We start from the raw sequence: 42,182 nt of genomic DNA on the forward strand, positions 1-42,182 counted from the left end.
GCGGAGCCCCGGTGCGGCCGGGCGGCGTGCACGGGTGCGGCGTACGCCTCGTGCGAACCGTCCACCGCGAGCAGCGAGAGCGCGGCGACGACCTGAGTGGCGCCGATCAGCCCGCGCAGCTCGTGCAGCGCGAGCGCGGCCTGGCCGAGGGTGAGGGCGTTGCTGCTGATGAAGGCGAGGGCGTCGTTGTTGTCCAACGCCTGGGGCTCCGGCGCGCCCGTACCCCTCCATGCATGCTCGCCGGCGAGCGCGAGGCCCGCCTGTGCCAGCGCCGCGATGTCGCCGGTCCCCACCGACCCGAACTCGTTGACGACCGGATACGCCCCACTCTCCAGGGCCTCGCACAGCGCCGTGACCACGCCGGGCCGCAGGCCGGCGCCGCCCGCGAGCAGCTGGTTGGCCCGTATGGCCAGCATCGCCCGGACCTGACGGGTCGGCAGCTCCGCGCCGATCGCGCCCGCGTGGCTGCGCAGCAGGCGCAGTCCGTGTCCGGCGGCGGCGTCCGTCGGCACGTCCTCGGTGCGGTTCGCGCCCACGCCTGTCGAGCGGCCGTAGACACGTCCCGTCGCCGCGATCCGCCGGGCGGCGTCCCAGGACTCCGTCACCCGCTTCATCGCGTCGGTGCCGGGGACGGGCCGCGCGGAAGCGTCGGCGAGGCGCACGACGTCGGCGACGTCCATGCCGCATCCGTCGAGGACCACGACATCATGGGCGCTGTTCAGCGCCCCGTCCACGATCCGTGACGACATCACCCGCGGACACCCACCAATCCGGACATCGGATCTCGCTTGCCGACCATGAGCAACCAGCGATCATGCCGGACCATTGACAAGCTATTCAGACACCTAGAACTCTGCATGACGATATGCAGGCCAGGCAAGAGACCCTGATTCGATTCGTCGCGCCCTGTCGCGTCCCGGCCGAGCCCGGCGGACCCCAGCAGGAAAAGGGGGGCTACCCCCAGTGCGGAGCGGGGTCCGGCTCCCTAACGTGTGACGCATGAGCGGAATGGACGCGCGGGACGCCGACCTCAAGAAGGAACTCAACGCCACCCTGCAGGCCCGCAGGGAACTGGGCGAGGAGTACGAGACGGCGCTGGTCGACTCCTTCCTGGAGAAGGTCGACCAGCGCATCGACACCGCGATCGACCGCCAGGTGCGGCGGCAGCTGGCCGAGCAGCAGATGGTGGTGGCGCGCGGCTCGCGGTCACCACGGGCGACGGACTCCTGGGGCGAGCGCTTCGGCTTCGGCATCGTGTCGCTGGTGCTGGCCATCCCGCTGTCGGCGATCGGCGCGGGTACCGCCCATCTACCTGGCCTGCTGATCAGCTGGGCGGGCATCGTCGGTGTCAACGCCGTGCAGGCCGCCCGCACCACCCCCGGGCTCTTCGGCAGCCGCCGCAAGTCGCGCGAGGACGGCGACTGGGAGAACTGATCCCGCGGTCTGCGCCCACAGCGGAGCGCACGTCAGCCGCGGTGGCCGGGCAACGGCCACCGCGGCTGACGTGCGCCGGGAAAGAGATGCGTCTGCACCGGGAAGGCGACGCGCGCGTGCGCCGGAAAGGAGATTCGCGCGTCCACCGGGAACGGCATGCGCCTGTGCACTGAAAAAGAAATGCGCGGGGACCGCCGCACCCCCGTTGCCGGGGGGCGGGACGACGGCGGTCCCCGCGAAGGACGCGGGCCGGGTCAGGGCCGGGCTTGCGCGTCCGTGGCGTCCATGGAGGTCCGGGAGCCGCTCCGGAGGTCCTTGGCGCCGTTTCGTCGCCGGCGGTGGCGGGGAGCCGCTCCCGCCTGCCGACACCCACCAATGTGCCGGACCCGTGTTAAGTGTGTGCTGCGCGAACGTGACGCGCTCGTACCACTTCCGAAAGGCCCGTGTCCCCACACGTCACCGCACGTTCCCCGGCGACACGGCCGGTTCACCGGGCGTTCGCTACTGCTTTCCCCCCTTGGCGAGGAACGCCAGCAGATCCTGCCGACTCACCACGCCGCTCGGCTTGCCCTCGACGAGGACGATCGCGGCGTCGGCCGTACCGAGCACCGACATCAGGTCCCCGACCGGTTCGCCGGAACCGACCTGCGGCAGCGGCGCCGACATGTGCTTCTCCAGGGGGTCGTCGAGCGAGGCGCGCTTGGTGTACAACGCGTCCAGCAGCTCGCGCTCGACGACGGAGCCCACGACCTCGGCGGCCATCACGTCCGGGTGACCGGCACCGGGCTTGACGATCGGCATCTGCGAGACGCCGTACTCGCGCAGCACCTCGATGGCCTGGCCCACCGTCTCGTCCGGATGCATGTGGACGAGGGTGGGGATACCGCCCTCCTTGTCGCTCAGCACGTCGCCGACGCGGGCGTTCGGGCCGGCGTCCTCAAGGAAGCCGTAGTCGGCCATCCACTCGTCGTTGAAGATCTTGCTGAGGTAGCCGCGGCCGCTGTCGGGCAGGAGGACGACCACCACGTCGTCGGGGCCGAGCCGCTCGGCGACCCGTAGCGCCCCCACGACGGCCATGCCGCAGGAGCCGCCGACCAGCAGCCCCTCCTCCTTCGCCAGCCGCCGGGTCATCTGGAAGGAGTCCTTGTCGGACACCGCGACGATCTCGTCCGGGACCTCCGGGTCGTACGCGGTCGGCCAGAAGTCCTCGCCCACGCCCTCGACCAGGTACGGCCGCCCGGACCCGCCGGAGTACACCGATCCCTCGGGGTCGGCGCCGATGACCTTGACCCGGCCGCCGCTGGCCTCCTTCAGGTAGCGCCCGGTACCGGAGATGGTCCCGCCGGTGCCGACGCCGGCGACGAAGTGGGTGATCTTCCCCTCCGTCTGCTCCCACAGCTCGGGGCCGGTGGAGTGATAGTGCGACAGCGGGTTGTTCGGGTTGGAGTACTGGTCCGGCTTCCAGGCGCCGGGCGTCTCACGGACAAGCCGGTCGGAGACGTTGTAGTACGAGTCCGGGTGCTCCGGGGCCACCGCGGTCGGGCACACGACCACCTCGGCGCCGTACGCGCGCAGCACGTTGATCTTGTCCGTGGAGACCTTGTCGGGGCACACGAAGATGCACTTGTAGCCCTTCTGCTGGGCCACGATCGCGAGACCCACGCCCGTGTTCCCGCTGGTCGGTTCGACGATCGTGCCTCCCGGCTTGAGCTCGCCGCTCTCCTCGGCCGCCTCGATCATGCGCAGGGCGATGCGGTCCTTCACGGAACCGCCGGGGTTGAAGTACTCGACCTTGGCCAGCACGGTCGCCTGGATACCGGCGGTCACGCGGTTGAGCCTCAGCAGCGGGGTGTTGCCGACCAGGCTGATCATCGAGTCGTGGAATTGCACCGTTGTCTCCGGTTGCTGCAAAAGAAGTGGTCGTGGTGGTTCCGCCAGCGTAAGGGCTACCGGGCGGTCCGCAGGAGCGGGCCGTCCCGGGCGTTCACGTCCGGTTGAGATTGGACGACAGGGCGTACGGGGCAAGCACTGTGTACGGCTATGAGGAGGTGGCGGCGACGCATGTCGAGCATGTCTAGGGCGAGGGTGGCCCGGCGCATCGCGGCGGGCGCGGCGTACGGCGGTGGCGGAATCGGCTTGGTCGGTGCGGCCGCCGTCGGTCTGCTGCTGGCCGAGGTGCAGATGGCCAAGCGTCATGTGGGCAACGGCAACAGCCCGCACCCTCCGAGTGCGAACGGCCTGTACGGCTGGGACTCCCCTCGCGCACGCCGGACCGGAAGGGGCGAAGGCTACGCCGCCCTCGACGAACCGCCGCTGCGACTGGTGATGCTCGGCGACTCCACGGCCGCGGGACAGGGTGTGCACCGCTCCCGCCAGACACCGGGCGCTCTGCTGGCCTCCGGTCTTGCGGCGGTGGCGGAACGCCCCGTGGACCTGCGCGTCATCGCGCTCCCGGGAGCGCAGTCCGACGACCTGGACCGGCAGGTCGCGCTGACCCTGGAGGACCAGGACCAGGTTCCGGACATCTGCGTGATCATGATCGGCGCGAACGACGTCACCCACCGGATGCCGGCCACCCGCTCGGTGCGGCACCTGTCGTCGGCCGTACGCCGGCTGCGCACGGCCGGGGCAGAAGTGGTGGTCGGCACATGCCCCGACCTCGGCACGATCGAACCGGTGCAGCAACCGCTGCGCTGGCTCGCCCGCCGCGCCTCCCGCCAACTCGCGGCCGCCCAGACCATCGGAGTCGTCGAACAGGGCGGTCGCACGGTGTCCCTGGGCGACCTGCTGGGTCCCGAGTTCGAGGCGAATCCCCGCGAGCTCTTCGGCCCGGACAACTACCACCCCTCGGCGGAGGGTTACGCCACGGCCGCGATGGCGGTCCTGCCGACGGTCTGCGCCGCCCTGGGCCTCTGGCCCGCCGAGGAGGAGCGTCCGGACGCGTCCCGTCGCGAGGGCTTCCTGCCGGTGGCCCGCGCCGCCGCGGAGGCCGCCTCGGAGGCGGGCACCGAGGTCACGGCCGCCATGCCGACGGGCCCACGGGGCCCCTGGGCCCTGCTCAAGCGCCGCCGTCGTCGCCACCTCCCCGCCCCGGAGGACACCCCGGCCACGGCCGCCGAACCCACGTCCTGAGGGCCGCGCCCCGGTCCCAGGCCCGCCTCCGGACACGGCTCGTCCGGGGGCGGGCCCACGGCCGGTGGCCCGGGGACAGCCGCTCGGGGAGAGTCGCGCAGGGCAGCGGCTCCGAAGACCCCGGCTGCACGCCCGTACCTCTCGACTCGGGCACGCGGAGGTACCGTTGAAGCCGCCAAGGAAAAAGCAAGCGCTTAGAAAAGTGCGGCCGGAGTCACACCCCCGTGCTCGTGACCTCCACCGTACGTACGGGTAACTTCCCCGACAGTCCTGCCTTCCCTCGTATGGAGCCGTGATGCCTGAAGCCGTCATCGTGTCGACCGCCCGCTCGCCCATCGGCCGCGCCTTCAAGGGCTCCCTGAAGGACCTCCGCCCGGACGACCTCACTGCCACGATCATCCAGGCCGCCCTCGACAAGGTCCCCGCGCTGGACCCCAAGGACATCGACGACCTGATGCTCGGCTGCGGCCTCCCCGGCGGCGAGCAGGGCCACAACCTCGGCCGTATCGTCGCCGTGCAGATGGGGATGGACCACCTCCCGGGCTGCACCATCACCCGGTACTGCTCCTCCTCCCTGCAGACCTCCCGCATGGCCCTGCACGCCATCAAGGCCGGTGAGGGCGACGTCTTCATCTCCGCGGGCGTCGAGATGGTCAGCCGCAGCGTCAACGGCACGTCGGACATCCCGGGCACCCACAACCCCCTCTTCGCCGAGGCCGAGTCCCGCACCGCCGCCGTCGCCAAGTCCGGGAGCGACGCGTGGCACGACCCGCGCGAGGACGGTCTGCTGCCCGACCCGTACATCGCGATGGGTCAGACCGCCGAGAACCTCGCCCTGCTGAAGGGCGTCACCCGCGAGGAGATGGACGAATTCGGCGTCCGCTCGCAGAACCTCGCCGAGCAGGCCATCGCGAAGGGCTTCTGGGAGCGCGAGATCACCCCTGTGACCCTCCCGGACGGCACGGTCGTCAGCAAGGACGACGGTCCGCGCCCCGGCGTCACCATGGAGGGCGTGGCCGGGCTCAAGCCCGTCTTCCGCCCCGACGGCCGCGTCACCGCGGGCAACTGCTGCCCGCTCAACGACGGCGCCGCCGCTCTGGTCATCATGAGCGACACCAAGGCCCGGGAGCTGGGGCTCACGCCGCTGGCGCGGATCGTCTCCACCGGTGTCTCCGGCCTCTCCCCCGAGATCATGGGCTACGGCCCCGTCGAGGCCAGCAAGCAGGCCCTCAAGCGCGCCGGCCTCACCATCGACGACATCGACCTCGTCGAGATCAACGAGGCCTTCGCCGCCCAGGTGATCCCCTCCTACCGCGACCTCGGCATCCCGCTGGACAAGCTGAACGTCAACGGCGGCGCCATCGCGGTCGGCCACCCCTTCGGCATGACCGGCGCCCGTATCACCGGCACGCTGATCAACTCGCTCCAGTGGCACGACAAGCAGTTCGGCCTGGAGACGATGTGCGTCGGCGGCGGACAGGGCATGGCGATGGTCATCGAGCGCCTCAGCTGACCGCCTCGCGCCCTCGCGCAACGGCCCGGAGTCCCGTTTCCCTCAGGGCTTCGGGCCGTTTTGTGATCGAATCTCCCCCAGGATGTGACCTATCTCCCTCTGGACGAGGTTTACGCAGGTCAGAGTTGTTTCGTCAGCCATCCCCCAGGCAGGGCGCCTGTCCGTTTCGTGACGTTACGCACTGACAGATGGATAGTCCACCCTTCAAGCTGATGTAGGAAGTCGAGGGTCGACTTTGAATCGGGAGTACGTCAGTGAGCGCCATGCCGATAGCTCTGCTGCTCGCCACGGCCGCCACCGCGGGCGTGGGCGTCGCCGTCCTGCTCAGCGTGCGGGCGCTGCGCCGACAGGTCGCGGCGTTGCACGCCCAGCTCGCCGAGAGCCGTAGCGCGCACGCACGCGGATTCGTGCCCGCAGCCCGCTCGACCGCTGACGCGGAGGAGATACGGGCGGCGGTCGCCGAGGCGCTCGCCGACGAGCGGGAGCGGGAACTGGCCGAGGCGCGCGCGTTCTGGGCAGCCCAGGAAGCCCGTGACATCGCCGACGCGCCCACCCTGCTGGGGCTGCCCGACACCGACCTGTTCCTGCCCCGCCAGTCGGACTTCGTGGGCCTGGAGCACGACAGCCTGGAGCCGGTGACCGAGCCCACGGCCGAGGACAGCGAGTTCGCCGGGGGAGACTCCCCCGAACTGGCCGCCGCCCGCCGTCGGCACCCGTCGCACCCCGACTTCGTACCGTCACCGTCGCCCGTGGTGAACGACCACGAGCGTACGGTCGCCTGCCTCGAGGCGCTGGCCGAAGCCCGGACCGAACTCGCCGACGTCCGCCCCGGACCGCTGGGCACCCTCGACGTGTACGTCTTCACCGACGGCACGACGCTGTGCATGACCCCGGGCCACCGCGAGACGGCGGAACGCCTGGCCGCGGCCCTGATCGACGGCGAGGCGCCGGTCCTGCTCGGCGGCTCGGGCGTGTCGGGCGCGTACGCGCTGACGTTCGGGTGCGGCGAAGAGAACGTCTACGTCCTCGCGGACCGCGTCATCGCCTCCCTGTAGGCGCGGACGGCCTCGCCGGGTCCTCTCGGCGAGGCGTCCCCGCAAGGACGGATCGCGTCATGCCGTTCCCGTGGGACGGATCTGTGCGCCGGGGTGTCACACCCCGGCGCGTTTCTGTGCCTCCTCCACGAGTGCCACCGCCTCGCCGAGTCCCGCCGTGTCTTTCAGGACGAGTGCGAGATCGTGCCCGGCCACGGTGATCTGGTCCGCGGCCGCGAACATACCCGCGTCCGGCATCTCCCGCGGCTCGGCCGAGGGGTCCTCGAGAAGCTGGGCGCGGCGCGCCAACTCCCTGGCCAGAGCGAGTGCTTCGGCCGCCGCACTCCGCTGCAGGCGGCTCTGGGGGGCGGCCCGCAGACGGTCGGCGAAGTGATCCACGGCCCGGGTCAAAGGCGTCGTATCAAGCACGCCGTGAGACTACGCGTCGTGGCACGACTGTTGCCAACAGGCGAACACTCAGGCACGGTGACCTGAAGGACCGGCTTCGTCGAGTGCGTCCGGAGGCGCCGATGTCCCAAGTCTTCTCCGAGGAGACCCATCGCAATCTGCTCGCCCGCATCCCCCACTGCACCGGTCGTGAAGTCTCCGACTGGTTGCGCACCGTCGCCGAAGGCCCCTCTCTCTGCTTCGAGGAGAAGGTCAGTTGGCTTCGCCACGAGCACAATCTCGCATACGGCCACGCCAAGGCGATCATTCACGAGTACGACCTGAGGAGGGCCGCGCGCAAACTGCTCTGAGCGCGCACCGCGAACGCGTTCTCCCTGGAAATCCGTACGTCGAAGGGCCCGCGAACCGTGGTTCGCGGGCCCTTCGACGCGGTGCGGCGCAGCGCTAGTCGTTACTGCTGAAGATCGCGACCAGTCGCAGCATCTCCACGTAGATCCACACGAGGGTCAGGGTCAGGCCGAACGCGGCCAGCCAGGCCTCCTCGCGCGGCGCGCCGTAGGCGATGCCGTCCTCGATCTGCTTGAAGTCGAGCGTCAGGAAGAACGCCCCGATCAGGATGGCGATGATCCCGACGATCGCGCCGAGCGGGCCCGTGCTGCGCAGCCCGCCGTCGGGGGCGATCCCGAAGGCGACCAGCAGCAGGTTGACCGCCATGACCAGGATGAAGGCGATGGCGATGGCCATGCCGATCCGCGCGTACCGCGCGGTGACCCGGATCCAGCCCGCCTTGTAGACGAGCAGGGTGGCGCCGGCGACGGCCATCGTGCCGAGAACGGCCTGGAAGGGCGCGCCGGACCATTGCGCGTTGTACATCTTGCTGATCACGCCGAGGAAGACACCCTCGAAGGCGGCATACCCGAGGATCAGCGCGGGCGTGGGGGTGCGCTTGAAGGACTGCACCATCGCCAGGACGAACGCGACGAGGGCGGAGCCGATCGCCAGGCCGTAGCTGGTGGACGAGATCGGAAGCACGGCCCAGGCGATGACGGCGCCGACCGCGACCGTGCCGAGGGTCATCGCCGAACGCGTGACGACGTCGTCCATCGTCATCCGGCCGGTGGTGGCCGGGGCCTGCGGCGGGGCGCCGTACTGGGTCTGCTGAGCGTAAGGGTTCTGCGCGTAGGGGTTGCCGCCCGCGTACGGATTGCCTTGCGCGTACGGGTTGCCCTGCGTGCCGACGGCGGCTCCCCCGGCCTGCGGCGCGGTGTTGAAGCCCGCGTAGCCGTTGTCGCGGCTGAACCCCCGTCGCGAGAAGACCGGGTTGCTGCTCCTCATTTCACTCCTCCATGGCCACCCTGCGTGGCCTTGGCTCAAGAGTAATAGGTGGGCAAAGGATTGACCCTAATGCTTGAGGAGGATCTTTCCCTCGTCGTTGCGCGAAACACGCTACGCGTGCCCTTGATTCCCGGCGAGGCGCCATCTCATCCATGACCAACCTGGGACAGAGTCGAGACCGGCCACTGATCCACCGGGCCGCCGGACACCGGCCGCCGGACGGCCGGCACCGGGTCGACCGGGGGACCCGCTCTCTGCCGAACGGGTCAGACCGGGGTGCCGGTCTCACCCGGACGGCTCACTCCAGCGGGAACCCTGTGTAACCGTCGGCAAGATCGGTCTCGGCGGCCCGCGAGGCGGTGAGCCGTTCCAGACGGGCCAGCTGGATGCGCTCGTCGAACGGCGTGGCCTCCGGGGCGCGGTGAAGCATCGTCGTCATCTCGTAGGAGAACCGCTCGGCCTGCCAGACGCGGCGCAGACAGGTCTCGGAGTACGCGTCGAGCCGCTCCCTCGAGCCGGTCTCCCGCTCATGGGTCAGCGCCCGGGCGAAGGTGACGACGTCCCCGACCGCGAGGTTGAGTCCCTTGGCGCCGGTGGGCGGCACGATGTGCGCGGCGTCCCCGGCGAGGAAGAGCCGTCCGTGACGCATGGGCTCGTGCACATAGCTGCGCATCGGGGTGACGGACTTCGAAGTGATGGGGCCCCGGGCGAGCGTCCAGCCGTCGGCGGTCTCGAAGCGCCGCCCGAGTTCGTTCCAGATCTCCGCGTCCGGCCACTCCCCGGCGTCCGTGCCCGCCGGCACCTGGAGATAGAGGCGGGAGACGGACGCGGAGCGCATGCTCAGCAAGGCGAAGCCGCGCTCGTGGCGGGCGTAGACGAGTTCGTCGTGCGAGGGCCCGACATCCGCGAGGACGCCGAGCCAGGCGTAGGGGTAGGTGCGCTCGAAGACACGGGACAGCCCGGCCGGAACCGCCCTGCGGGACACGCCCCAGAAGCCGTCGCAACCGACGACGTAGTCGCACTCCAGGACGTCCTCACGGCCTTCGCTGCGGTAGCGGACCCGGGGCCGGTCCGTGGCCACGTCCTCGACGGCGAGGGCCTCCGCCTCGAACAACAGCGGTCCGCCCTCCTTGAGCTGGAGCGCGATGAGGTCCTTGCAGACCTCGGTCTGGGCGTACACCATCACGGAGCTGCCGCCGGTGAGGGCGGGGAAGTCGATCCGGTGGCGGCGGCGCGCGAAGCGCAACTCGATCCCGTCGTGGCGCAGCCCCTCGCGGTCCATGCGCTCGCCCGCCCCGGCCGCGCGCAGCACGTCCACGGTGCCCTGCTCCAGGATTCCGGCTCGCTGGCGCTGCTCGACGTAGGCGCGGTCCCGGCCCTCCAGCACGACGGAGTCGATGCCCGCGTTGCGCAGCAGCCGCGCCAGCAACAGCCCGGCGGGTCCCGCTCCGATGATGCCGACCGTGGTACGCATCCCGACGCCCCTTTGCGCTCGTACGTTGTCCCGGGCCGCCCCGGGGCCCAGCCGAAGCCGGAATGTTCGGCGATCGCAGGGCCGTTCGCTGAGTGAAACTTACTTCGCCATACGAAAGCCGAGTGTCCGACCGCAAAAGGCTCGCTGTCAACGGTGTCCCGCCCCACACAACCGGGGCGGCGCGACAGAGGCCGGTGCGCGCGGGCCCCTGCCCCGCGGCTCGCCGGACGAGCCGGACGGCCGGAACTCCCGCTTCTGCGGGGCCTCCTCGGCAAGCTTCCCGCTCGGCCAGGACCGCACACGCGCCGCGGATGGCGCATGTCCGGTGAACGAGGTCCCCAAAAGCCTCCGACGTGCGGCTCGTTACGCTCCGTATCCTCTCAAGTCGCGAGCGGGATACGGCTGCGAGAGCATGGACGCGACCGAGGCCACCGCCTGGTGGGCAGTGGCCGTCATCGGATGCGGAGCCCATGTGCAGGGGGCCGCCCGGGAACTCTCCCGGCCTCACAGCTCCGGGCGGTGAGACCGCGCCGTACAGGCGTGGAGCCGCATCATCATTCGCGCCCGTCTCGCGCGTTCGAACCTCCCAACCTGCATGTGGTTCCGTATGCCCTGAAGGGAAGGCAGAACATTGAACGGACGCTTTCGCCTCGCCGCACTGGCACCCATCGCGGTGTCCTCACTGGCACTCGGCGCGCTGCCCCTGATGGCAGGCACCGCCCATGCCCTGACGCCATCGGCCACATGTCATGTGACACAAGACACCCAGAAGCCCGACCGGTTCAACATCATCGGACAGGGGCTCACACCTGGGGCGGACGTCAGCGTCAAGCAGGGCGGCCTTACGGTCTTCTTCACGGCTTCGGCCGGCGGAGGCATCAATGGCACGCTCACGGTCGCTGCCTCAGGAGGGCCCGTGACCATGCAGGAGGGGGACGGACCGAAGCTCTCCTGCGGCTCGGTCGCCCAGGCCGAACAGTCGGAAGCCCAGCAGCAGTTCGCCAAGGGCTTCACGGACGGCTTCAACGTCGCCAAGGCGACCTGCAAGGCACAGGCGCCGCAGGGCGTGGTCGCAGTGGACCCCAACTACGAGAAGGGCTTCAACGCCGGCGCAGCCGCGGCGATCGCCAAGTTCTGCAAGGCCTAGCGGCCCGCCCAGAACCGGCCGCACATCCGACGCCGGTCAGGGTCGGAGAAGCTCCAGCGAACCGGTGAGCAGTCGGCCGGTGGTGCGCCGGACCCCGCGCGAGACGCGGTCGGCGCACCACCGGTCCGACGCGCGAGAGGCCGCCAGAGGACCACCTCTTTCAACGGGGGAAGGACGACGAGTATGCATGGCGGTTCGCGCACCACAAGTAGTTGATCCATAAAGGAGTGGTTCGGCCGCACTATCCCGTGGCGGTAGTCGCGCATCGCGAGGTGGCCGCAGATCGGGCAGAAACGTTCACTCAGAGGCAGGTTCAGTTGGGCCGCAAGCGCCTCATGATGATGTCGGTCATAACGGCGAACGATGGGATCGGCCTCTCCACCCTCAGGGGCGGCCCACCCCCACGCCGCAGGTGCGGTTGGTGCCCGGAACCGGACTTGAACCGGTACGCCCGCGAGGGGCAGCGAGGTTTAAGCTCGCCGTGTCTGCATTCCACCATCCGGGCAGGCCATGGGCGCCGCATCGAGCGTTCCGAGCCTATCGGGACGCACCCCCCGAACAGAGGTCGGGCGGTGCGATGTTGTCTTATTTTATTGATGTCTGAGGGTGCATCAGCACTCGGTACGGGCCATCCGCACTTGCCAATAGCCTTTCGGGCGACCACGGCCCGTGCATGCGGAATGACGGAATTTCACCGCCCCGAAGGACAGCGGTGGCAGCGGCACGCATGACGTGAGCAACCGGTTTCGGCGCGGTGCCGTCTCAGGGGCGCCCGTCATCCCCAGGTATGACGGCGCACCGGCCGGTCCGACTGGAGACTGCCCCGGGAACCGGAACAGCGGCTGACTACACGCCGCGGATCGGCCGCGACGATGGAACACGTCCTCATCACCGTCGTCGTCCCGACAGGAGCACCCTCCCGTGACCAGCACCCCCCTCGCAGACAGGACCACGACCTTGGCCGCCCGGGCCACGGACCTGTCGAAGGTCTACGGACAGGACGAGACCCAGGTGGTCGCCCTGGACCGGGTCACCGTCGACTTCCGGCAGGCGCAGTTCACAGCGATCATGGGCCCCTCCGGTTCGGGCAAGTCGACGCTGATGCACTGCGTCGCCGGGCTCGACTCCTTCTCGTCCGGCTCGGTCCGCATCGGTGACGTCGAACTGGGCGCGCTGAAGGACAAGCAGCTCACCAAGTTGCGCCGGGACAAGATCGGCTTCATCTTCCAGGCGTTCAACCTGCTGCCCACGCTGACCGCGCTGGAGAACATCACGCTGCCGATGGACATCGCGGGCCGCAAGCCGGACAAGGCCTGGCTGGACACCGTGATCCAGATGGTCGGCCTGTCGGGGCGGCTGAGCCACCGGCCGGCGCAACTGTCCGGCGGTCAGCAGCAGCGCGTCGCGGTGGCGCGGGCGCTGGCGTCCAAGCCGGACATCATCTTCGGCGACGAGCCCACCGGAAACCTGGACTCGCGGTCCGGCGCGGAGGTGCTGGGCTTTCTGCGCAATTCCGTACGGGAGTTGGGGCAGACGGTGGTCATGGTCACCCACGACCCGGTGGCGGCGGCGTACGCGGACCGCGTGATCTTCCTGGCGGACGGGCGGATCGTGGACGAGCTGTACGAGCCGAGCGCGGAGGCGGTGCTGGACCGGATGAAGCGGTTCGACGCCAAGGGCCGCACAAGCTGAGACCCGTGCGCCACGGCCCTGGGCGCTCCGCCCCCAGAACCCCCTCACCCTGAGCGGTCTCGCCCGCATCGCCGGACAGGCCCGACGGGCCCGCCGGCCCCATCCGTACTCCAGCCCTGGACAGAGAGAAATGTTCCGTACCGCCCTGCGCAACGTGCTCACGCACAAGGCCAGGCTGCTCATGACCGTGCTCGCCGTGATGCTCGGCGTGGCGTTCGTGTCGGGCACCCTGGTGTTCACCAACACCATCTCGGACGCCTACCAGAAGAGCTCGGCCAAGGGCTTCGACCAGGTCGACGTGGCCATCCAGCCGGAGGGCCGCGCGGACACCGGCGACAAGCTCGGCAAGGAGCCCAAGCTGACGCAGGCCCTCCTCGACAAGGCCGCCAAGGCGCCGGGCGCCGGCACCGCCATCGGTGTCGTCGGCGGCTTCACCGCCATCGCCGACAAGGACGGCAAGCTCATCGGCGGCGGCTTCCAGTCCCAGGGCGGGAACTACTGGGGGACCGAGGACCCCCGGTATCCGATCGCCAGCGGGCACGCCCCGAAGGGGCAGAACGAGGTCCTCATCGACTCCGAGACCGCCAGGCGCGCCGGGTACAAGGTCGGCGACACCGTACGGCTGTCGATCGACGGACCCGTCCTGACGCCGAGGATCACCGGCATCTTCACCACCGACGACGGCAATGTCGCCGCCGGCGGCAGCCTCGCCCTCTTCGACACGGCCACCGCCCAGGACCTGTTCCACAAGGACGGCTCGTACGACGAGATCGATGTGAAGGCCGCCCCCGGCACCACCCAGATCGCGCTGCGCAACGCGCTCGACGAGATCATCCCCAAAAACACCGCATCCACCACCACCGGCCAGCAGCTGGCCGACGACCAGGCCCAGCGGATCTCCCAGGCGACGAGCAGCATGCGCACCGCCCTGCTGGTCTTCGCGGGCATCGCGTTGTTCGTCGGCACGTTCATCATCGCCAACACCTTCACCATGCTGGTCGCCCAGCGCACCAAGGAGCTCGCGCTGATGCGCGCGGTCGGTGCGTCCCGCCGGCAGGTCACCCGTTCCGTGCTCATCGAGGCGTTCGTGGTCGGCGCCGTCGCGGCCGTCACGGGTCTGGTGGCCGGCGTCGGCATCGGCGCGGGGCTGCGCTCGCTGGTCGGCGGGCTCGGCGGCAGCGTCCCGGACGGCCCGCTCGTCATCAGCCCGGGCACCGTCGTCGCCGCCCTCGCCGTCGGCATCCTGATCACGATGCTCGCCGCCTGGCTGCCCGGGCGCCGTGCCGCGAAGATCCCGCCGGTCGCGGCGATGAGCAGCGTCCACGCCAAGGCGACCACCAGGTCCCTGGTCCTGCGCAACACCTTCGGCGCCCTGTTCGCCTCGGCCGGCGGCGCCACGGTTCTGTACGCCACCACCCTGAACAGCTCGGACGGGCAGGCCCCGATGGGACTCGGCGCGGCGATCCTCGTCATCGGCGTCTTCGTCCTCACCCCGCTGCTGTCCCGCCCGCTGATCGCGGCCGCGGCCCCCCTGCTGCGGGTCTTCGGGGTCGCGGGGAAGCTGGCCCGGCAGAACTCGGTGCGCAACCCGCGCCGTACGGCGGCCACCGCCTCCGCCCTGATGATCGGTCTCACCCTGATCACCGGCCTGACGGTGATGGCGGGCAGCCTGCAGAACGCGATCGACAAGATGGCGTCCTCCGCGCTCAAGGCGGACTACGCGGTGACGATGGCGAACGGCAACGACCTGTCGCCCGACGTGGAGAAGACGCTGAAGTCGGCCGACGGCGTCACCGCGACCAGCCCGCTCCGCAACGCGCCCTCGCGCATCAACGGCAAGACCGAGTTCCTGACCGGCGTCGACGGCGCCACCATCGGCAAGCTGACCGCGCTGACGGTCGACGCCGGCACCTTCGAGGTCGGCGGCACCCGGGTCGTCGTCGACCACGACACCGCCACGTCCCACCACTGGACGGCCGGTTCCCGGTTCACGGTGTCGTACGAGGACGGCAAGAAGCAGCAGTTGACGGTCGCCGGTGTCTACCAGAGCACCGAGATGATGCGCGGCATCATGCTGGACACCGCGACGCTCGCCCCGCACCAGACAGAGCCGTCCGACATGCAGGTCCTGGTCAAGACGTCCGGCGGGGCCACCGCCTCGGCCAAGGACACGCTGGTGAAGGCGCTCGGCGACAATCCGGCCATCAGGATCATGGACAAGAAGGACATCTCCAACAGGATCGGGCAGATGTTCACACTGATGTTGAACATGCTCTACGGCCTGCTGGCCATGGCCGTGATCGTCGCCGTCCTCGGCGTCATCAACACCCTGGCGATGTCGGTCTTCGAGCGCTCGCAGGAGATCGGGATGCTTCGCGCAATCGGCCTGGACCGCAAGGGCATCAAGCGGATGGTCCGTCTGGAGTCCCTGGTCATCTCGCTCTTCGGCGGTGTGCTCGGCATCGGTCTGGGCGTGTTCTTCGGCTGGGCGGCCGGTGAACTGCTCGGCACCAAGCTGGCGACCTACGAACTGGTCCTGCCCTGGGCCCGGATGGCCCTCTTCCTCCTTCTCGCCGCAGCGGTCGGTGTGCTGGCCGCACTGTGGCCGGCCCGGCGCGCGGCCCGCCTGAACATGCTGACGGCGATCAAGTCGGAGTAGCGGCAGCGGACGAAGGCCCCGTTCCTCGGCGGAACGGGGCCTTCGTTGTACAGGCGAAGCTCACTCCTGCCAGGCGCGGGCACGGAGCGGCAGCCCGGAGGCACCCGACTCCGGGGTCCGTACCGCGAGCACCTGGTTGACGCCGATGCGGTTGCGTTCGAAGGCGAGTGCGGACGCGGCCATGTACAGCCGCCAGACGCGGGCGCGCCCGGGGCTGGTCAGCCGCTGCGCCTGCGCCCACTCGGCCTCCAGGTTGGCGACCCAGCGGCGCAGGGTGAGGGCGTAGTGCGCGCGCAGGGACTCCACGTCGCGGACCTCGAACCCGGCGCGCTCCAGCTGGGTCACCGTGGTGCCGATGGGGGCGAGTTCGCCGTCGGGGAAGACGTACGCGTCGATGAACGCGTCGACGGAGTACGAGGACTCGTCCCGTCGGGGCCGCCGTGCGATCTGGTGGTTGAGCAGCCGCCCGCCGGGCTTCAGCAGGGCGTACAGGTCGCTGGCGTACTCCAGATACCGCTCCGCGCCCACATGTTCGGCCATCCCGATGGAGGAGATCGCGTCGTACGGGCCGTCGACCACATCGCGGTAGTCCTGGACCCGGATCTCGACGAGATCGGTGAGGCCCTCGTCGGCGACCCGCTTACGGGCGTACGTGGCCTGCTCCTGGGAGAGGGTGACACCGACGACGCTCACCCCGTACTCGCGGGCGGCGTGCAGGGCCATGGAACCCCAGCCGCAGCCCACGTCGAGAAGACGCTGACCGGGCTTCAGACCGAGCTTGTGGCAGACCAGTTCCAGCTTGTCGCGCTGGGCGTCCTCGAGGGTGTCGTCGGGCGCGGCCCAGTAGGCGCAGGAGTACACCATGGACGGGCCGAGGACGATCTCGTAGAAGTCGTTCCCGACGTCGTAGTGGTGGCTGATCGCTCGCTTGTCGCTGCGCCGGGTGTGCAGATGGCCGCGGGCCCTGCGGACCTCCTCGCGGGGCGGCGGGGGCGGCGGGAGGAAGCCGGCCAGCTTGGCGAGGCCGCCGGCGGCGGCGCGGACCTCGGGGTCGCGCACGGCCCGGGCGAGGGAGCGGGCGTCCTCCCCACGGTCCCAGATCAGGCCGGCCATGAGGTCGAGGGCGGTGTACAGATCGCCGTCGATGCCCAGGTCCCCGGCGACCCAGGCCCGGGCCAGACCCAGCTCTCCCGGTTTCCACAGCAGACGGCGCAGAGCGCGGCGGTTGCGCACCACGAGGGCCGGAGCCCCGGGCGGGCCGGCCTCCGAACCGTCCCAGGCGCGAATGCGCACCGGAACGGGAACTCCCAGCAACTGTTCGACGAGGCTCATCAACCGCGGCGCGGCGTCGGCCATGGTGCACACCTCCGTGACGGGGATCCCGGAATGTCCAACACCACGTAAACACTTGCGGGGCCGCAAAGCAGTCCCCCGTTGGCGTTACAGCTGGGCAAAATGCCCGTGTGGGCCAAGTGCCGGGGCCCTTCCGGCCGCCGACTGCGCACGGCGCGGGCACCGCCGACCGGGTCTCACGGCCGGTCGCCGCCGCCGCGGACACAGTCCGGCCGCGGTCTCATGGGCCGCGCACCGCCGTCACGGACGGGGCTGCTCCGGCGACGCCGAAGGGGCCGCCCGCACCACGGATGGCGGGCGGCCCCTTCGGGTGTTGCCGTGTGACCCGGGGTCAGGAGGCCTTGGCCTTCTCCTCGGGCTTGCTCGCCGCGGCGACCGGCGCCGGCTTGGCGGCCTCGTAGAACTCCTCGCGCGGCGACTCGATCGCACCGAGCGAGACGACCTCGCGCTTGAGGAACATGCCGAGCGTCCAGTCCGCGAAGATCCGGATCTTCCGGTTCCAGGTCGGCATCGCCAGACCGTGGTAGCCGCGGTGCATGTACCAGGCGAGACGGCCCTTGAGCTTGATCTTCATCTTGCCCATGACGATCATCGCGACGCCCTTGTGGAGGCCGAGGCCCGCCACCGCGCCCTTGTTCGCGTGGCTGTAGTCCTTCTGCGGGAAGCCCCGCATACCGGAGACCACGTTGTCGCCGAGCACCTTGGCCTGACGCAGCGCGTGCTGCGCGTTCGGCGGGCACCAGGCGTTCTCGTTGCCCGCCTTGCGGCCGACGAGGTCCGGCACCTGTGCGTTGTCGCCGGCAGCCCAGATGTAGTCCGTGCCCTGCACCTGGAGCGTGGCCGCGGTGTCCACGTGACCGCGCGGGCCGAGCGGCAGACCGAAGCGGGCGAGCGCCGGGTTCGGCTTGACGCCTGCGGTCCACACGATGGTGTTGGAGTCGACCTCGAGGCCGTTCTTCAGCACCACGTGGCCGTCGACGCAGGACTCCATGGAGGTGGAGAGGTAGACCTCCACGCCGCGGCCCTCGAGGTGCTGCTTGCCGTACTGGCCGAGCTTGGGACCGACCTCGGGCAGGATCTTGTCGGCGGCGTCGACCAGGATGAAGCGCATGTCCTCACGGGACACGTTCCGGTAGTACTTGGCCGCGTCGCGGGCCATGTCCTCGACCTCACCGATGGTCTCGGCGCCGGCGAAGCCACCGCCGATGAAGACAAAGGTGAGCGCCTTGCGGCGGATCTCCTCGTCGGTCGTGGAGTCGGCCTTGTCGAGCTGCTCGAGGACGTGGTTGCGCAGGCCGATGGACTCCTCGATGCCCTTCATGCCGATGCCCTGCTCGGCGAGGCCGGGGATCGGGAAGGTGCGGGAGACCGCGCCGAGCGCGATGACGAGGTAGTCGAAGGGCAGCTCGTACGCCTCGCCGACGAGCGGGGCGATCGTGGCGACCTTGCGGTCCTGGTCGATGGTGGTGACCCGGCCGGTGAGGACCTCCGCCTTCGGCAGCACGCGTCGCAGCGGGACGACGACGTGCCGGGGGGAGATGCTGCCGGCGGCGGCTTCGGGGAGGAAGGGCTGGTAGGTCATGTACGAGCGCGGGTCGACAACCGTGACGGTCGCCTCGCCGTAGCGCATCTTCTTGAGAATGCGACGAGCTGCGTACAGGCCTACGTACCCACCGCCTACTACGAGGATCCTGGGACGCTCCGTGGTGCTCATGGCATCGAGTATCCACCCGCCCCCAGGGGGTCGCTCGTGCGCCCCTTCACAAGCTTATGTGAGGTGTCTGCTACACTCCGCCGCTCGCGTGATGGAGGTCATGGCGCCACCCCGGAACCACGGTGTAGGGCCGACCGTTGCCAAGGCCGTGTGAGCTGCCCGTCAAGGCCTTCGGCGAGTCTCTGCGGGGGTCCGTCACCGGGCCTCTGCGCACCCCCGGGGACACCCGCGAAACCACTCCGCAAGGGCCCATTGGTCCCCCGTATGGCCCCATGGACCCAAAGCGCCGCCCAGCAGGGGTGATTTCCTTGTGAAGAACTTCACGAAGTTTCTGGCCGGCATTTCGCCGAGGGGCCCCGGCAGCCCCCTCAGGTGCGCTCATACGTTACCGGACTCGCTCAGAAGAGGCTACCGGCGAGTAGGAAGAGTCGTCGCGCACCCCTCCTGAACACACGTCAGAACCCTTCGGCCGCCTGTTTCGCCCCGCACGGCGGAGCGGTCGCGGTCATGCGAGGGACCAGGCGATTCCATCAAGGATGTCGTGCTCGCTGACCACGACCTCGGCCGCTCCGATCCGCTCCATGATCGCGAGCAGTACGAGGGCGCCGGCGCCGATCACATCCACGCGGCCCGGGTGCATGGAGGGAATCGCCGCGCGCTCGGCATGTGTGGACCTCAGCAGCCGCTCGGTGATCTCCCGGACCTGGTCACGGGAGATCCGGGAGTGGTGGATCCTCGTGGAGTCGTACTCCGTCAGGTCGAGGGCGATCGCCGCGACGGTGGTGACCGAACCGGCGAGTCCGACGAGTGTCCGCGCCTCGACGAGCGGCACCGTCTTCTCCACCAGGTCCAGCGCGGCCTCGATGTCGGACCATATGGCGGCGATCTGATCCTCCGTCGGGGGGTCGGTGACGGCGCCGTCCCGCACGAGGTGACGCTCCGTCATCCGCACGCAGCCGATGTCGACGGACCGCGCGGCACGCGCATGCTCCTCGCCGACGACGAACTCCGTGGAACCGCCGCCGATGTCCACCACCAGGAAGGGCTTGGCCAGGTCCTCGCGGCCCACGAGTTCCTTGGTCGCGCCGGTGAAGGAGAAGTCCGCCTCCTGGTCGCCGGAGATCACCTCGGGCTCGACACCGAGGATCCCCAGCACGCCCTGGACGAACTCGTCCCGGTTCTCGGCGTCCCGGGAAGCGGACGTGGCCACGAAACGGACGCGCTCGGCGCCGTACTCCTTGATGACCTCGGCGTACTCCCGGCAGGCGGCGAAGGTGCGCTCGAGGGCCTCAGGTGCGAGCCGGCCGGTCCGGTCCACGCCCTGTCCGAGCCGGACGATGGTCATCCGCCGGTCCAGTTCGCGGAGTTCGCCGGTGGCCGGGTCCGCGTCCGCGACCAGGAGCCGGATGGAGTTCGTACCGCAGTCGACGGCGGCGACGCGTGTCACTTCTCGTCCTCCTCATCTTCGACGGGCTTGGCGGCGAACCAGCCGGTGCCCGACGTGTCCACGTCCCCCTCGTCACCGGACGGCGCGCCCGCCGGCGTCACGCACGAGCCCTTGCGCCACCACTCGGACAGCATCGCGATCGCCTCGTCGCCCAGCGGATTGACGCCCGGTCCCGCGACCAGGGAGTGCGCCACGAGCACGTGCAGGCACTTCACCCGGTCCGGCATGCCGCCGGCGCTCGGGAAGCCCTCCAGGACCTCGATGGCGTCACGGCGGGCGATGTAGTCCTCGTGCGCCGCGCGGTAGGCGGCGGCCAGTTCGGGATCGGCGGCCAGGCGCTCCGTCATCTCCTTCATGACGCCGTTCGCCTCCAGCGTGCCGATCGCGGAGGCGGCGCGCGGGCACGTCAGGTAGTACGTCGTCGGGAAGGGTGTGCCGTCGGGGAGGCGCGGCGCCGTCTCCACGACGTCGGGCTGCCCGCACGGGCACCGGTGCGCGATCGCGCGCAGCCCGCGCGGGGAGCGCCCGAGCTGCTGCTTGATGGCCTCGACGTCCGCGTCCGTGGGCTCGGTGCGCGGGGTGGGCGGCGGGGGCATGTCCATGGCTGTCTTTCAGACTGTCTTTCTCATCGGTGCGCTGGTTCGTCCGGTCACTGGGTCAACGGGCGCAGCGGCTCTCGGGTTCACGGTCGGCTCGTCGGTCGCGGGCGGCTCTCCGGTGCGGGTCGGGACGGCGCTTCACTTGTCCATCGGTTCACGACGGTCCATCGGTTCAGGTCCGCTCTGCCGTCCAGGATGCCAAGTCGAGGAGGGCGGCTCAGCCGTGCAGGGCGCATCGGCGGTTCGCCCGCCGGCGGGTTCGGCGCGGCGCCGCCGTTCACGGCTTGTCGGCCTTGTCGACCCCGTCCCAGATGTTCGCGTACCAGGGGCGCGCCGCCATCGCACGGTCCGCGCGCGCCCGCTTGGCGGCGTCCGGGTCGATCACGATGTAACCGGTCTCCCCCGGCATCACATAGTGCAGCCGCAGCCGGATCTGCTGCTCCGCGTAGGCGTCGTCCTGCCAGCGAGCCTTGAGGTCGCGCAACTGCTCGACCCGCTCACGGGCCTGCGCCTGCTGCTGCTCCAGGTCGGCGATCTCGGCGCGCTGGGAGACGTACTGCCTTATCGGGTAGGCCAGCGCCAGGACCAGAGAGCACAGTACGAGGGCGAGCAGCGCGGCCCGGCCGGTGAGCCGGGAGCGCCGCGCCTGCCGCTTGGTCTGGGAGCGGTAGACCCGGGCCGCCGTCTGTTCCCCGAGCAGCCGCAGCCTGGTCGCGGTGGAGAACCGGTCGCCGTCCTTCCCGGCCATGTCTCCCGCCTCCCCTTCATACGTGCGTACGTCCCCGCACACGGTACGGGACCGGGTACGGGGACGTACGGACGACCGGCTAAGGCGTTCTCAGCGCACTCAGCCCTTGAAGCGCGGGAAGGCGCTGCGGCCGGCGTACACCGCGGCGTCGTCCAGGATCTCCTCGATGCGCAGCAGCTGGTTGTACTTGGCGACGCGCTCGGAGCGGGCCGGGGCGCCGGTCTTGATCTGGCCGCAGTTGGTGGCGACGGCCAGGTCGGCGATGGTGACGTCCTCGGTCTCGCCGGAGCGGTGCGACATCATGCACTTGAAGCCACTGCGCTGGGCCAGCTCGACGGCGTCCAGGGTCTCGGTCAGCGAGCCGATCTGGTTCACCTTCACGAGCAGGGCGTTGGCGGTGCCCTCCTCGATGCCGCGGGCGAGGCGCTCGGGGTTGGTGACGAACAGGTCGTCGCCGACCAGCTGGACCTTGTCGCCGAGCTTGTCGGTAATGACCTTCCAGCCGGCCCAGTCGTCCTCGAACAGCGGGTCCTCGATGGAGACGAGCGGGTAGGCCGCGACGAGCTCCTCGTAGTACTCCGTCATCTCGGCGGCGGAGCGCTCCTTGCCCTCGAAGAGGTACTTGCCGTCCTTGTAGAACTCGGAGGCGGCAACGTCGAGAGCCAGGGCGATCTGCTCGCCGGGCACGTACCCGGCCTGCTTGACGGCCTCGAGGATGAGGTCGAGGGCCTCGCGGTTGGAGCCGAGGTTCGGGGCGAAGCCGCCCTCGTCACCGAGGCCGGTGGACAGGCCCTTGGTCTTCAGCACCTTCTTCAGGGTGTGGTAGACCTCGGCGCCCCAGCGCAGGGCCTCCGAGAAGGACTCCGCGCCGATCGGGGCGATCATGAACTCCTGGATGTCCACGTTGGAGTCGGCGTGCGAGCCGCCGTTCAGGATGTTCATCATCGGCACCGGCAGCAGGTGCGCGTTCGGGCCGCCCAGGTAACGGAAGAGCGGGAGGTCGCTCGCCTCGGAGGCGGCGTGGGCGACGGCGAGGGAGACGCCGAGGATGGCGTTGGCGCCGAGCGAGCCCTTGTTGTCGGTGGCGTCCAGGTCGAACATCGCCTGGTCGATCAGGCGCTGCTCGGTGGCGTCGTAGCCGACGAGCTCCGGGCCGATCTGCTCGATGACGGCGAGGACGGCCTTCTCGACGCCCTTGCCCTGGTAGCGGTTGGGGTCACCGTCGCGGAGCTCGATGGCCTCGAAGGCACCGGTGGAGGCGCCGGACGGGACGGCGGCACGACCCGTGCTGCCGTCGTCGAGGCCAACCTCGACCTCGACCGTGGGGTTGCCGCGGGAGTCCAGGATTTCCCGGGCTACGACGACGTCGATGGACGGCACGAGCATCTCCTTCATGGATGTGACGCTGAGAGTGCGGGGCACCTTGCGACTAGAGCCTATCCGTCCCGGGTGGGCGGCCAGCCGACCGACCGTCCAGGACAGGGTGACGGTACACATTGTTCCTACTCGGAACAAAGGAGGAGAGGAAAGCCCGGTGAAAATCGCACGGCGCGCAGGCAAAAAGGCCCCGCTCCGGTGCGTACGGGGGAACACGCACCGGAGCGGGGAGCCCGTGGGGACGGGGGTGGATCTCACGTGACCCCCACCATGGAGGTCACGTCTGGGGGGACCCTGTGAGCCGGCTGCCCGGCAGCTGTCACTTCAGGTGCAGCTGCTGACCCGGGTAGATGAGGTCGGCGTCCTTGACGATGTCCTTGTTCAGCTGGAACAGCTTCTTCCAGCCGCCCTGGACGTGGTGCTTCTCGGCGATCGAGCTGAGGCTGTCACCCTTGACGACCTTGTACTCGCCGTCGCCCTTCTTGATCTTCTGGCCGGTCGGGGTGGTGACCGTCTTCTGGGGAGCCGGGCGCTGCGCGGAGCGGTTGGCCGTCTGCTCACCGGTCGAGCGAGTGGTCGTGGCGCTCTTCGCCGAGTTGTTCGTGGAGGCCGCGGCGCCGTTGTAGGGGGCGCTCGACAGGCCCTTGCCGCACACCGGCCAGGCACCCTTGCCCTGGCCTGCGAGGACCTTCTCGGCGACGGCGATCTGCTGGGCCTTACTTGCCAGGTCCGCACGCGCGGCGTAGGCGGTGCCACCGTAGGCGGCCCAGGTGGAGTTCGTGAACTGCAGGCCACCGTAGAAACCGTTGCCGGTGTTGATGGCCCAGTTGCCGCCGGACTCGCACTGGGCGACGGCGTCCCACTCGGCCGAGGTGGCGGCCGAGGCGTTGCCGGCCGCGAGCAGCGGAGCGGCTATGGCGGCGCCGGCGACGCCGGCGAGTGTGACGGCGCGAGTGGCCTTGGACGGGCGGCGGTGCTTGCCCTTGCCGGAACACAGCATGGTTCGATCCCCTCACCGACGCCTGCGAGGTGAGCTGTCGGGTTCGGGCCGGTTGAGTTGCCCGGCCGCGCACGACGTGGTGCGCGGCTTCACCCCGAGCCGTCCCGGTCAATGTCCGGGCGCGGCGCTTACCTTGGGTCCCCCGCTCCTGCCTACGGCGCTTGACGCGTCGACTGTTCCCACACGGCCGCTGGCAGGATTCGGCGTTGCGACCGTGGGGGCCCGCTGTGGCGAGCGGACACGACCGTAAGCAGTCGATCCGCGGAATTTCAAAGACGATCAGGGCTTATGAGACTCATATCTCACTCTCGCCAAATCAGACATTCGCCACGAACCAGGGCATGAAGTCCCCTGGAACGGCAAGGCAGTTCACTGCTGCCCGGCGTCGGATTCGGTACCGATCTCAAGGTTCTGACCGGGGAGAATGAGGTCGGGGTCGGCGCCGACCGTCTTCTTGTTCGCGTCGTACAGCTTGGCCCATCCGCCCTTCAGGTCAAGGGAGTCGGCGATGGCCGTCAGATTGTCCCCGGGCCGGACGGTGTACGAGCCGTCGGCGACGTCGCGCCCGGCGCTGGAGCCGCGCGAAGCGTGCCGGGCGGCCGAGTCGCCCGCACGGTCACCCGCCGCACTCTCGTCGGCGCTGCTCCCGCGATGACGACCGGCCCTCGAAGAGGTGTCGCTCTGCCCGGACTTGTCCGACTCGTCGCTCTTCGTCGCTTCAGTGGACGCGTCGCCGTCACCCTGAGACCCCGCCGATCGGGAAGCACCCTTGAAGGACTTCTCACTCGCCCCGGAGGAAGGCGACGAAGAGGAGGAGGCGGACGAAGAAGGCGATGAGTGCCCCGAAGTGGTCGATCCAGACGACTCGGACAGTCCGGAGTCCATGCCGTAGCCGGAGGAGGACCCGCCGTCGGAGGATTCGCCCGCGAGGCCGGTGTCGACGTGCGCGGAGGCCGAGTCCTCACTCAGGCCGGCGACCAGACCGCAGGCGGACCAGACGGAGACGCCCTGGCCGTCGAGGATCCTCTCGGCGACGGCGATCTGCTGGGAGCGGCTCGCCTGGTCGGCCCTGGGGGCGTAGTCGAGGCCGCCGTACTCGTCCCAGTCCTGCTGCGTCAACTGGAGCCCGCCGTAGCGGTCGTTGCCGGTGTCCGCGCTCCAGGAGCCTCCGCTCGCGCACTCCGCGACCCGGTCCCAGGTGATACCGGAGGCCGCGCTCGCACCGGTGGCGCCCAGCAGCGGGATCGCGATCGCTGAGCCGGTCACCCCTGCCGCGACAAGGAGAGCCGGAGCCTGGCGGGGGCGCCGGTGACGGCCGTTCCCGGAGAGCATGCGCTTGCCTTTCACACGACAGCAGGGACCGGCGCGACGGTTGAGGCATGTCGTCGCGCTGCTGCGTGAAGGTAGCGCCAAGCGATCACTTGTCACAAGTTAATGCAGCGCAGATCACGTGAAGATCACAGAGTTGAGTGCGTGTCACCTTTCCGGGACCGACTACGGGACCGCCCGCGTGATCGCCGCGTCATCCTCCGGAATCGGCGCCAGACGGCCGTCGCACATCACGATCCGTCGCGAACTTTACGGGCAAAGTTCGCAATCCCCGCATGATGAGTCCGCCGCGCCAGCGCAAGTCGACCGGGTCCGCCCCGAGTTCCAGATCGGGCAGCCGGATGAGGAGCGTGGCGAGGGCGGTCTGCCCCTCGAGGCGGGCGAGGGGGGCGCCGAGGCAGTAGTGGATGCCGTGGCCGTATCCCAGATGCTGGTTGTCGCGGCGGGAGAGGTCGAGCACATCGGGATCGGCGAACCGCTCCGGGTCCCGGTCGGCGGCCGCCAGCACGACGAGCACCGGATCGCCGGGGGCGATGTCCTGCCCGCCGACGGTGAGCGGCTGGGTGGCGAACCGCCAGGTGGCCAGCTCGACCGGGCCGTCGTAGCGGAGGAGTTCCTCGACCCCCGTCTCGAGCAGCCCGCGCTCCCCACGGGCGAGGGAGGCCTGCAGCCAGGCACGCTGCTCGGGGTGGGTGAGGAGGGCGTACGTCCCGTTGCCGATCAGATTGACCGTTGTCTCGAACCCGGCGAAGAGCAGGATGAAGGCCATGGCGGCGGCCTCGTTCTCGGTGAGGTGCTCGCCGTGGTCGGAGGCGCGGATGAGCCCGGAGATGAGGTCCTCACCGGGGCCGGGCGCATCGGGCAGAGCTTCGCGCTTGCGGTGGATGAGGTCGGCGAGATAGCCGCGCATCTTCTTGACGGACCGGGCGACCCCGCCCCGGGGTCCCCCGCCGTGCCGGATCATCATCCCGGCCCAGTCCCTGAAGTCGTCCTGGTCCTCGCGGGGGACGCCGAGCATGTCGCAGATGGCGTAGATGGGGAGCGGGAAGGCGAACTCATGGATGAGATCGGCGGAGCCGCGTTCCGCGAAGCGGTCGATGAGCTGGTCGGTCAGCTCCTGCACCCGGGGTGTGAACTCGGCGACGCGACGGGGGGTGAAGGCCTTGGAGACGAGCCGCCGCAGCCGCGTGTGGTCCGGGGGATCGATGTTGAGCAGGTGCGTCATCAGCTCGGCCTTGCGCTCGCCGGGGATGCCGGTCTTGCCCTTGGCGTGCGCGGGTTCGTCGTGGTGCGCCGGGTTCTTGCTGAGCCGCTGGTCGGCGAGGGCCTGCTTGGCATCGGCGTACCGGGTGACCAGCCAGGCCTCCACCCCGCTCGGCAGTTTCGTCCGGTGCACGGGAGCGTGCTCGCGGAGCCAGGCGTAGGCGGGGTAGGGGTCGGCGGCGAACTCCCAGGTGAAGAGTTCGGGCGCCGAGGGCTGGGGACGGGACGGGCTGGTCACACTTCGACGGTATCCGGCAGACCGAGCCACGCGTCGGGGCCCTTCCCGACGGCCTTGCGCCCGGATCGGCTGCCGACGTCGCCTTGCTGCGGCTTTGACCGATCCGGTCGCGGGCCCGACGCCGGGCCGCGCCCAGGAACCGCACACCGGGCAGCACCACCGCCGTCATGCCGCCACCGACCACGGACCGGCGCAGAGGCCCGCCCCAGGAACCGCACACCGGGCAGCACCACCGTCATGCCGCCACCGACCACGGACCGGCGCAGAGGCCCGCCCCGGGAACCGCACACCGGGCACCACCGCCGTCATGCCGCCACCGACCACGGACCGGCGCAGAGGCCCGCCCCAGGAACCGCACACCGGGCAGCACCACCGCCGTCATGCCGCCATGGACCCCGGACACGCCCGCTCCGTGTCCGCATGCCTGGCAGCAGCACAGCCCCGTGCCGGCATCAACATGGACCCGGCCCCGGCACGCCCCCAAGAACCGCGTACCCGACAGCCCGCGGTCCCTAGCCGCCTCCGCCCCGGGCCCGGGTCAGCGACCCCTCAGTCGTCGCCCTCCGCTCCCCGGATCGCATCCCGGTACGCGCGGGCCGCCGCTCGTAGTGCTGCCTCCGGGTCCACGCCCTCCGACTCCGCTCGCGTCGCCATCACCAGGAGTTCGTAGCCGATGCCCTCGCCCTGCGGAAGCGGGACGTCGAGGCCCGCTGTGCGGGCGCGGGACGACAGCTTGGCCGCCAGGGCCAGACCCGGCTGGCCGAGCGGAACGCCCTCCGTCACCGATGTGCGCCGCTTTTCGATCGCCTTGGTGCGTAGCCAGTGCTCCTTGACCTCCTCCGGCGTCGTCGCGGTCTCGTCGCCGAAGACGTGCGGGTGGCGGTGGATCAGCTTGGCCACGATGCCGCCCGCCACATCGTCGATGGAGAACGGCGCGTCCTGGTCCTCCTCGGCTATGCGGGAGTGGAAGACGACCTGGAGCAGGACGTCGCCCAGTTCCTCGCGCAACTCGTCGCGGTCGCCCGCCTCGATCGCCTCGACCAGTTCGTACGCTTCCTCGATGCCGTACTTGGCCAGTCCCTCGTGGGTTTGCTGCGAGGACCAGGGGCACTCGGCGCGGATGCGGTCCATGACCTGGACGAGGTCGAGAAGACGAGCGCCGGGGAGGTCGTACGACGCGGGGAGCAGCTCCAGCTCGGGCATCCGTACCCGGCCCGAACCCGCAAGCCGGGCCAGGCCGTCGGTGAGCTGCGGCTCGCCCTCGCCGGTCGCCACGACGGCCACCGTGTGCCCGCCGGCGCAGGCGTCGACCAACTCCTGCGCGGTCGGGGCGGCCTCCTCGACCGCTATGCCCGCCTCACGCAGATAGGGCAGCTGGGGGTGTGCGCCGTCCGCACACAGGACCCGGTCGGCGTCGCGCAGGGCCTGCCAGGCGGGCCAGGACAACAGCCCGGGCGCGACCCGGTGGCTGGTGGTGAGCAGGACGATTCGGCCGACGGCCGCGTCGGGGGCATCGGTCGCGTGCGGACCGTCGTCGCGAGGGCTGGTTGCGTTCACCCTTCGAACGTAACGCACGCCACTGACGTCCCCGGGCTTTGTCCACAGGCCGCCCGACGGCCTCGGCACGGCACCCGACGCCCCCCGAACCGCACCCGCGCTACGCCGTCCGCTGCGTCGCCGCCGAGGTGACCTCCTTGACCCAGGGGGTAGGCACGTCCACCCGGCTGCTCTTCTGCACATCCCAGGCGCCATAGCGCGGATTGAGGTCGACGTGGAGTTCCTTCGACGCCTCGGTCATGGCCTTCCAGAACACGGTCTTGCCGTCGGCCGTGCTCATGTCGGCGCCGAGCGCGGCGGCCAGCTTCTGCGCTTCGACCTCCGTGCGGAGGCTGTCGTCGAGACGCCGGGGTGCCACCCCGTACTGCTGCAGCCACGCCGACTGCAACGCCTTCGCGCCGCCCGCCTGCTGCTCCAGGCTCGAGCGCATCTGCTCGACCTCGCTACGGCTGACGCTCACGCCGGCGTTCTTGGCCGCGCGGTCCAGGACCCGGTCGAGAACGAGACTGTGGAGTGTGTCGCGGGTCAGACTGCTCGTCTGGGCGACCGCCTGCTGGTACTGGGCGTCGTCCGTGGCGGCGGCGCGCTGGGCCGCACGCACCTCGTTCACCCGGCTCTCCAGCTGGGAGACCGTGATCCGCTGCCCTCCGACGACGGCCGCGGAACCCGCGTGGGCCGGTCCGCCGCACGCGCTGAGAAGGGGAGCCGCGGCCAGGGCGGCGATGAGGGCGATCGCGGTGCGACGACGGTGCAAGGTGGCCTCCTGAGGAGATTGTGCGGCGGTGCACAAAGTCTTGCGATGATCGATGGTAGGCAGTGGCCAGGCTCTGGCCAACCCATTCGAACCAACGATTCCAACTGACTTCGGGCACCGTGGCACGGCGGGTCCGTCCCCGCCTCCGCCCCGGGCGAGTGCGTCACCCCTCCGTGCCGGGCGCGTGAGTCACCGCTCCGACCGGGCAAGTGTGTCCGCGCTCCGGCCGGTCAGGACAGCCCGTCCACCGCCCGCTCGACCGCTCCCGCGACGTCGGCGCGCAGGCCGTCGCCGGTCTCGATCCCGGTCACATTGGCAGCCGGCTTCTCACCGCCCCCGGTACCGACGAGCACGAACCCGACCTTCCGGTACTGCGGAGCCGTCTGCGCGGCAGCCGTGACCTCGGGGCCGCCAACGGCGAGGAGGACGTCGCAGGAACCCTGGAGCAGACCGTTGAGGTAGGGACGGGCGTTCGCCGCACTCTGTTCACCGGCCACCGACGTGTAGCTGACGCGCGCGTGGGTCTTGAGCGATGCGTCCTGCATGCCCTGCCAGACCGTGGCGGCCGTCTCCCCGGTGATGCCCTTCTTGTCGGTGAGCAGGCAGGCGTCGACGTCGTTGTAGTGCCGGGCCCGGGTGTCCGGGACCGGTGGCCGGTCGTCCTGCCCGGACAGGAGCGCGATGACCACGGCGACCGCGACGACGACGGCCACGGACCCCGCCGCCAGCGCGATGGTGCGCCGGCGCAGCGAACCCAGCCACGTCGCCGCCGCACGGCCCATGGCGGTGAGCCGCCCCTCCTGCGGCGCCTTCGCAGGCCGCGCCTGGGACACCTGCCTGACCTGTTTGACCACCGATTCCCTACTCTTCTGCTTTTCTGCGCGGTCGCCGCCCGCGCGCCTCAGCGACGACCAAGCCGCCGGGTCACACCGTCCGCACGTACACCACGGTGCGGGCCACCGGCGGCGGGACGAGCAAGATCAGCGGGCCAGCGGCCGCGAACAGCGGCCCGTGGGTGGTCGACCACCCACCAGGGCCACCTGTCCGCTCGCCGACCCACAGCGGGGCCGGCAGGAACGACGGGACGCGACACAACGGCCTCGGACCGTCCACGGGAAGGGCCGTGACGCCGCCCCCCACCGCGCACGGCCGGAGCAGCCTCACCGCCCTCCCGGGCATCGGGGCGACGCTCGTGTCCCGTCGCTCAGCCGTACGTGCCGGCCCTGCCCGTCAGCCCGTGATGGCGACGGGCGCGTCCCAGGCGTCACGGTCCACGGTGATCGTGTAGCCGTTCCGCGTCTCCTTGCTGTTGACCATGTACTGGTGGGCGCGGCTGTGGTTGGTGAACTGGGACGAAGCCCAGGGCCAGTCCGTGGTGGTGGTGTTCTGCTTGTCCCACAGGGCGTACCAGAGGTTGCCCGGCAGGTCGGTCTTGTTCGTCGCGGTGGCGATGGCCTTGGCGCTGGAGCTGGTGAAGCCGTAGAAGCCGGCGCGGTACGTCTTGGCGTGCAGCTGCTTGTCGAAGGCGCGCACGTACGTCAGCACCGCGTCGTTGCACGACTTGTTGGTGGTGTCGTACGGCTCCATGTCGAGGTAGATCGCGCTGCCGGCCTTCATGCCGAGCGCCGACGCCTTGGCGACTGCGTCCGAGGCGTCGCTCGTGCCGAGGGAGGCGGCGTTGGAGGCGGTCATCTTCTCGGGGTTGGTGCCGGTCTGGCAGGACGGCTGGGCCCCGACGTAGATCGGGATGAGCTTCCAGCCGAGCGAGCTGACCGACTTCACCCAGGAAGCGGTGAGGTTGGGCTGGCTGCAGCCGCGGTTCTTGCCGCCGACGTACACGGCGGCCGCTCCGTACAGACCGCCCTTCCAGGCCTTCATCGCGGAGAGCGAGGGCGCGGTGCAGGTGTCGAATGCGCGGCCCGTGTACGTCTTCTGGGCGGGCCAGGTCGTGGCGGCCATCGACGACTGTGCGGCGATCCCGGCGCCCGCGATCACCGCGGTACCGGCCACGGCCCACGAGATGTACCTGAACTTCTTCGACTGCCGATGGCCGGCCATCCCCACCCCAATTCAGACAGGCGGCACGCACACGGCGTCCGCCGGAAGAAAAGTCCTGAGTCCCCCGGGAGCGGTGCGAGCCCGGTACGGCGACGCCCGCAAGTAAGTCCGGAGACAGCGGAAGCGTACGCGTACGCAAGGGACTTGAGCGCCCGAAGTGGATGGCACCGTAACCGACAGCACCCTTGCAATCGGAAAACGGGGTCCCTTGATCACCACAAGAATCCCTCACGGCACGGCAAAAACTTCCGCCCCCGGGAACGATGCCTCCGCGAACCACCTCCACAGCCCGGACTTGGCGAACGCTTGATCTTCCGTAGACGTGTACATGACCTGCGCACCGATCGAGCCCCATAGGGTCCGTCAGGCCCGGTGATCATCATCAGACCGGGCTGCTTCGGCTCTCCAGCTCTCCAGCTCTCCAGCTCTCCAGAAGGACTCCATGCGCACCCCGTCGCGTGCCGTCAAGGCACTCGTTCTCACCGCACTCCCCTTGGCCCTGGCCCTGACAGCCTGCGCCTCCGGCTCGTCCGACCCCTCCGCGGATGCGGCGAAGCCGAAGCAGATGGCGAGCAAGGACCCCGACGCGGGTCTGCTGACGGGCACGCAGCTCAAGAAGGTCCTGGCACCGGCGTCGTTCTTCGCCACCGGCTTCGCCGTGGACCCGAGCGGCGCCCGGGACTCCGGCAGCACGTACGTGGAGCCGTCGTCCGCACCCGCGTCGTCGAAGCCGGACTGCACCAAGCTCAACGGCACCAGCTGGATCGCCGTCACCGGCCTCTCGGGCGTGTCCTTCGCGCAGAACGACTATGTCGATAAGAACACCTCCGAGGACATCGCACAGGAGGTCGACACGTTCCGCGGGGCGACCGCGGCGACGGTCCTGAAGGACCTGGAGCAAGTGGCCTCCGCCTGCGCGGCGTTCACCGACGACCAGACCCACTCGAAGGTGAAGGTGACCGGTCAGACGGCGTCCGGCCTCGGTGACGCCGCCTACACCGTCACCCTCACCGACAGCGCCTGGACGAACGGCACCACGCTCATCGCGGCCCGCGTCGGCACGAACGTCGTGACCGTGATGTCGACGGACGGGCACGACAACGGTGCGGCGACGGCGAAGAAGCTGACGCAGCAGATCGTGGGGGCCTTGCAGAAGACGGCCTGAGCGGCCCGGACTTCCTGATACCGCCGGCACACCCCGGCCCTCCTTGCGCCCGTCCGCCTCCCGCGGGCGGGCGCCACTGCTCTAGCCTTGCCCCCTGCGCTCTCTCCGCCTCCTCGGCGGCACATGGGCGGGCGTCGTGGCCGTGGGGGGGTTGGGGATGCAGAGGGAGAAGCGTGCGGAGGCCGGCTGGTTCCAGCGGATCGCCTGGTCGGTCCTCGTCTGGGGAACGCTGGGCCTGCTGGTGTGGGTGCCGTTCCTGTACGTGGCGATCCGCCGCGGGCGGCGGTCGGACTGGGGCGCCTTCGCGTCGTTCGTCCTCTACGAGGTCGTGACCCTGCCGTGGGCGGGCGCCCGGAGCGAGGGTGCGGGCGATCCCGTCCTCGGCGCGGCGGTGGTGCTGACCCTGCTGACGGCGACGGGGATGCTGCTGTTCGCCCTGTTCGACAAGCGGACACCCAAGGGCCCGGTGGTGTACGGGGTGCCGCAGGGGCCTCAGCCACTGCACGGGAATCCGTACCTGCGGTAGAGGCCACCGCTCCGTGCCCGTCCCCGCGCGGCTCACATCCGGCGAGTGCGCCGCAGGATCCGTACGGCGGGCCAGACCAGCAGGGCGGTGACGCCCCACAGGAAGCCCGCGATGGCGGCCCACTCGCCGGTGCTCGTCTCCGGATCACCAGCGCCGAACACCGTGAACGCAAGGGCCAGAAAGGCGCAGAGGCCGCCGAGGACGCCGAAGACGACGAGTGCCGCAGTCTGCCGTCCCGTCCGCCGGGTGGGGGCCGGGGTGGCGGACGTCCCGGTGCCGGTCCCGCCGTTCTCTCCGGGTGTGACGGCCGCTTCCGGTTGCGGCGACTGCTGCCGGGGCGGCAGCCACACCACAGCGGTCTGCGGCACGGCCGCATCGATGGCCGCCATCGTGTGCGCGTCGACACCGTGCAGGCCCGGCTCCACATCGACGACAATGCCGTCGGTCCCGACGAGCCGCCGCCCGCCGTCGGGCCAGCTCAGCATCGCGGCGCAGGCACTGTACAGAACGGTCGCCGCGCTCTCCGAACCGTCCTTGACCCGGACCGTCAGGCTCACGCCCTCGTCCCCCACCACCAGCGCCGGGCCGTCGTTGCGCACCGAGTCGAACCGCCGCCCGGTCACCGCGTACGGCGAACTCGTAGGGGCCTCCGTGTACCCCGCCCAGTCCGCACTGTGCCCCCCGGGCACCTGCATCAGGGCCGTCCCGGCGGCCTCCAGTGCCACCGTGTGCAGGTGACCCGGCGTCACCGCCCACAATTCTGATCTCAGTTCGTCCAGGCTGCGCGGCGGCCGCCCGGCGAGCAGGTCCTCCGCCGCTCCGGGCAGCCGTCGTGCGGCCGCGTCGGCTGCGGTCAACGCCCCGTCGGCTCGCGTGCGCACCGCCTCGAGGCCGGCCTGCCCGATCCGGCCCACCTGCATCCCGGCGAGGACGTCGATGAAGCCACCGAGCACCGCGTCCTGCTTGGCGGGCAGGGCGTCCGCGAAGGCCGTCACCAGAGCGAAGCCGTCACGGCGGGAGGCGTAGTCGGTGGCCGCCGTATAGGAGTAGCCGCCCTCCTGGCGCAGAGCACGGGAGAGTTCGCGCTCCAGGACGCCCGCGTACAGCCGGGCAGCGGTCGTGTCGGCGACGACAGCATCGAGCAGGACACCGCCCTTGCCGTCGGAGAAGTAGGCGGGCGTGACGGGCAGGGCGGAGGTGACGGCGGGCATGGGGCGACGCGGACCTGCGGGCAGTTTGAGCGTGAGCCCGGTCGGCAGGCGTTCACCGGCGATCCACAGCGCGGCGTTGCCCTGCGTGAACCAGGTCTGCGCCCAGTACCGTACGTCGTCCGGGCGCAGGTTCCGCACGCCCCACTCCGGGTAGCTGACCAGGCCATACCCCTGGGCCCCGTAGCGCCACAACGGGAGTTGGCCGACATCGCGCCGGGACTCCTCGGTACGCAGGATCTCCCTCTCGGTCTCCAGTCGCTCCATGGGCAGGTCGGTGAGGGAGGCGCAGACACCCTGGAGATAGGCGACGACCTCGTACTCGGCGCCCTCCACGTGGAAGTGGGTGAAGGCCCCCTTGGTCGCTCCGTTGAAGTGATAGTCGGCCAGACCCTGGCGGTGCAGGGCGAGGTGCTCGACAAGGTGCGTGACACCGGCCCGGCCGAGCGTCTCGTCCGCGACGCCGACACGGAAGACGAGCCCGGCGCGCACCGGCCCGGTGGCGTACGCGAAGAGGGTGGGTATGCCGTCGACCTCGGTGAGGTGGATGGCTGCCTGGGAATTCATCTTCGGCCTCTGTTCGGCGTGTTCGTGGGCATGGTCGGTCAGCCTCGGGCGAGGGCGGCGTCGCGGTGTTTGACGTAGGCCGCTGCGGCGTCGCCACCGAGGTAGGCCCAGGGGTACTCGGAGGCGAGGTTGCCGAGCGCGCGGAAGCAGGCGGCGGCCCGTGCCGTGTCCCCCATGAGAGAGAAAAGGGCGGCGAAATGGCCCTGAACGGTGACCCAGCCGTAGCCTCGCTGGAACTGCGGATGGAGCGCGGACCGCTCGGCGGCCTCGACGACTTCGGCCTGCACATGCCCCTGCCGCAGGTACTCCTCGCGCTCCTTTCCCCGCAGCGCCAGCCAGTGCTCCATGTGCACCTCGGCCACCATCCCGCCGTTCAGCGCGCCCTCGGGCGCGTTCAGCAGGCACTCCCGGGAGAAGGCGTGGGCAGCCTCCCAGCTCCCGCTCCACTTGGGGCACAACTGCTGGAGCAGTCCGCCCTGGCCGCTGAAATGGTGTGGGTGGTAGGCGGCCAACCGGTCGTATCGGCGCCGCGCCTCGTTCTGCCCGAGCTGCAGGCCCTTGGCGGTGGTGATGCGTCTGGCCCAGGCCGCGTCGAACGACGGATCGAGCGCGGTGGCTCGTATCAGGACCTGCTCGGCCTGCCGAAGGTGCGCGTGCAGCCCGGCGAACTGTTCGCGGCTGACGTGCTCGGCGCGCGCCGCGGTCCTGATCTCCCAGCCGATGTTCACCTCGCGGGTGCCGAGGACGGTGAGCGCGAGCACGTCGTCAGGCGCGGCGGTGAGGAGTTCGCGCATCCACTCCTCGACTCCCTTCGCCTCGGACAGCACACCGACGGCGAAACTGCGAGGCGTCTCCGCTGGCAACCCGTCGACGTACCGCCGGATGGACGCCCAGTCCCACGCTGCGGCGGCTTGCCGCAGCCAGGCGGCCTCGGGGAAGGCGGAGGCGACCTCGAAGTCGGGAGGCGGCAGGGCAGAGGCGGAAGCGAGCGACATGCGGCGGATATTAGGCGAGGCCTGTGACAACGCGATTCTCCGGGGAGAGCCGAGCCCGGCAAGGCAGAAAGACGACTGTGACTTGACCATCCCCTTACCCACCGGCCAACTCGCGTTCACCGGGCCTCCATATTGTCCGCCCGTCTCCATCGGCGCGCCCAACTGGTCGCGGCTGTCCACTGACGTCTCGTCAATCGGCCGTTCGGCACATCACTGAGCCGACCTGCGCGCCCACTCCACCGTTCCCGCTCTGACCCGGAGTCCTCCATGGCCGTCAACGCCCGCCGCACCAGGCAACTGCTGGACGCTGCGGCCCCCTTGCTGCTCCAGGGCGAGCAGGTCGAACTCACCACCTTGGCGGGCGTCGGCTCGGTCTCCGTCCGCAGGCAGGCGCTCACCGCGGCCCTGGTCGGCGTCCTCAGCGCGGGCACCGTGATGGCCACGGTCACGCCCCGGCCGCTGTACATAGTCCTGACCGACCAGCGTCTGCTCTTCTTCGACGGAAACCGCGGCGGAAAGCCCGGCAAGCTGGTCATCAACCTCCCACGCCCGTACGTCTCCGCGGGCGGCTCGAAGAAGGCCTTCCTGGGCCTGCAGTACGTCACCTACCTCACCCTGGCCGGCCAGGAGCGGGGCCTGAAGGTCACTTTCCCGGTCCAGCACCGGGGGGACGGGCCACGGTTCACTTCGGGATTGCCGGTGACGCGCTGAGGGGGTGGGGGAGGCCGCCTGGACTCACTCGACGGGTGCTTGAGCATGTAGACGAGAAACCCTGATTCGCTACTGATCGAGCTTCAGGCGCTCCCCGTTGATCTCACCGCGAACCCAGTAAATGCATTCTGGTCGATCACCCGCGCCTGTTCGACAGAACTCCTCCAAGGCTGCGTGAACTTGGGTAACAGGAAGCGTGCTTCGAGGGTAGGTGCGCCCCGCCCCGACTACTGCTCCTTCTATCCCGAAATCGTGTTCCTGTTGTGCGTGCCGGAAATGTCATCCGCGCTGGTCAGCCGACTGGCAAACCCGGAGCGCACGAGTGGCATGATGATCGTTCGTGCTGCTGCGCCTCGCCTGTCTTGCCGTCACGAACGCCTTCGCCGCCCTACGACTGCTGCCGATCACCGATCACAACAAGGACACCGAGATCCTGGCCCTACGCCACCAGCTCACTGTGCTTGAGCGGCAACTCGGCGCGGAAAGGGTCAGGTTCACTCCCGTCGACCGGGCCTTCCTCGCTGCCCTACGGGTTGCCGACCGGCGTACCGACGTACGGCCGGCCGGAGCGGTTGCTTTCCCCCTTAGCCACGCCAGATTGAGCAGGCCCTGACCCTCCCCGCCAGCACCGCTTTAGGAGCGAGGTTGGCAGTCACGCGCCTGACCTGCGGGTTCCCTGTCTTGGACGGAGTCCGGCGGCCGTACCCTTGCACACCCCTATGCTCCGTGATTCCCCGCCCGTTCTGGCACGAGAGTGGCACAGAGCCGTGCACTGGTGACCCTCTCGATGCGAACTACAGGCGGGGCGGTCGCTGAGGTCATGTGCGCTCGTCACGGAGTCGCTCGTGGTTGCCCCCGGGCGCTAGTTGATGTTGATATTGAAGGTGGAGACGCTGCCATCGGCCTTCGCCAGGGTCACCGGCCCGAACGTGATGATCACCGAGGAGTTACCTCCCGGCCCCTTGTAATAGCCGATCGCCCCGGTGATCCGGACAGCGACGGCCACGAGGGTCGAAGCAGCCTGTTCGTCGACGTTGACCTTGGGCTGGGCCAGCGCAGGATGCCCGTTGGCTTCCGCCCAGTCGCAGAAGCTGCGGGAGTCGCGGCTCATGTCGGGGAGGATGCTCTGGTTGGCCCAGGCCCACAGCCACGAACCCGACCTTGGACTGAAGCTGCCGAGGATCTGCGCAGGCGCAGTCGCGGTCTTGTCAGGGAAGGTCCAGGTGATGATGCCGGTCGTCTGGTCCAGGTCCCAGCGATCCGCCGAGCCCAGGCCCCAGGACATGTGGGCACGACCGAGTTGTTCGATCATGTCCTCGCCCTGCAGCACGAGCACACTCAGGTCTGCTCGTTCCCCCGCCTGAGCAGCGCTCTCCGCCTTATTGGCCCTCTTGAACATTCCCATGCCGCGGAGTCTGCCAGACGCCCCTGACCAGTCGACGACGACCTCTCTCGCCTGTCGCGTCGGCACCGACAAGGGGGTTGGGGAATTACGTGATCGTCCACAGTTGGCGTCGATCCCCTGCAGTCGGGGTGGTTGCTGTACTTCTCTGCCGTACAGCAGGGATCAGCAGACCACTCCTGGCCACTCTCGATGCCTGTTGATCGTGCGACTCGGCATGCCAGACTGCGGTCGTGGAGGAGATCTACCAACTGTGGTTGGCAGCCGCCCCGAGCCCCATACCCGAGGACGAGGCTCGGATCTATTGGAATTGCAAGGACGATCCGACCCCAGCTTTGGACGAGGGCTTGCGTTGCGCCTCCTACCTATACGCCGGTTCCTGGAGTGCCGAGCACGAGCCAGAGAACCTGCATGCGGGTGAAGGGCAGTGTCCCGCCAACCGGCTGTTCAGCTGGCTTTTCTACATCGGGACGATAGATCGCTATCAGGCGCCGTTGCTCGACGACGAGCTGATGGTCAGGTTGGTCGAGCTCTACCGTCCGCGTCCCGGTGACCTTCCAGCCGACGCGATCGAGCTTCCACGCTTGGAGAGCTTTCTCCGCCAGCACTTGAGGCTGTACCTGCTCCCTCAGGAATCGAGCCGAGAGGTGTACGACCAGATGCAGCACTGAGGTCGGCGGAGCCCGCGCGGTGTCGTCCGTCTACCGAGGCCGGCGCCACCGATTTTGCACTCTGGCTTGGTTACCTCTTCTTGCCCTGGGTCTTGCCGGGGATCTCGACGACCTGCGTTTTCCCTGCTCAGGGGCGGTGGGCTCGTGCGCCTGGTGGTCATCGTTGGTCGTCATTGGCTGCTGTCGAGCGACCTCGGACGGCCCAGAGACGGTCCGGCCTGGGCCGACTGACGCCCTGCACGGCTCCTACTTATTCGGGACGAAGCGGTCGCTTCGTTAAGGTGCGCCGCGTGCCCCACCATACCCACGCCGACGTGTGTCAGCACCCACCAGGACGGTTGAGTATCTGTCCCACGTCAGAGGCTTGGTGTGCGTTGGTCTACGTGACCACTGCGCGGCACGATTCTCTTGATCCACTCCCCGCTCACTCCCCGGGGGCTCACCCAAACAGCTCCAGTCCGTTCCAGCTGCGTTCGCCGCCCGTCGCCCACGCATCCAGTAGCTGCCGGGCCTCGGTCTCAGGGGCGGCCAGCCAGACAGTCTGTGAGCCGCCGTGTGTCGGCACGCTGGCCTCATCCCAGTCGACCCGACCCTCGCTGCAGCATGCGCACAGCATGTGGAAACTGCTCGCCGGCTCGGCGCCGAAATCCTGCGCGAAGAATGAAGCCACCAGGGCGTCGACGTCGGATGCATCCGCTGCGCTTACGGTCGCATGCAGCGTCGGCAGCGAAGAGGCCTCGAAGAGCAACAATTCGTCGAAGACAGCGACGCTCTGGCCGTTGTACGTCCGCTCGCCAGTCGGCTCCCCATCGTGCACGACGATCTCGCCGAAGCGACGGCCTTTCGTGGCAGGGACGTTCATCACGCGCCCTCGCGTCGGGCAGAGCCGCTGGATCCAGACCACCTCACGCTCGCCACCGGTGTCCAGCCGTACGCACGCCGGGCCGAAGGCGCCGTTGATCTCCCCCTCGCCCTCCGGCATCGGGATCCCGAAGCCCTCCCAAGCGTCACGGGCGGTCGGCCAGTCACGCTGGATCGTGGCAGCGACCCCCAGGTTCCAAAACGTCGGGTCCTGCTCGCCGCGCGGCGAGCGGGCGGCAGCCTCACGGCCGAGTTCGTAGGCCTTTGCCCAGTTACGCAGAAATTTGTACGCCAGTGCTGCGTCGTACCACCACACCGCGCTGGGGCCCTCGTCCGGATAGTGAGCAAGGACCTGCTCGTACAGCTCGGCGGAACGCAGCCACTCCTCCGCATCCCACATCTCGCGAGCCCGTTCCAGCACCTGCTTCGCCTCGGACTTCTCCACGCCCCTGCCCCTCCCTCTGACCAGGGAGGGAGTTTCGCACGACGACTGAAGGGGTGCTGGAAGGGGGGGCGAAACGGTTGCGTCCAGGGAAGTGGTGTACGGGTTCGACCTGATCCGGGTCCAGCGAGTCAGGCCGGTAGCAAATTTGCTACCGGCATCTGACCTTGTACTTCAGCGTCGGGGTGGCGGGATTTGAACCCACGACCTCTTCGTCCCGAAGCAACTTGGGTGAGCGCTTGACCTTGGGTCGGTGTCCCTCTCACCTGCTGTGACGGTCCGCAGACGTCCGCGGGTGTCCGCCGCTGTGCGTCGGCGTTGTCACGCAGTTAGACACTCACCCGCCCAACCCGACCAGGCTCTTGGAAGATGCGGGCACACCCCAGCAGGCTGGAGCAGCGGGTCCGCAGGGCTTCCGTGACAGGCCGCCGGGTGTTGTAGTCGTCCGCGCTCGTTGCCGTCAGCGTTGCCGTCACTGCCGTCCGGCCCTCGATACGTGACCACCGCTTTACAAGTTCCCGCCTGGGGGTCTCCAGGCCGGGCGCTCGGGGCTGAGTCCACGCTCGGGAAGTGCGCGGGTGTTTCCCGTGATACGGCATCACTCCAGATCCGACGCCGGTCTCGTTTGTCCCTCAGACGATGACATTCAGCTACGACGGCAGGTGCGTCAACCGATCAGGAGCGCGTGTCTCGTGGCGCCGCCGTCGGCCTCAACCACGCTATCGGGGTGCGTCATCAACCAAGGCAACTCGTGACGGTCGCCCCGTGGCCATGAGGTTGCAGGTTTCCGGCGGTGCCGTACTTCGATGTCCGTACAAGCCGGGTGCCTCCCGACAGCGATGCCGGGAGGCACCCCGTGTTGCTCTCACGTGGCGTCGATCTGCCAGGCAATCACACCAGTTGATCCCTCAACACCGTCGACGTCGATGCGGACCGTCCTGTCCGCGACGATTCGCTGCTGGACGACGGACTCATCGCACGGCACCGTAACCTCCTTGCCGGCGCTCGCAGGCGCGAACTTCAACTGCGCGCTGCCGCTGCCGGCGCAGACCAAGTTGAGCCGGTAGGTCTTGCCCTTACCCAGTGCGGGCTCAGTGTGGATGCCGTCGGTCACCCGCTCCGCGCCGGCCTCGACCAGCGTCCCGTCGTGAACGGCCGCAAGGGCCGCCTGAGCCTGCTCGGTGAGCTTCCTCTCCGACGGCTCGGTTGCCGTTCGAGTCGAGCTCGACACAGGCGCCGGTGAAGAGCTCGTGTCCTTACCCTCATCGTTGCCGGACGTAGTGCACGCCGTGATCAGGAACGCCGACAACAGGACGGCACCTGCGGCGAAGCGGGTCGCCCGCGGGCTTGGATGAATCATGTCGTGGTTTCCCAGTACTTCCAGCCGGTCTCGGATGTGGGCAGCGTCGCCGTACCGTGGCCGATCTCGACGCCATTGCAGCCGTCACCAGTGGCCCGGTACTTCTTCCACGTCACCTTGTAGCCCCAGAAACCGTACTGCAGGTGCCCGTACTTACCCCGGGCGATGTTGCGCGTGTAGGTGTGTCCCGTCGCGACCGAAATGCTACCGGCGATCTTGTAAGTGATGGACGACTTGGCCGCTGCGACGACCAGATTCGCCTCGCCGGAGACCGTGCCGCTCACTTCTGCCGTGATGGTCCCTGTCTTGGTCACGCTGACGGTCATGGATCCACCCGGACCGTCTTTGTACTTGGTGCCGTTCCACCATGACGGCACGTGGTAGGCCTTCTTCGACGTGATACTGATCCACGTCGAGGGGCCATCGCACCGATACGGCTCTATCTGGTGAACCGGCTGCTCAGTGTCGTCCTCCCAGCCCAGTCTGTCGTTGATGTCCTGCGTCTGGTCGGCTGCTACGGCCGTGTCGTCAGCCGGTACTCCGCAGCGACGGCAGTACCCGCAGCCCCAAAGCAGAGAAGCAGTGCAGCAGTGGCAACGCCGGTCACAGCGCGCCGAGAGCTGATGCCCATGTGACACTTTTCCGGTGGACCGCCCCCGTGGCGATCAAGCACTTGAACACTACGTTTGAGGCATGTACGCGACAAGTTCTGGATTCATGTTCTGAGCGAAAATTGAGCTGGAATCAATCGCCCCAGCCACGACGTGCCCCTCCGGTGGTCTGCCCGGGCAGCCCCGTTCTGCCGCCTCCTCGACAACGTGGCAAATGTGCGTGCCAGGGCCCGACTCTCCGACAGGATCCGAGACGCTCTCGACAGCGGCTGGCACCTCACCGACACTGATCGGCGTAGGGGACAGCGGGATGTGGGTCGCAGCTTTCACCGGCGGCACGGCCGTCTTCGCGAGCTGGGTGACCAACCTGGGGAACGTGCGAGCCGCCCGGGTCCAGG

General features: G+C 69.5%; 38 protein-coding genes, 1 tRNA gene and 1 riboswitch. Of the genes, 13 read left to right on the forward strand and 26 right to left on the reverse strand.

All coding sequences use genetic code 11. The annotated features are described in order from the left end of the window. On the reverse strand, nucleotides 1-749 hold a 749-nt coding region (locus ACWDA7_RS28435; protein WP_450607526.1), incomplete at its 3' end, for an aromatic amino acid lyase. 259 nt (nucleotides 750-1,008) lie between these two features. Between ACWDA7_RS28435 and ACWDA7_RS28440 the strand changes: the two genes are divergently transcribed. Further along, the gene (locus ACWDA7_RS28440) at nucleotides 1,009-1,434 is read left to right on the forward strand and encodes a hypothetical protein (RefSeq protein WP_450607582.1); all 426 of its coding nucleotides are present in this window, start codon (nucleotides 1,009-1,011) and stop codon (nucleotides 1,432-1,434) included. Nucleotides 1,435-1,935: 501 nt separating this feature from the next. Here ACWDA7_RS28440 and ACWDA7_RS28445 read toward each other — a convergent pair. After that, on the reverse strand, nucleotides 1,936-3,324 hold the full coding sequence (locus ACWDA7_RS28445; protein ID WP_359411868.1) for a cystathionine beta-synthase: 1,389 nt from the start codon (nucleotides 3,322-3,324) through the stop codon (nucleotides 1,936-1,938). 171 nt (nucleotides 3,325-3,495) lie between these two features. Between ACWDA7_RS28445 and ACWDA7_RS28450 the strand changes: the two genes are divergently transcribed. The 3 genes from ACWDA7_RS28450 to ACWDA7_RS28460 all read left to right on the forward strand — a co-directional run bounded on the left by ACWDA7_RS28450 (nucleotide 3,496) and on the right by ACWDA7_RS28460 (nucleotide 7,134). After that, complete coding sequence (locus ACWDA7_RS28450) at nucleotides 3,496-4,566, forward strand: SGNH/GDSL hydrolase family protein (protein ID WP_450607529.1); 1,071 nt, start codon at nucleotides 3,496-3,498, stop codon at nucleotides 4,564-4,566. Between the two features lie 295 nt (nucleotides 4,567-4,861). Then, on the forward strand, nucleotides 4,862-6,079 hold the full coding sequence (locus ACWDA7_RS28455; protein ID WP_359406590.1) for an acetyl-CoA C-acetyltransferase: 1,218 nt from the start codon (nucleotides 4,862-4,864) through the stop codon (nucleotides 6,077-6,079). Between the two features lie 263 nt (nucleotides 6,080-6,342). After that, nucleotides 6,343-7,134, forward strand: coding sequence for a hypothetical protein (locus ACWDA7_RS28460; RefSeq protein WP_359406674.1), 792 nt, complete (start codon nucleotides 6,343-6,345; stop codon nucleotides 7,132-7,134). 96 nt (nucleotides 7,135-7,230) lie between these two features. Here ACWDA7_RS28460 and ACWDA7_RS28465 read toward each other — a convergent pair whose 3' ends face one another. Then, complete coding sequence (locus tag ACWDA7_RS28465; RefSeq protein WP_359406593.1) at nucleotides 7,231-7,542, reverse strand: hypothetical protein; 312 nt, start codon at nucleotides 7,540-7,542, stop codon at nucleotides 7,231-7,233. Between the two features lie 101 nt (nucleotides 7,543-7,643). On the opposite strand from ACWDA7_RS28465, the gene ACWDA7_RS28470 reads away from it, so the two are divergent. Further along, the gene (locus ACWDA7_RS28470) at nucleotides 7,644-7,871 is read left to right on the forward strand and encodes a DUF4287 domain-containing protein (RefSeq protein ID WP_359406596.1); all 228 of its coding nucleotides are present in this window, start codon (nucleotides 7,644-7,646) and stop codon (nucleotides 7,869-7,871) included. A 94-nt stretch (nucleotides 7,872-7,965) separates the two neighbouring features. Here ACWDA7_RS28470 and ACWDA7_RS28475 read toward each other — a convergent pair whose 3' ends face one another. Both ACWDA7_RS28475 and ACWDA7_RS28480 read right to left on the reverse strand, forming a co-directional pair. Continuing rightward, nucleotides 7,966-8,856: a Bax inhibitor-1/YccA family protein gene (locus ACWDA7_RS28475; protein ID WP_450607532.1), complete on the reverse strand. Its 891-nt coding sequence runs from the start codon at nucleotides 8,854-8,856 to the stop codon at nucleotides 7,966-7,968. A gap of 298 nt (nucleotides 8,857-9,154) precedes the next feature. Then, on the reverse strand, nucleotides 9,155-10,330 hold the full coding sequence (locus ACWDA7_RS28480) for a 4-hydroxybenzoate 3-monooxygenase (RefSeq protein WP_450607534.1): 1,176 nt from the start codon (nucleotides 10,328-10,330) through the stop codon (nucleotides 9,155-9,157). A 631-nt stretch (nucleotides 10,331-10,961) separates the two neighbouring features. Between ACWDA7_RS28480 and ACWDA7_RS28485 the strand changes: the two genes are divergently transcribed. Then, nucleotides 10,962-11,477: a hypothetical protein gene (locus ACWDA7_RS28485; RefSeq protein WP_450607536.1), complete on the forward strand. Its 516-nt coding sequence runs from the start codon at nucleotides 10,962-10,964 to the stop codon at nucleotides 11,475-11,477. Nucleotides 11,478-11,896: 419 nt separating this feature from the next. Here ACWDA7_RS28485 and ACWDA7_RS28490 read toward each other — a convergent pair. After that, a tRNA-Leu gene (locus tag ACWDA7_RS28490) sits at nucleotides 11,897-11,982 on the reverse strand. 416 nt (nucleotides 11,983-12,398) lie between these two features. Between ACWDA7_RS28490 and ACWDA7_RS28495 the strand changes: the two genes are divergently transcribed. Both ACWDA7_RS28495 and ACWDA7_RS28500 read left to right on the forward strand, forming a co-directional pair. Then, a complete protein-coding gene (locus ACWDA7_RS28495; protein WP_450607538.1) occupies nucleotides 12,399-13,169 on the forward strand; it encodes an ABC transporter ATP-binding protein in 771 nt (256 codons plus the stop codon). Nucleotides 13,170-13,299: 130 nt separating this feature from the next. After that, entirely contained in the window at nucleotides 13,300-15,828 is a 2,529-nt protein-coding gene (locus ACWDA7_RS28500) for an ABC transporter permease (RefSeq protein WP_450607540.1), read from the forward strand. 60 nt (nucleotides 15,829-15,888) lie between these two features. Here ACWDA7_RS28500 and ACWDA7_RS28505 read toward each other — a convergent pair whose 3' ends face one another. From ACWDA7_RS28505 to ACWDA7_RS28565, 13 genes are all read right to left on the reverse strand, one after another. Beyond that, entirely contained in the window at nucleotides 15,889-17,184 is a 1,296-nt protein-coding gene (locus ACWDA7_RS28505) for a class I SAM-dependent methyltransferase (RefSeq protein ID WP_450607542.1), read from the reverse strand. A gap of 328 nt (nucleotides 17,185-17,512) precedes the next feature. After that, a complete protein-coding gene (locus tag ACWDA7_RS28510; RefSeq protein WP_359406617.1) occupies nucleotides 17,513-18,895 on the reverse strand; it encodes an NAD(P)/FAD-dependent oxidoreductase in 1,383 nt (460 codons plus the stop codon). A 505-nt stretch (nucleotides 18,896-19,400) separates the two neighbouring features. Further along, nucleotides 19,401-20,342: a Ppx/GppA phosphatase family protein gene (locus ACWDA7_RS28515; RefSeq protein ID WP_450607544.1), complete on the reverse strand. Its 942-nt coding sequence runs from the start codon at nucleotides 20,340-20,342 to the stop codon at nucleotides 19,401-19,403. After that, on the reverse strand, nucleotides 20,339-20,944 hold the full coding sequence (locus tag ACWDA7_RS28520; RefSeq protein WP_450607546.1) for a DUF501 domain-containing protein: 606 nt from the start codon (nucleotides 20,942-20,944) through the stop codon (nucleotides 20,339-20,341). Before ACWDA7_RS28520 ends, ACWDA7_RS28515 begins: the two co-directional genes overlap by 4 nt. Before the next feature lie 274 nt (nucleotides 20,945-21,218). Beyond that, nucleotides 21,219-21,689, reverse strand: a complete 471-nt coding sequence (locus tag ACWDA7_RS28525; RefSeq protein WP_450607548.1) for an FtsB family cell division protein — start codon at nucleotides 21,687-21,689, stop codon at nucleotides 21,219-21,221. Nucleotides 21,690-21,788: 99 nt separating this feature from the next. Then, nucleotides 21,789-23,075, reverse strand: coding sequence for a phosphopyruvate hydratase (eno, locus tag ACWDA7_RS28530; RefSeq protein ID WP_359406678.1), 1,287 nt, complete (start codon nucleotides 23,073-23,075; stop codon nucleotides 21,789-21,791). Between the two features lie 310 nt (nucleotides 23,076-23,385). After that, entirely contained in the window at nucleotides 23,386-24,066 is a 681-nt protein-coding gene (locus tag ACWDA7_RS28535) for a transglycosylase family protein (protein WP_450607550.1), read from the reverse strand. Nucleotides 24,067-24,070: 4 nt separating this feature from the next. Further along, a riboswitch (cyclic di-AMP (ydaO/yuaA leader) is annotated at nucleotides 24,071-24,236 on the reverse strand. Between the two features lie 199 nt (nucleotides 24,237-24,435). Continuing rightward, nucleotides 24,436-25,398: a transglycosylase family protein gene (locus ACWDA7_RS28540; RefSeq protein ID WP_450607552.1), complete on the reverse strand. Its 963-nt coding sequence runs from the start codon at nucleotides 25,396-25,398 to the stop codon at nucleotides 24,436-24,438. A 190-nt stretch (nucleotides 25,399-25,588) separates the two neighbouring features. Then, complete coding sequence (locus ACWDA7_RS28545; RefSeq protein ID WP_450607553.1) at nucleotides 25,589-26,896, reverse strand: cytochrome P450 family protein; 1,308 nt, start codon at nucleotides 26,894-26,896, stop codon at nucleotides 25,589-25,591. 549 nt (nucleotides 26,897-27,445) lie between these two features. Further along, nucleotides 27,446-28,453: a nucleoside triphosphate pyrophosphohydrolase gene (locus ACWDA7_RS28550; protein WP_450607555.1), complete on the reverse strand. Its 1,008-nt coding sequence runs from the start codon at nucleotides 28,451-28,453 to the stop codon at nucleotides 27,446-27,448. A gap of 100 nt (nucleotides 28,454-28,553) precedes the next feature. Then, nucleotides 28,554-29,207 (reverse strand): SurA N-terminal domain-containing protein, encoded by a 654-nt coding sequence (locus ACWDA7_RS28555; RefSeq protein ID WP_450607557.1) that lies wholly within the window; start codon nucleotides 29,205-29,207, stop codon nucleotides 28,554-28,556. A 230-nt stretch (nucleotides 29,208-29,437) separates the two neighbouring features. Continuing rightward, a complete protein-coding gene (locus ACWDA7_RS28560; RefSeq protein ID WP_450607559.1) occupies nucleotides 29,438-30,061 on the reverse strand; it encodes a hypothetical protein in 624 nt (207 codons plus the stop codon). Between the two features lie 376 nt (nucleotides 30,062-30,437). Beyond that, nucleotides 30,438-31,265 (reverse strand): glycoside hydrolase domain-containing protein, encoded by an 828-nt coding sequence (locus ACWDA7_RS28565; RefSeq protein WP_450607561.1) that lies wholly within the window; start codon nucleotides 31,263-31,265, stop codon nucleotides 30,438-30,440. A 442-nt stretch (nucleotides 31,266-31,707) separates the two neighbouring features. Here ACWDA7_RS28565 and ACWDA7_RS28570 point away from each other — a divergent pair, with 442 nt between their 5' ends. Then, nucleotides 31,708-32,430 (forward strand): hypothetical protein, encoded by a 723-nt coding sequence (locus ACWDA7_RS28570; protein WP_450607563.1) that lies wholly within the window; start codon nucleotides 31,708-31,710, stop codon nucleotides 32,428-32,430. A 157-nt stretch (nucleotides 32,431-32,587) separates the two neighbouring features. Beyond that, nucleotides 32,588-32,956 carry a hypothetical protein gene (locus ACWDA7_RS28575; protein WP_450607565.1) on the forward strand — a complete coding sequence of 123 codons (369 nt, stop codon included), beginning with the start codon at nucleotides 32,588-32,590 and terminating at the stop codon, nucleotides 32,954-32,956. A gap of 32 nt (nucleotides 32,957-32,988) precedes the next feature. Here ACWDA7_RS28575 and ACWDA7_RS28580 read toward each other — a convergent pair whose 3' ends face one another. Together ACWDA7_RS28580 and ACWDA7_RS28585 are read right to left on the reverse strand one after the other, a co-directional pair. Next, nucleotides 32,989-34,731: an insulinase family protein gene (locus ACWDA7_RS28580; RefSeq protein ID WP_450607567.1), complete on the reverse strand. Its 1,743-nt coding sequence runs from the start codon at nucleotides 34,729-34,731 to the stop codon at nucleotides 32,989-32,991. Nucleotides 34,732-34,769: 38 nt separating this feature from the next. Next, nucleotides 34,770-35,726, reverse strand: a complete 957-nt coding sequence (locus tag ACWDA7_RS28585; protein ID WP_450607568.1) for a hypothetical protein — start codon at nucleotides 35,724-35,726, stop codon at nucleotides 34,770-34,772. A 267-nt stretch (nucleotides 35,727-35,993) separates the two neighbouring features. Here ACWDA7_RS28585 and ACWDA7_RS28590 point away from each other — a divergent pair, with 267 nt between their 5' ends. Further along, complete coding sequence (locus ACWDA7_RS28590) at nucleotides 35,994-36,437, forward strand: hypothetical protein (protein ID WP_450607569.1); 444 nt, start codon at nucleotides 35,994-35,996, stop codon at nucleotides 36,435-36,437. 69 nt (nucleotides 36,438-36,506) lie between these two features. Here ACWDA7_RS28590 and ACWDA7_RS28595 read toward each other — a convergent pair whose 3' ends face one another. Next, on the reverse strand, nucleotides 36,507-36,680 hold the full coding sequence (locus tag ACWDA7_RS28595) for an Imm1 family immunity protein (RefSeq protein WP_450607584.1): 174 nt from the start codon (nucleotides 36,678-36,680) through the stop codon (nucleotides 36,507-36,509). Nucleotides 36,681-36,777: 97 nt separating this feature from the next. Between ACWDA7_RS28595 and ACWDA7_RS28600 the strand changes: the two genes are divergently transcribed. Then, nucleotides 36,778-37,050, forward strand: coding sequence for a hypothetical protein (locus tag ACWDA7_RS28600; protein WP_450607571.1), 273 nt, complete (start codon nucleotides 36,778-36,780; stop codon nucleotides 37,048-37,050). A 249-nt stretch (nucleotides 37,051-37,299) separates the two neighbouring features. Here ACWDA7_RS28600 and ACWDA7_RS28605 read toward each other — a convergent pair whose 3' ends face one another. After that, nucleotides 37,300-37,842, reverse strand: coding sequence for a DUF6882 domain-containing protein (locus ACWDA7_RS28605; RefSeq protein WP_450607573.1), 543 nt, complete (start codon nucleotides 37,840-37,842; stop codon nucleotides 37,300-37,302). 230 nt (nucleotides 37,843-38,072) lie between these two features. Here ACWDA7_RS28605 and ACWDA7_RS28610 point away from each other — a divergent pair, with 230 nt between their 5' ends. Beyond that, on the forward strand, nucleotides 38,073-38,510 hold the full coding sequence (locus ACWDA7_RS28610) for a hypothetical protein (protein WP_450607575.1): 438 nt from the start codon (nucleotides 38,073-38,075) through the stop codon (nucleotides 38,508-38,510). A gap of 439 nt (nucleotides 38,511-38,949) precedes the next feature. On the opposite strand, the gene ACWDA7_RS28615 is transcribed toward ACWDA7_RS28610, so the two are convergent. The 3 genes from ACWDA7_RS28615 to ACWDA7_RS28625 all read right to left on the reverse strand — a co-directional run bounded on the left by ACWDA7_RS28615 (nucleotide 38,950) and on the right by ACWDA7_RS28625 (nucleotide 41,499). Then, nucleotides 38,950-39,816: a tetratricopeptide repeat protein gene (locus ACWDA7_RS28615; RefSeq protein ID WP_450607577.1), complete on the reverse strand. Its 867-nt coding sequence runs from the start codon at nucleotides 39,814-39,816 to the stop codon at nucleotides 38,950-38,952. Nucleotides 39,817-40,678: 862 nt separating this feature from the next. Beyond that, nucleotides 40,679-41,122 (reverse strand): hypothetical protein, encoded by a 444-nt coding sequence (locus tag ACWDA7_RS28620; RefSeq protein WP_450607578.1) that lies wholly within the window; start codon nucleotides 41,120-41,122, stop codon nucleotides 40,679-40,681. 47 nt (nucleotides 41,123-41,169) lie between these two features. Continuing rightward, nucleotides 41,170-41,499, reverse strand: a complete 330-nt coding sequence (locus tag ACWDA7_RS28625; RefSeq protein WP_450607580.1) for a hypothetical protein — start codon at nucleotides 41,497-41,499, stop codon at nucleotides 41,170-41,172. Nucleotides 41,500-42,182 lie beyond the last annotated feature (683 nt).

It is taken from the genome of Streptomyces sp. NPDC001156 (assembly GCF_053598275.1).

Excerpts from the sequence above, each read along its gene's own strand:
- ACWDA7_RS28540 (WP_450607552.1), bottom strand. The coding sequence starts at position 25,398 with ATGCTCTCCGGGAACGGCCGTCACCGGCGCCCCCGCCAGGCTCCGGCT.
- ACWDA7_RS28475 (WP_450607532.1), bottom strand. The coding sequence starts at position 8,856 with ATGAGGAGCAGCAACCCGGTCTTCTCGCGACGGGGGTTCAGCCGCGAC.
- ACWDA7_RS28575 (WP_450607565.1), top strand. The coding sequence starts at position 32,588 with ATGCAGAGGGAGAAGCGTGCGGAGGCCGGCTGGTTCCAGCGGATCGCC.
- ACWDA7_RS28605 (WP_450607573.1), bottom strand. The coding sequence starts at position 37,842 with ATGGGAATGTTCAAGAGGGCCAATAAGGCGGAGAGCGCTGCTCAGGCG.
- ACWDA7_RS28440 (WP_450607582.1), top strand. The coding sequence starts at position 1,009 with ATGGACGCGCGGGACGCCGACCTCAAGAAGGAACTCAACGCCACCCTG.
- ACWDA7_RS28580 (WP_450607567.1), bottom strand. The coding sequence starts at position 34,731 with ATGAATTCCCAGGCAGCCATCCACCTCACCGAGGTCGACGGCATACCC.
- ACWDA7_RS28510 (WP_359406617.1), bottom strand. The coding sequence starts at position 18,895 with ATGAGCACCACGGAGCGTCCCAGGATCCTCGTAGTAGGCGGTGGGTAC.
- ACWDA7_RS28535 (WP_450607550.1), bottom strand. The coding sequence starts at position 24,066 with ATGCTGTGTTCCGGCAAGGGCAAGCACCGCCGCCCGTCCAAGGCCACT.
- ACWDA7_RS28505 (WP_450607542.1), bottom strand. The coding sequence starts at position 17,184 with ATGGCCGACGCCGCGCCGCGGTTGATGAGCCTCGTCGAACAGTTGCTG.
- ACWDA7_RS28520 (WP_450607546.1), bottom strand. The coding sequence starts at position 20,944 with ATGGACATGCCCCCGCCGCCCACCCCGCGCACCGAGCCCACGGACGCG.
- ACWDA7_RS28585 (WP_450607568.1), bottom strand. The coding sequence starts at position 35,726 with ATGTCGCTCGCTTCCGCCTCTGCCCTGCCGCCTCCCGACTTCGAGGTC.
- ACWDA7_RS28500 (WP_450607540.1), top strand. The coding sequence starts at position 13,300 with ATGTTCCGTACCGCCCTGCGCAACGTGCTCACGCACAAGGCCAGGCTG.
- ACWDA7_RS28450 (WP_450607529.1), top strand. The coding sequence starts at position 3,496 with ATGTCGAGCATGTCTAGGGCGAGGGTGGCCCGGCGCATCGCGGCGGGC.
- ACWDA7_RS28525 (WP_450607548.1), bottom strand. The coding sequence starts at position 21,689 with ATGGCCGGGAAGGACGGCGACCGGTTCTCCACCGCGACCAGGCTGCGG.
- ACWDA7_RS28590 (WP_450607569.1), top strand. The coding sequence starts at position 35,994 with ATGGCCGTCAACGCCCGCCGCACCAGGCAACTGCTGGACGCTGCGGCC.
- ACWDA7_RS28625 (WP_450607580.1), bottom strand. The coding sequence starts at position 41,499 with ATGACCGTCAGCGTGACCAAGACAGGGACCATCACGGCAGAAGTGAGC.
- eno (WP_359406678.1), bottom strand. The coding sequence starts at position 23,075 with ATGCTCGTGCCGTCCATCGACGTCGTCGTAGCCCGGGAAATCCTGGAC.
- ACWDA7_RS28480 (WP_450607534.1), bottom strand. The coding sequence starts at position 10,330 with ATGCGTACCACGGTCGGCATCATCGGAGCGGGACCCGCCGGGCTGTTG.
- ACWDA7_RS28570 (WP_450607563.1), top strand. The coding sequence starts at position 31,708 with ATGCGCACCCCGTCGCGTGCCGTCAAGGCACTCGTTCTCACCGCACTC.
- ACWDA7_RS28460 (WP_359406674.1), top strand. The coding sequence starts at position 6,343 with ATGCCGATAGCTCTGCTGCTCGCCACGGCCGCCACCGCGGGCGTGGGC.
- ACWDA7_RS28565 (WP_450607561.1), bottom strand. The coding sequence starts at position 31,265 with ATGGCCGGCCATCGGCAGTCGAAGAAGTTCAGGTACATCTCGTGGGCC.
- ACWDA7_RS28470 (WP_359406596.1), top strand. The coding sequence starts at position 7,644 with ATGTCCCAAGTCTTCTCCGAGGAGACCCATCGCAATCTGCTCGCCCGC.
- ACWDA7_RS28455 (WP_359406590.1), top strand. The coding sequence starts at position 4,862 with ATGCCTGAAGCCGTCATCGTGTCGACCGCCCGCTCGCCCATCGGCCGC.